Origin of the sequence: Mobilitalea sibirica (assembly GCF_015999265.1) — a bacterium.
Lineage (GTDB): Bacteria > Bacillota > Clostridia > Lachnospirales > Lachnospiraceae > Mobilitalea > Mobilitalea sibirica.
In genome coordinates, this window is record NZ_JAEAGR010000021.1 from 1 (window position 1) to 48264 (window position 48264).

The 48264-nt window shown below is 36.2% G+C and carries 44 protein-coding genes; all 44 read left to right on the forward strand.

Going from position 1 to position 48264, the window contains the following annotated elements; all coding sequences use genetic code 11:
* Positions 1-266 precede the first annotated feature (266 nt).
* The 44 genes from folD (at position 267) to I5677_RS16030 (ending at position 47987) form a co-directional block, all read left to right on the forward strand.
* Entirely contained in the window at positions 267-1103 is an 837-nt protein-coding gene (gene folD / locus I5677_RS15815; RefSeq protein WP_197662626.1) for a bifunctional methylenetetrahydrofolate dehydrogenase/methenyltetrahydrofolate cyclohydrolase FolD, read from the forward strand.
* Between the two features lie 47 nt (positions 1104-1150).
* Positions 1151-3310 carry a CotH kinase family protein gene (locus I5677_RS15820; protein WP_197662627.1) on the forward strand — a complete coding sequence of 720 codons (2160 nt, stop codon included), beginning with the start codon at positions 1151-1153 and terminating at the stop codon, positions 3308-3310.
* A 29-nt stretch (positions 3311-3339) separates the two neighbouring features.
* On the forward strand, positions 3340-3930 hold the full coding sequence (locus I5677_RS15825) for a hypothetical protein (RefSeq protein WP_197662628.1): 591 nt from the start codon (positions 3340-3342) through the stop codon (positions 3928-3930).
* Positions 3931-4039: 109 nt separating this feature from the next.
* Positions 4040-5383, forward strand: coding sequence for a 30S ribosomal protein S12 methylthiotransferase RimO (gene rimO / locus I5677_RS15830; protein WP_197662629.1), 1344 nt, complete (start codon positions 4040-4042; stop codon positions 5381-5383).
* Positions 5380-5925 carry a CDP-diacylglycerol--glycerol-3-phosphate 3-phosphatidyltransferase gene (gene pgsA / locus I5677_RS15835; RefSeq protein WP_197662630.1) on the forward strand — a complete coding sequence of 182 codons (546 nt, stop codon included), beginning with the start codon at positions 5380-5382 and terminating at the stop codon, positions 5923-5925. Before rimO ends, pgsA begins: the two co-directional genes overlap by 4 nt.
* A 21-nt stretch (positions 5926-5946) precedes the next feature.
* Complete coding sequence (locus I5677_RS15840) at positions 5947-7245, forward strand: competence/damage-inducible protein A (protein WP_197662631.1); 1299 nt, start codon at positions 5947-5949, stop codon at positions 7243-7245.
* Positions 7246-7628: 383 nt separating this feature from the next.
* A complete protein-coding gene (locus tag I5677_RS15845; protein ID WP_197662632.1) occupies positions 7629-8267 on the forward strand; it encodes a hypothetical protein in 639 nt (212 codons plus the stop codon).
* Positions 8268-8489: 222 nt separating this feature from the next.
* Positions 8490-9725 (forward strand): BaiN/RdsA family NAD(P)/FAD-dependent oxidoreductase, encoded by a 1236-nt coding sequence (locus tag I5677_RS15850; RefSeq protein WP_197662633.1) that lies wholly within the window; start codon positions 8490-8492, stop codon positions 9723-9725.
* 111 nt (positions 9726-9836) lie between these two features.
* The gene (gene cmk / locus I5677_RS15855) at positions 9837-10517 is read left to right on the forward strand and encodes a (d)CMP kinase (RefSeq protein WP_197662634.1); all 681 of its coding nucleotides are present in this window, start codon (positions 9837-9839) and stop codon (positions 10515-10517) included.
* Positions 10518-10522: 5 nt separating this feature from the next.
* Positions 10523-12529 carry a bifunctional 4-hydroxy-3-methylbut-2-enyl diphosphate reductase/30S ribosomal protein S1 gene (locus I5677_RS15860; protein ID WP_197662635.1) on the forward strand — a complete coding sequence of 669 codons (2007 nt, stop codon included), beginning with the start codon at positions 10523-10525 and terminating at the stop codon, positions 12527-12529.
* 50 nt (positions 12530-12579) lie between these two features.
* Positions 12580-13359, forward strand: coding sequence for a CheR family methyltransferase (locus I5677_RS15865; RefSeq protein WP_197662636.1), 780 nt, complete (start codon positions 12580-12582; stop codon positions 13357-13359).
* A 223-nt stretch (positions 13360-13582) separates the two neighbouring features.
* On the forward strand, positions 13583-14173 hold the full coding sequence (locus I5677_RS15870) for a class I SAM-dependent methyltransferase (RefSeq protein ID WP_197662637.1): 591 nt from the start codon (positions 13583-13585) through the stop codon (positions 14171-14173).
* A 629-nt stretch (positions 14174-14802) separates the two neighbouring features.
* Positions 14803-15816 (forward strand): phosphate acyltransferase PlsX, encoded by a 1014-nt coding sequence (gene plsX, locus I5677_RS15875; RefSeq protein WP_197662638.1) that lies wholly within the window; start codon positions 14803-14805, stop codon positions 15814-15816.
* 83 nt (positions 15817-15899) lie between these two features.
* Positions 15900-16130, forward strand: a complete 231-nt coding sequence (acpP, locus tag I5677_RS15880) for an acyl carrier protein (protein WP_197662639.1) — start codon at positions 15900-15902, stop codon at positions 16128-16130.
* Positions 16131-16342: 212 nt separating this feature from the next.
* On the forward strand, positions 16343-17062 hold the full coding sequence (gene rnc, locus I5677_RS15885) for a ribonuclease III (protein WP_197662640.1): 720 nt from the start codon (positions 16343-16345) through the stop codon (positions 17060-17062).
* Positions 17063-17079: 17 nt separating this feature from the next.
* Complete coding sequence (gene smc, locus I5677_RS15890; RefSeq protein WP_197662641.1) at positions 17080-20640, forward strand: chromosome segregation protein SMC; 3561 nt, start codon at positions 17080-17082, stop codon at positions 20638-20640.
* A 54-nt stretch (positions 20641-20694) separates the two neighbouring features.
* The gene (gene ftsY / locus I5677_RS15895) at positions 20695-21627 is read left to right on the forward strand and encodes a signal recognition particle-docking protein FtsY (protein ID WP_197662642.1); all 933 of its coding nucleotides are present in this window, start codon (positions 20695-20697) and stop codon (positions 21625-21627) included.
* 10 nt (positions 21628-21637) lie between these two features.
* Positions 21638-22855: a threonine ammonia-lyase gene (ilvA, locus tag I5677_RS15900; RefSeq protein WP_197662643.1), complete on the forward strand. Its 1218-nt coding sequence runs from the start codon at positions 21638-21640 to the stop codon at positions 22853-22855.
* Between the two features lie 726 nt (positions 22856-23581).
* Complete coding sequence (recA, locus tag I5677_RS15905) at positions 23582-24607, forward strand: recombinase RecA (RefSeq protein ID WP_197662644.1); 1026 nt, start codon at positions 23582-23584, stop codon at positions 24605-24607.
* Positions 24608-24768: 161 nt separating this feature from the next.
* A complete protein-coding gene (locus I5677_RS15910; RefSeq protein ID WP_197662645.1) occupies positions 24769-25377 on the forward strand; it encodes a regulatory protein RecX in 609 nt (202 codons plus the stop codon).
* Between the two features lie 210 nt (positions 25378-25587).
* The gene (locus I5677_RS15915; RefSeq protein WP_197662646.1) at positions 25588-27024 is read left to right on the forward strand and encodes an acyl-CoA carboxylase subunit beta; all 1437 of its coding nucleotides are present in this window, start codon (positions 25588-25590) and stop codon (positions 27022-27024) included.
* A gap of 14 nt (positions 27025-27038) precedes the next feature.
* Entirely contained in the window at positions 27039-27434 is a 396-nt protein-coding gene (locus I5677_RS15920) for an OadG family protein (RefSeq protein WP_197662647.1), read from the forward strand.
* 46 nt (positions 27435-27480) lie between these two features.
* Positions 27481-27885 (forward strand): biotin/lipoyl-containing protein, encoded by a 405-nt coding sequence (locus I5677_RS15925; RefSeq protein WP_197662648.1) that lies wholly within the window; start codon positions 27481-27483, stop codon positions 27883-27885.
* Between the two features lie 73 nt (positions 27886-27958).
* On the forward strand, positions 27959-29113 hold the full coding sequence (locus I5677_RS15930; protein WP_197662649.1) for a sodium ion-translocating decarboxylase subunit beta: 1155 nt from the start codon (positions 27959-27961) through the stop codon (positions 29111-29113).
* Positions 29114-29165: 52 nt separating this feature from the next.
* Positions 29166-30578, forward strand: a complete 1413-nt coding sequence (locus I5677_RS15935; protein ID WP_197662650.1) for an oxaloacetate decarboxylase subunit alpha — start codon at positions 29166-29168, stop codon at positions 30576-30578.
* Between the two features lie 413 nt (positions 30579-30991).
* Complete coding sequence (locus tag I5677_RS15940) at positions 30992-32701, forward strand: PAS domain-containing hybrid sensor histidine kinase/response regulator (protein ID WP_197662651.1); 1710 nt, start codon at positions 30992-30994, stop codon at positions 32699-32701.
* Between the two features lie 212 nt (positions 32702-32913).
* Entirely contained in the window at positions 32914-33279 is a 366-nt protein-coding gene (locus I5677_RS15945) for an Hpt domain-containing protein (protein ID WP_197662652.1), read from the forward strand.
* A 206-nt stretch (positions 33280-33485) separates the two neighbouring features.
* Positions 33486-33830 (forward strand): YlxM family DNA-binding protein, encoded by a 345-nt coding sequence (ylxM, locus tag I5677_RS15950; RefSeq protein ID WP_197662668.1) that lies wholly within the window; start codon positions 33486-33488, stop codon positions 33828-33830.
* A 6-nt stretch (positions 33831-33836) separates the two neighbouring features.
* Entirely contained in the window at positions 33837-35180 is a 1344-nt protein-coding gene (gene ffh / locus I5677_RS15955) for a signal recognition particle protein (RefSeq protein ID WP_197662653.1), read from the forward strand.
* A 116-nt stretch (positions 35181-35296) separates the two neighbouring features.
* Positions 35297-35539 carry a 30S ribosomal protein S16 gene (rpsP, locus tag I5677_RS15960; RefSeq protein ID WP_197662654.1) on the forward strand — a complete coding sequence of 81 codons (243 nt, stop codon included), beginning with the start codon at positions 35297-35299 and terminating at the stop codon, positions 35537-35539.
* Between the two features lie 35 nt (positions 35540-35574).
* Positions 35575-35805: a KH domain-containing protein gene (locus I5677_RS15965; protein ID WP_197662655.1), complete on the forward strand. Its 231-nt coding sequence runs from the start codon at positions 35575-35577 to the stop codon at positions 35803-35805.
* A 194-nt stretch (positions 35806-35999) separates the two neighbouring features.
* Positions 36000-36506 (forward strand): ribosome maturation factor RimM, encoded by a 507-nt coding sequence (gene rimM / locus I5677_RS15970; protein ID WP_197662656.1) that lies wholly within the window; start codon positions 36000-36002, stop codon positions 36504-36506.
* A 103-nt stretch (positions 36507-36609) separates the two neighbouring features.
* Complete coding sequence (gene trmD / locus I5677_RS15975; RefSeq protein ID WP_197662657.1) at positions 36610-37386, forward strand: tRNA (guanosine(37)-N1)-methyltransferase TrmD; 777 nt, start codon at positions 36610-36612, stop codon at positions 37384-37386.
* Between the two features lie 705 nt (positions 37387-38091).
* The gene (gene rplS / locus I5677_RS15980; protein ID WP_197662658.1) at positions 38092-38439 is read left to right on the forward strand and encodes a 50S ribosomal protein L19; all 348 of its coding nucleotides are present in this window, start codon (positions 38092-38094) and stop codon (positions 38437-38439) included.
* A 347-nt stretch (positions 38440-38786) separates the two neighbouring features.
* Positions 38787-39386 carry a signal peptidase I gene (lepB, locus tag I5677_RS15985; RefSeq protein ID WP_197662659.1) on the forward strand — a complete coding sequence of 200 codons (600 nt, stop codon included), beginning with the start codon at positions 38787-38789 and terminating at the stop codon, positions 39384-39386.
* Between the two features lie 130 nt (positions 39387-39516).
* Positions 39517-40398 (forward strand): ribosome biogenesis GTPase YlqF, encoded by an 882-nt coding sequence (gene ylqF, locus I5677_RS15990; protein ID WP_197662660.1) that lies wholly within the window; start codon positions 39517-39519, stop codon positions 40396-40398.
* A gap of 184 nt (positions 40399-40582) precedes the next feature.
* A complete protein-coding gene (locus I5677_RS15995; protein WP_330617947.1) occupies positions 40583-41383 on the forward strand; it encodes a ribonuclease HII in 801 nt (266 codons plus the stop codon).
* Between the two features lie 217 nt (positions 41384-41600).
* A complete protein-coding gene (locus I5677_RS16000; protein ID WP_197662661.1) occupies positions 41601-41900 on the forward strand; it encodes an EscU/YscU/HrcU family type III secretion system export apparatus switch protein in 300 nt (99 codons plus the stop codon).
* Entirely contained in the window at positions 41893-42243 is a 351-nt protein-coding gene (locus tag I5677_RS16005) for a YraN family protein (RefSeq protein WP_197662662.1), read from the forward strand. The genes I5677_RS16000 and I5677_RS16005 overlap by 8 nt, the downstream gene beginning before the upstream one ends.
* Before the next feature lie 281 nt (positions 42244-42524).
* Positions 42525-43376 (forward strand): peptidoglycan editing factor PgeF, encoded by an 852-nt coding sequence (pgeF, locus tag I5677_RS16010; protein WP_197662663.1) that lies wholly within the window; start codon positions 42525-42527, stop codon positions 43374-43376.
* Between the two features lie 155 nt (positions 43377-43531).
* The gene (locus tag I5677_RS16015) at positions 43532-44842 is read left to right on the forward strand and encodes a DUF512 domain-containing protein (protein ID WP_197662664.1); all 1311 of its coding nucleotides are present in this window, start codon (positions 43532-43534) and stop codon (positions 44840-44842) included.
* Positions 44843-45004: 162 nt separating this feature from the next.
* Positions 45005-46330 carry a ribosome biogenesis GTPase Der gene (gene der, locus I5677_RS16020; protein ID WP_197662665.1) on the forward strand — a complete coding sequence of 442 codons (1326 nt, stop codon included), beginning with the start codon at positions 45005-45007 and terminating at the stop codon, positions 46328-46330.
* On the forward strand, positions 46331-46957 hold the full coding sequence (gene plsY / locus I5677_RS16025) for a glycerol-3-phosphate 1-O-acyltransferase PlsY (protein ID WP_197662666.1): 627 nt from the start codon (positions 46331-46333) through the stop codon (positions 46955-46957).
* Between the two features lie 22 nt (positions 46958-46979).
* Positions 46980-47987, forward strand: a complete 1008-nt coding sequence (locus tag I5677_RS16030) for an NAD(P)H-dependent glycerol-3-phosphate dehydrogenase (RefSeq protein WP_197662667.1) — start codon at positions 46980-46982, stop codon at positions 47985-47987.
* The last annotated feature ends 277 nt before the right edge of the window (positions 47988-48264 follow it).

The following is a 48264-nucleotide window of genomic DNA, read 5'->3' on the forward strand; positions in this document are numbered from 1 at the left end:
GTTTGTGTTATTATTCGTCATAGAGAAACTCCTTTGTATTGGTGATTGATTGGCTTGGTCGTTAATTATTTTACCATAAGCCTTGGAGTTTCTCTATTTTATTTACACAAGATATTTTACACTATCATGAGATACAATTATGTAAGGTGGATAATAGATGGGTTATATATTTTATGACTTGTGATATTCATTGGAATATATTAGAATAGATAATATGTGATTGTATGAATTAAATGGACAAAATATAGAATAGGAGTGAAAAATAGATGACTGTAATAATTGATGGAAAAAAAACATCCTCTGAGATAAAGGATGAATTAAAAGAGAAAGTTGCTAAGCTTAATAAACAAGGCACTCAAATCACCTTAGCGGTTATTCAGGTGGGTAATGATCCTGCCTCAACTGTATATGTAGGAAATAAGAAAAAAGCCTGTGAATATATCGGAATTAAATCCTTAGCCCATGAGTTACCGGAAAACACCTCCCAGGAGGAACTTCTACAATTAGTTGGAAAGTTAAATCAAGACCCAACTGTTCATGGTATTCTGGTACAGCTTCCTTTACCAAAACACATTGATGAAGACCTCGTTATCCGAACAATAGCAGCAGAAAAGGATGTGGATGGTTTCCATCCGGAAAGCGTTGGAAAACTAAGTATTGGGCAAAAAGGATTCCTTTCCTGTACTCCTGCCGGTATTATTCAACTTTTTAAGCGTTATGACATCCCGATGGAAGGAAAAGAATGTGTAATTGTAGGTAGAAGTAATATTGTTGGAAAACCAATGGCACTTTTGATGTTACGGGAGAATGCAACAGTTACGATATGTCATTCCAGAACCAAGGATTTAGCCGAGGTTACCAAAAGAGCAGATATACTTATCGTGGCGATCGGGAAACCCCGTTTCATTACGAAGGATTTTGTAAAAGAGGGTGCTGTCGTCATTGATGTAGGCATTCACAGAGATGAGAATAACAAGCTTTGCGGAGATGTGGATTATGAGGATGTTTTTCCAATTGCCAGTGCTATCACACCGGTCCCCGGGGGTGTCGGACCTATGACGATTGCAATGCTTATGAACAACTGCGTGGAAGCTGCATTATAAAGTTATTCAAAAAATCACTCAAATGAACAGACTAAGGAGAAGGTATCATGCTTAAGAAAAAAAAATATTTAACACTTTTTATAATGTTGAGCTTAATATTTTTATTACCGGTAAAGGTTGGAGCAGAGACTATCATCAGCGAGCCTACATTTTCTGTACCGGCCGGCCTTTATACCGAAGAATTTGATTTAACAATTACATCGGATGTAGAAGACGCTTCCATCTATTATACCATTGACGGTAGCGTTCCTTCGGTTGGGAATGCAACCACTTATCCCTATGCGAATCCAATTAAGATTAGTAATACGCCTTTGAGAGAGAAACCATCCCCGTTTTTTAGCGGTACGGTTATCAGGGCCATCGTAGTAGGCCCTGAAGGTAGCATAAGTAAGACTGCAACTGCCTCCTATTTTGTAGATAATAATATATTCAATCGTTACTCCATGCCTATAATATCCATTACCACAGACAATGCGAATCTTTATGATAATAGCATTGGAATCATGGCCCCATCCAATACAAAAAACAGAGGAAAAGAGTGGGAACGTCCGATTCATTTTGAGTATTTTGATAAAGACGGTAACCTTCAGTTATCCCAAGATGCCGGAATTAGACTTCATGGGGGTGCTTCAAGAGACTGGGCATTTAAATCTCTTCGTATCTATGCCCGTTCGGAATATGATGAACAAACTCAGTTTGAATATGATTTTTTTTCCAGTAGTGTAATACCTGCATTGGTAAATAGCGGTGAGAAACAGGATGATATAATAACAAAATTTAAGCGCCTTTTACTCCGGGCCGGGGGAAATGAAGGTACTGCCGGTGATGCTACTTTCTTTCGTGATGCACTATCCCAGGCTCTTATGACCAATACAAAACTGGATTTACAGGCATATTCACCGGCTGTAACTTTTATTAACGGAGAATTTTACGGTATTCACAACATTAGAGAACGTCAGGATGATAAATATATTGAAGATCATTATGACATAGATGAGAATGAAGTTGTTATCTATGAATTTACATACGAAGAAGGAACCGGAAAACAGCAACCTGTTATATCATCAGGCTCTGAATCTGATCTTGAATTCTATAATACTCTTTTAGAATTCATCACTAAGAATGACTTATCTAAGAAAGAAAACTATGAACAGGTACAACAGTGGTTAGATATTGAAAACTTTGTGGATTATCAAATTATCAATATCTACGGAGCCAACAGGGACTGGCCCGGCAATAATTGCAAGGCCTGGCGTGTTCGTACAGAATATAACCCGGAGGCAGCTTATGGCTTGGACGGAAGGCTTCGTTATCTTGTTTATGATATGGATTTTAATTTCGGTTTATATAATATGCGTGCCGTGAATATGAATTCTTTGGCGGATGCAACGAAGGCGGGAGGAACAGAATGGCCAAACCAGGATGGTTCAACATTATTCCTTCGAAAGCTTCTGGAGAATGAAGAGTTTCAAACCTATTTCAATCAAAGATTTTTAGATCTTTTAAACACAAATTTTGATAAAGATTCTGTGATTACTTTAATTGATCAAATTTCCGGTTATTATAGTAATGGAGCAATCGAGGAGCAGAAAACCAGATATTTCCTACTACATGATTGGCATAGAAATATTGAAGCAGTCAAAATGTTTATCGACAAAAGACCTGCCATAGTCAAATCTCATTTGGCCGGTAAATTCAAACTGGGCAAAATGTATTTTCTATCCATAGGTGTTGCCAATGAAACGAATCCCTTAGGAGGAAAGATTCAGATTAATACAATAACCATTGATGGAAACTCTAAAGGAGTCATTAACGGTGTTTGGAAAAAGTCCTATTATGAAAAACTTCCTACCTTGTTAACTGCTATACCTGATGAGGGTTATGAATTCGTCTCCTGGAGTGGAGCGTCAGACAGTACCGAACCTACGATTGATGCTTCTATGCTTTATAATGACAGTGGTGATGTTAATCTTACTCCGATATTTAGGTTGATTTCAGCTAATGGGGAAGAAACAAAGGAAAGCGCAACAACAGATTATGAGAATGATAATATAGATGAAGCTCTTGATACTAAGGATGAACAAAAGCAGTCAAATCAGAATAATAATTCTACGTTTTATATCATCAGCCTAATTATTATAACTGCACTTTTTATTCTTGTCGTTGTTTCCTACGTTCGACAAAACAGAAAGAACAATCATTCATAGAGAATTTTAAAAGATAAGGATAAATAGGTATGAATATAGAACAGTATATTTTATTTCGAGAGAAAAAATATAAAATACTAGACGTCACACAGGATTTTATTATACATCCTTCGGTTTTAAGCGCTGAGTCGATAACAAAAGATTCGTTACAACTATCTTTTGCTGCCGGATATCATTTTGTGAATCAGGCATTGTATCTGGACTATATGACTGTACTTAACGATTCTAATACTATGATCAAGGATGGATACCATAACAGACCTGTATATTATACCGGAGCAATCCTGATAGGCTCTGACCTAATTAACGATTATGATGTCAAAGAGGAAACAGCTTGTTTTTCTTATAAAAATGTATATGAGCTCATCTTAAAGCAGGGTTTTTTGGAAATTACCGCAGATCATAGTAAATCCATGCTTAGAATTAGAAAAAATCTGGAATTAGGTTTGAGAGACCTATCTAAGAAAAGAGACCTGCGATGTATCGAACACTTTCTTGAGGATATCTTTCTGGGGGAATACAGCAGTAACCACTCATTGAAACAGAAACTTAAGATACTTAGGGATATGAAAAAGAAATACTATTCTAATAATTGTTTTCATGAAATCCAGGGATTTTAAAAATTAGTTTCCTTTTTGAAAAAAAACTGTTAAAATGATGTTTGCATAAAGAACATAAAACAATAAAACGTAAATGACTTCGTTTGACAAGAAATAAAGGAGACCGATAATGAATATATTTTTTGTTTCACTCGGATGTGATAAGAATTTAGTAGACAGCGAGACTATGCTTGGTATTCTTCATGAGAACGGATATCGTATCACGAATGAAGAAACATCAGCAGATATTATAATTGTAAACACCTGTTGCTTTATACAGGATGCAAAGCAGGAGAGTGTTAATGTAATCCTTGAGATGGCGCAATATAAAAAAACCGGTAAGTTAAAAGCATTAATCGTAACCGGTTGTATGGCAGAGCGTTACAAAGAAGAAATCACGAAGGAAATACCAGAAGTGGATGCTTTACTTGGCACATCCAGCTTTACCGAGATATTGAAAGTGATTGATGAAATAGTAGATGGTAAGCGGCCTACCCATTTTAATGATTTGGACAGGCTACCTACCACCAGTGCAAAACGAATACTCACCTCCGGTAGCCATTACGCTTATTTAAAGATAGCGGAAGGCTGTGATAAGCATTGTACGTATTGCGTAATCCCACAGGTCAGAGGAAATTACAGAAGTGTACCGATGGAAAATTTGATCAGTGAGGCTAAATATCTTGCTTCACAGGGAATTAAAGAATTAATTTTAGTAGCACAGGAGACAACCCTTTATGGTGTTGATTTATATGGTGAAAAAACTCTTCCTAAGTTATTGAAAGAACTATGTAAGGTAGAAGGAATCGCTTGGATTAGAATATTATACTGTTACCCGGAGGAGATCACTCCTGAATTGATACAGGTTATGAAAGAAGAAGAAAAAATCTGCAATTACTTAGATATTCCGATTCAACATGCCTGTGACCGTATCTTAAAACTCATGGGGAGAAAAACCAATCAGGAAGATTTAATTCGTATCGTTACAGAGCTTAGAAACAATATTCCTGATATTGTTTTACGTACTACTTTGATCACAGGCTTTCCTACAGAAACGGAGGATGAGCATAAGGAGTTATTAGAATTTGTTCAAAAACTAAAATTCGAACGTTTAGGTGTGTTCACCTATTCTAAAGAGGAAAATACTGCTGCAGCAAAACTTAGGCCACAGATAACAGCCAAGGTGAAAAAGCTTAGACAAAAAGAATTAATGAAACAACAGCAAACCATAGTATTTCATCATACGGAAGCATTTATCGGTAAAACTGTAGATGTATTAATCGAAGGAAAGATAACAGAAGAAGAACAGGTTTATATCGGTAGGACCTATATGGATGCACCGCAGGTTGACGGTTTCATCTTTTTATCCTCCGAACAAGAGCTGATGTCCGGTGATATGGTTAAGGCTTTGATTACCGGAGCAAAGAATTACGATCTCATAGGAGATATAGTGAAAGGAAGTGTAAATGAATGAATTTACCAAATAAAATAACGATTGTCCGAATATTAATGATACCAATTTTTTTGATTTTTATGTTGGTACCCGGCATCACCTATGGGCAATATATTGCTGCGGCTATTTTTATCCTGGCAGCCTTAACGGATGCTTTGGACGGATATTTAGCTAGGAAGAACAATCTAATTACTAATTTCGGAAAATTCATGGATCCTCTTGCCGATAAGCTGTTGGTTTCCAGTGCGTTAATTAGTTTTGTTGAGCTTAAGCTGGTACCGGCCTGGATCGTAATCTTAATCATAGCCAGGGAGTTTATCATCAGTGGTTTTCGACTGATAGCTTCTGATAACGGAGTAGTAATTGCTGCCAGTTGGTGGGGTAAATTAAAAACCAATGTCCAAATCGTTATGAGTGTAATGTTAATCATTAATTTGGACTATACTATCATTGATATTCTCGAACAAATCGCGATTTATTTGGCATTAGCACTAACTATCATTTCTATGGTGGATTATATTTGGAAAAACATAAAGGTATTAAGTGAAAACAACAGTAAATAATTCATGGAAGGAAGTCTCCCAATGACCGTTGAATTAATCAGTGTCGGAACCGAACTGCTGTTAGGTAATATCGTCAATACCAATGCAAACTACTTATCAAAAAAATGTGCTGAATTAGGCCTTTCTCTGTTTTATCAAATTACTGTTGGTGATAATGAAAACAGATTAATTGATACAGTGAAAACCGCAATGTCCAGGTCCGATATCATTATACTAACCGGGGGATTAGGACCCACCCAGGATGACCTGACGAAAGAAGCAGTAGCAAAGGCTTTGGGACGTAAACTTGTTATGGATGAGCATAGCAGGGAACGGATTTTAAAATATTTTGACCGAATTAGTTACGATAAGCAGGATAACCAAATACAGAAAGCTTCAGCAATTGCGTCGAAAGCTTTGTCAAAAATAACGGATAACAATTGGAAACAGGCATTAAAGATTGATGACTGTTTCGTGATTGATAATGACAACGGAACCGCTCCGGGCTATATTATTAAAGAGAATCATAAGATCATATTTCTACTTCCCGGTCCACCTTCTGAGATGATTCCGATGTTTGAACAGAAAATGTTTCCTTACCTAAAAGAAACACAGCAGAAAGTATTTATCTCAAAGATGGTGAAAATATGTGGTATCGGTGAAAGCAGGGCTGAAACTCGGATACTGGATTTGATCGAAAAGCAAACCAATCCTACCATTGCCCCTTATGCCAAAAGCGGCGAAGTACATTTTCGTATTACTGCATCTGCAGATAATGAAAATACGGCTGAAAGTATGATACAACCTCTGCTGAAAGAACTTATGAATCGATTTGGTGATAACATCTATACGACAAGCGAAGAGGAAACTCTAGAAGATGTTGTAGTAAAACTGCTTCAGAAGCAAGGTTTAAAACTTGTGACTGCAGAATCATGTACAGGGGGATTGTTAACCGGTCGTATTGTAAACATACCCGGTGCCTCATCTGTTTTTACAGAGGGTTTTATTACTTATTCGAATGAATCTAAGATGAAATATCTTGGAGTAGATAAAAAGACCCTGGATCAATATGGTGCGGTTAGTGAAGAGACAGCTACCCAGATGGTTAAGGGTGCAGCTGATACCACAGGATGCGAGGCTGCCTTAGCAATTACCGGTATTGCCGGTCCGGATGGTGGTACAAAAGAAAAGCCGATTGGTTTAGTCTATATAGGGTGTTATTTGAAAGGAATAGTAACAGTCAGAGAATACCGATTACGGGGTAACCGTGAAAAGATCAGGGAACAGAGTGTCATACACGCTCTAGATCTTTTAAGAAGATGTCTGATGAATATGTCATAAACATTACCTAATAATGGTTTATTGTACCATTATTAGGTAATTATTTTGTAAAAATGGAATAACAAGGAATAATGAGTGAATAATTTTCTATTTATTTTGGATAAGTTTAGAATAATACCATAGAAATGACACAGTTGTATTATATTGTAGTATCAAGAAATAGTTTTTATACAACAAGAATTTTCTCTGTTGCATAAAAATACTCCGTGAGGATGCGTACTAACACGAAAGGTAATGATTACTTCGTGATGTGTTTTACGCGGTGATTGCGTAAGCAATCTTTCTTATTTGCGCGATGTGATGTAAGGAATGCATCTGTTTTCATTTAATACATTTTTTATTAGGTATTATCGTTACCGAAAGCGGCAGTATGGAGGGATTTTATGAAAAGTAACCAGAAGAAAATAATATTGACTACTATATTAATCTTTACTATTTTATTATACGGCTGTGACAAAATACGTGTTAACACATATAAGGAAGCGGGAGAACCCGGAGTTGAATCCGCTCAGAAGAAGGCAAAGAATTCGGATTCAGAATCAATTGAAGACGATAGTGAAGACATTTCCGACATAACAATGGCTACACAGGAGGAAGATGATAATAAGGATGAACCAACACCTACCGGAATTCAACCGGTAGATAATGTTGAATTACTAGTATACACGATTAATGGAGCCGCTAATTTAGAAGCAGTTACCGCCTTAATTCCTGAGGGCAAGGAAATTACTCCTCAATTAATTGTGGATACAGTAAAATCTTCTATGGCAGATAATTCATTGTCTATAGGTATTGAAAGTGTAACAACAGAGGATGATGCTGTTATTGTTAGCTTTTATTCGGATCAACCGCCGCTCATGAACGTAGGCGCCGGAATGGAAGCCGCTATTCTTGATGCGATAGCACAAAGCCTTATTGATAATCTGGATGATTACAATAAAGTTATTTATAGGGTAGAAGGTAATGCATATTCCAGTGGTCACATAGAACTTGATATAAATGAAGTTTATTTGGGCAATTAATTATATTTATCGTAATTTCATCTTAATGAAACTTGAACATTTGATATATATATAACGATCAATAACAAATAAAGGATTCGTTTATTCTTTGATAATGTAGATATAATATGTAATATCAATATTAGGTAATTGCGATACAGAATATGTATTCGACAATTACCTAATATTATGATTCTAGTAAATATTTGTTAATAAATGATGAAAGTATAAAAAGGTGGAAAAATGAGCAAGGTTTTAGTGGTAGGTGGCGGCGCTTCCGGTATGATGGCTGCGATATTTGCCGCCCGTAACGGACATACGGTTACATTATTTGAAAAAAATGAAAAGCTGGGTAAAAAGCTGTTTATAACCGGAAAGGGCAGATGTAATCTTACAAATGCCTGCGATAGAGATACTTTTTTTGATAATGTTGTCTCAAATTCAAAATTTTTATTTGGTTCCTTTAATAAATTTAATAATTATGATGTCATTGATTTTTTTGAACAACTGGGTATGCCTGTTAAGATAGAACGAGGAAACCGGGTTTTTCCTGTTTCGGATAAATCCTCCGATGTTATTGCAGCTTTAAGGCAAGAGTTGGACCGGTTGGGAGTGATGATTTGCTATCGAAGCGAAGTAACCAAAATATTAATCCGTAATAATGAATTCTATGGTTTAATACTAAAGGATCAAAAGGAAGAATATTACGGAGACTCCGTTATTATTGCAACCGGTGGTTTATCTTATCCCCTGACCGGTTCTACCGGAGACGGTTATACTTTTGCGAAAAATATAGGGCATAGAATAACCGAATTATCCCCTTCCTTGGTTCCTATCCATGTAAAAGAAGCTTATATTAAGGATTTAATGGGTCTTTCCTTAAAGAACATAGAAGTAACGGTTACAAATGAACAGAAAGTTATATATCGTGATTTTGGCGAGCTATTATTTACTCATTTTGGTGTTAGCGGGCCTGTGGTTTTAAGCGCCAGCAGCTTTATCATTCCTTATTTAAAGAGTAGTAAAAAGCTTATACTCAATATAGATTTAAAACCGGCATTGTCACCGGAACAGTTGGATGCCCGAATCTTACGGGATTTTGAAGAATTTAAAAACAAACAATTTAAGAATTCCCTTGACCACCTATTGCCAAATAAGCTAATTGATGTTATTATTCGTCTAAGCCACATTGATTCAGAAAAGAAAGTAAACTCTATTACCAAAGAAGAACGCCTTCGCCTTGTGACGTTATTAAAGAATTTAACCTTTCAAATCACGAAGCTAAGTGATTATAGCCAGGCTGTCATAACAAAAGGTGGAATTCATGTTAAGGAAATCCACCCTTCAACAATGGAATCAAAATTGACGAAGAATGTCTATTTTGTGGGAGAACTGCTTGATTTAGATGCATTAACAGGAGGATATAACCTTCAGATTGCATGGTCAACCGCTTTTGCGGCAGGTAGCAGCATAAACTAGGTTATATAAAAATATATAATAAGACTATTGAACTAAATTATCTAAAAAGATATGAATAACGAAGAATTTCGTGAATAGATGAAAGAAATTAAATCACGGAGGAAAAATAGAATGAAGCATATTAGTATTGCAATTGATGGACCTGCAGGAGCCGGAAAGAGTACCATAGCGAGACAAATTGCCAAAGAACTTGGTTTTATTTACGTTGATACCGGCGCCATGTATCGGGCTATGGCACTATATTTTATTCGTAACGACATTGACTCCTCTGACAGTAAAAAGATTGAAGAAGCTTGTCCCTATGTGAATGTATCAATTGAATATAAGGACGGTGAACAGTTAGTCATATTAAACGGAGAGAATGTTAACGGTCTTATTAGAACAGAAGCAGTAGGTAATATGGCAAGTGCAGCTTCCATTAATAAGTCGGTTCGTCTTAAACTGGTTGAACTGCAGCAAGACCTTGCTAAAAAAGCGAATGTCGTAATGGATGGCCGAGATATTGGAACCTATGTACTTCCAGGTGCAGACCTAAAAATATATTTAACTGCAAGTACAAAAGAAAGGGCCAGAAGAAGATGGGCTGAGCTGAAGGAAAAAGGCATTGATGCTGACATGAACGAAATAGAGAAAGACATTGAAAGCCGTGATTTTCGGGATATGAACCGGGAGTTTGCTCCTTTAAAGCAGGCGGAGGATGCTATTTATGTTGATACCTCCAATCTTACGATTGATGAAGTGATTCAAAAAATCTTATTATATTATCAAAAAATTAATCAGAAAAGGAAGTAGATAATTTGAAGATAGAAACTGCATTAAGTGCAGGATTTTGTTTTGGTGTAAAACGGGCGGTCGATCTGGTATATAAAGAGACGGCCGAATCTGAACTTGTATATACTTATGGTCCTATTATTCACAATGAAGAGGTCACGAATGATTTATCTAAAAAAGGGGTTAAAGTGATCAATTCTATGGAAGAATTAAAAGAGTTGCCCGCGGGTACAATAATTATAAGATCCCATGGTGTTTCAAAAGCAATTTATGATGAACTTGTTTCTTACGGTCATAAAATTATTGATGCAACCTGTCCCTATGTCTTAAAAATACATAGGATTGTTATGGAACAAAGCGAAGCCGGTCGGTATATTATAATCATTGGCAACAGAAATCATCCTGAAGTGCAAGGAATTATCGGTTGGTGTAAAAACACCAATCCCAATAAGGATGATAACACCACTGTACAGAAGGAAAGCCTTCCCAATTATATCGTAATGGAAGATATATGTGAAGCGGAACAATTTGATCTACCAACAGATACAAAAATATGTATCGTTTCGCAGACGACATATAATTACAATAAATTTCAAGAATTAGTTGAAATTATATCAAAAAAGGGTTATGATATATTTGTTTTAAATACGATTTGCAACGCTACTGAAAAGCGGCAATCTGAGGCCTATGAATTGGCAAAAAAATCCGATGCCATGATCGTCATAGGTTCAAAACAAAGCTCTAATACAAGAAAGCTTTATGAAATCTGTAAAAAAGAATGTGAAAATACTTACTATATACAGAAACTTGATGACCTGGATTTAAATCTTTTTAAATCTTATCGAAACGTAGGTATTACAGCAGGGGCTTCGACCCCAAACAATATTATCAAGGAGGTTCTTACCGCTATGTCAGAAAAGAGTTTTGAACAATTATTGGAGGAAGAGAAAGTAGTAGAAATAAACAACGGTGATGTTGTAGAAGGAATTGTCTTGGGTGTCAAAGAAGATGAAATCATCTTAAATATAGGCTACAAGTCGGAAGGTATCATTACAAGAAATGAGTATACGAATACACCTAATCTAGATCTTACAACTGTTGTAAAGGTCGGAGATAAGATGCAGGCGAAAGTACTTAAAGTAAATGATGGTGAAGGACAAGTAGCATTGACCTACAAGAGACTCGCTGCTGAGAAAGGAAACAAGAGACTGGAAGAAGCTTTTAATAACCATGAGGTATTATCCGCTAAGGTTGCTGCTGTATTAAACGGCGGTTTAAGCGTAATCATTGACGAAGCAAGAGTATTCATTCCCGCTAGCTTAATTTCAGATTCCTATGAGAAAGATTTAACTAAATATGCCGGTGAAAAGATTGAATTTGTGATTACCGAATTTAATCCGAAGAAAAGAAGAATTATCGGTGATCGTAAGCAGTTAATTGTTGCAAAGAAAGAAGTTTTAAAGAAAGCTTTATTTGAAAAAATTCAGGTTGGTATGACAGTAGAAGGTACTGTGAAGAACATCACTGATTTTGGTGCTTTTATCGATTTAGGTGGAGCTGATGGTCTGCTTCATATTTCTGAAATGTCTTGGGGAAGAGTTGAAAATCCTAAGAAAGTATTTAAAGTGGGCGATACCGTGAAAGCCTATATTAAAGATATTCAGGGTGAAAAAATTGCTCTCAGCTTAAAATTTGAGAATGAAAATCCATGGATTGATGCAGAAACCAAATATGCAGTTGGTAACACTGTTACCGGTGTGGTAGCTCGTATGACTGATTTTGGTGCATTTGTTGAACTTGAACCGGGCATTGATGCATTACTTCATGTATCTCAGATATCAAGAGAACATGTTGAAAAACCTGCGGATGCGTTAAAAATCGGACAGGAAATCACTGCAAAGGTAGTAGAGCTTAATAAAGAAGAAAAGAAAATCAGCTTAAGTATTAAAGCTTTGGAAGCTCCTGATAAAGAAGAGACAGCAGAAACCGCATCAGATGATGTATCTGAAGCTGATCCCGAGACACAGGCTTAAGTATATTGACTTGAATACACTACGATACGGATGATAAAGGAGATTAAAACGTGCTGGGTAGTTATGAGGTATTTAAACAATCCATCTATGGATTGACCAAAATTGACTTGAATTCTTATAAAGAGCGTCAGATGAAAAGGCGGATCGAGGCCTTGATTTCAAAGCATGGAATTACCTCTTTTAGTGAGTATTTTGAAAAGTTGAAAACTGACAAAGCTGCCTTTGAGGAATTTATTAACTATATAACGATTAATGTATCAGAGTTCTATCGAAATCCAGAGCAATGGACTTTATTGGAACAAGAAATATTACCATATTTATTTGATAACTTTGGAAGAAATCTCAAGATATGGAGCGCTGCATGTTCCACCGGTGATGAACCATATTCTTTAGCTATGCTGCTATTGAAAATGTTACCGCACAATAAAATCAAGATATATGCTACTGATATCGATAAATTAGTTATGGAAAAGGCTAAAATTGGTCTTTATCACGAAAAAAGCCTTAAGTCTTTACCCGAAGAATTTCTAAAGAAATATTTCACGAAGGTAAATGATAGAACATATCAGATATCCGATGTTGTTAAGGATTGCGTAGAATTTAACCAGCATGATTTATTAAAGGATTCCTATCCAAAGGATTGTGACATCATCATTTGCCGTAATGTATTGATTTATTTTACGGATGATGCAAAAAATCAGATATATAAAAAATTTAATCAGTCCTTAAAAAACGGTGGATTATTATTTGTTGGTAGTACAGAACAGATTATTCAGGCCCAACAACTAAATTTTCATAATTTTAAATCATTCTTTTATAAAAAAATATAATATAATGAAGTTATTTATGATTACAATAGATTACTTCTTAACCTTATAATTGTAGGGGTATCCTCTCATTTTGATAAAATGAAGGGATATCCCTACAATTTTTTACTTGATTAATACATTTATTTTACTGCTATATTAAGCTTTTGTTGAGGGATAATAATTTCATAAAATAGTTTTTAGTGACTGCTCGTAAACAAAATCACATTAGGAGGAACAGTTTCATATGGAGTTATCACCAAAACTGTATCGTATTATTGTAAGACCGAAATGGTTTAATCACAGCTTATTAAATCATACTTTTTTAACATGTTTTGATTTTTCTGATAAAACCGTACTTGATTTTGGATGTGGAATTGGTACCAGTTCAATCATTTTCCCAAAGGATAATTATATTGGTGTCGATTGTGATAGTTCAAGAATTAAATACGCCAGAAGATTATATCCGAATAATAAATTTATAACCATGTCAGCGGATAATATTCCAATTCCGAACAGATCCATAGATTATATATTGGTAATGTCCGTATTGCATCACATCTCAAACAATCAACTGCGTCAAGTTTTAAATGAATTCAGCAGAATATTAAATAATAATGGTAAAATCATTATTGTGGAGCCTTGTCTATATCAAAATTGTAATCTATGTAATTGGTTTATGACACACATAGATAAGGGTAAGTATATCCGACAGGAAAGTGAATATACACGAATACTACATCAGGCAGATTATTATACACATACATTAAAGAGATTCCATCAATTGGGACTTTATAATAAAATTATGATGATAGCTTCACCACATAGAAAAGAATAATATAGTAGGCCTAAGGGTTGTCGCACTTAATGTGCTGCACCCTTTTTATGTAACAGTTGTTTATCAAACATTAGGTCTTAAAAATAGGGTATAAGTGTCATGGTAAATTAATACAAAGGCAGGTTGCTGACAAGTCAGAAGGTGTTGGGATGCCATTTTGAAAGCATTTGTAGTTTACGTACAGTTATTGGGTACCTGAGGAACGATGAAATCAGACGTGCGACAAATCGCACGAGCGCAAACTGTTTGACGAGGGAAATAGTGAGAAAAGCTATTGAATTGGTTTTCTCACTATTTTGTGAGGAGTTTTTGCGCCGTCTGATAGTTTCAAGTGTGCGAAGGTGCCTTAGAACTGCTAGTAAACTGGAACTAGCTTTTCAAAATAGCTTCCCACTACCTGGAGTTTTTTCAGCAACCGTCCCTAGAATAAACAGCGAAAATATTTCGTGATAAATTTTGGTTGATTTTTAGTATGATATCGAGTATATTGATTAATAGATTAGCTTTTACTTGCAAATATACAATCTGTAGTAAGCTGATTATGGAATAAACGCATGATAAAGTATATGACGTGAATGTATTTTTGCGTTAACTAAGGATATGTCCCCTAGGGGCAGTTGGAGGTTGATATGCAGAAAATGATTACGGTTGCAGTTGATGCAATGGGTGGTGACAATGCGCCGGGCGAAATCATAAAAGGTGCAGTACTTGCTGTGCAAGACAAAGCTGATATCAAAGTGATATTAGTCGGTAAAGAAGATGTCATTAAGAAAGGGCTTGCTGAGTATAATTATGATAAAAAGCGAATCGATGTGGTACATGCCGACGATATCATAACAAACTGTGAAGCACCTGTTTTGGCAATCCGCCGTAAAAAAACTTCTTCTATTGTTGTTGCGCTTAATCTGGTTAAAAACGGTGAAGCAGATGCTTTTGTTTCTGCCGGAAGCACCGGAGCAGTGCTAGCGGGAGGACAATTAATTGTAGGTAGAATTAAAGGAGTGGAAAGACCTCCGCTGACACCGGTGATACCTACGATTAACGGTATAACCTTATTGGCAGACTGTGGCGCTAATGTGGATGCACGAGCGACCCACTTAGTTCAGTTTGCGAGAATGGGTTCCATTTATATGGAGAATGTGATCGGTATAAAGAATCCAAGGGTAGCTATCGTAAATATTGGAGCGGAAGAAGAAAAAGGCAATGCTTTGGTTAAAGAAACTTTTCCTTTACTTAAAAACTGTACCGATATTAATTTTATTGGTAGTATTGAAGCAAGAAATATACCGTATGGAGAAGCAGATGTTATTGTATGTGAAGCTTTTGTAGGTAATGTAATACTGAAGCTTTATGAAGGACTGGGATCAGCACTTCTGAAAAAAATTAAAGAAGGATTAATGAGCACTACGAAAAGCAAAATTGGTGCCTTATTAAGTAAATCTGCACTGAAAGAAACCTTGAAGGATTTTGATTTTTCAAGATATGGAGGAGCACCGTTATTAGGACTGAACGGATTAGTAGTAAAAACTCACGGAAGTTCTAAAAGCAATGAGATACGCAATTCAATCCTCCAATGTGTAACATTTACAGAGCAGAAAATAAATGAAAAGATTGAAAAAAATCTTAATAATAATGAAGCATAAGTGTCATAGTATTACATGAACATCTAAGTAAATATGATACCAAATAAAAGAACAATAAATTGATTAAAGAAGGGTGAATGGTTATGGAATTTGAAAAGCTGCAAAAAATCATTAGTGAAGTATTAAACGTGGAACAGGATGAGATTACAATGGATACGACCTTTGTTGACGATTTGGGAGCTGATTCTTTGGATTTATTTCAAATTATCATGGGAATAGAAGAAGAATTTGATATCGAAATCGCTAATGAAGAAGCTGAAAACATTGTAACAGTTGGAGATGCTGTAGAACAGATTAAAAATGCTTTAAGCTAATGTAAAATAATGCACCATATGATTTCTCACAGTTATCTTTTTTAATGTGGCACCAAGAAACTATAATGAGTTTCTTTCGGTTTGTTTATGTTAAGAGGTATGGAAAAGCCCTATGAATAAGGCTAGCCTTATTTAATTGGGCTTTTCATATAGAATTAGATAGGAAAGCTATAAATATGAAATCTAATCGAAGGGAGGACGATATAAGATATATGAGATCACATAAGAAGTCTGATATTTTACAAGCCATGGAAAATAAAATTAATTACCGCTTTAAAACACCTTCTCTGTTATATCATGCATTAACTCATAGCTCCTATGCAAACGAGATGAGACTTTCCAAGGACAAGAACAATGAACGTCTGGAGTTTTTGGGAGATGCAGTACTAGAGCTGGTAACTAGCGAATATGTCTTTCTGGAATATAAGGATCTTCCCGAGGGTGATTTAACAAAACTACGTGCCAGTATAGTCTGTGAGCAGACACTTTCTTCCTGTGCCCGCGATCTAAATATTGGTGAGTATTTATTACTTGGTAAAGGGGAGGACGCTTCCGGTGGAAGGGAGAGAGAATCTATCTTATCAGATGCCTTAGAAGCGATGATAGGGGCAATCTATCTCGACGGTGGTTTTACTAATGCAAAAGAGTTTATATGGAACTTTGTGTTATCTAATATACAGAATAAAGAGCTCTTTTTCGATAGCAAGACTATCTTACAGGAAATTATTCAAAATGAGGATAATAAGCAAAAGATACGTTATAAATTAATCTCTGAGGATGGACCTGACCATAACAAGACCTTCACCATTGCTGTGTATGTCGGTAACACGGAAATCGGTTGTGGTACAGGCCGGACAAAGAAGGCAGCGGAACAGGAAGCAGCCAATCAGGCAATACAAAAGCTTCAAGATAATGTGAAAATACAAAAGTAACAGATGGGGGACTATAAATGTATCTAAAAAGTATTGAAGTCCATGGCTTTAAATCCTTTGCAAATAAAATCGTATTGGAATTTCATGATGGAATTACCGGAATTGTCGGGCCGAACGGTAGTGGAAAAAGTAATGTTGCCGACGCCGTACGCTGGGTTTTAGGTGAACAAAGTGCAAAACAACTTAGAGGTTCAAGGATGGAGGATGTTATCTTCTCCGGTACGCAAACAAGAAAACCTTTAGGTTATGCTTATGTTGCCCTCACTATGGATAATTCTGATCATAAGCTTCCGATTGAATTTGATGAGGTGATTGTTGCCAGAAGAGTATATCGGTCGGGAGAAAGCGAATATTTAATCAATGGTGCTACCTGCCGTCTTAGGGATGTGCAGGAATTATTTCTGGATACCGGTATCGGTAAAGAAGGCTATTCCATTATCGGGCAGGGACAGATTGATAAAATTTTATCCGGAAAACCGGAGGATCGAAGGGAATTATTTGATGAAGCTGCGGGAATTGTAAAATTCAAACGTCGTAAATATGCTGCTGAAAAGAATCTAGAGGAAGAAAAGCTTAATTTAGCACGTATTACAGATATAACAAAAGAAATAGAAAAACAATTGGATCCTCTTGAGAAACAATCCGCAACAGCTAAGATATATCTTAAATTGAAGGAAGAATTAAAAGGCTTAGAGGTTAACCAATTTTTAAAAGAATATGATAAATTAAGAAGCTCTAAAGAGCAAGTTGAAGAAAAATTAAGTATTGCCAGTGCTGATCTGGCACAAGCGACCAAAGAATATGAAAATACCAAGGAAGAATATGTCCGCTTAGAAGGGCAATTAGAAGAATGTGATCAGCGTATTGAAGAGGATAAGAATACATATAATGAACTAAAACTTGAAAAAGAAAAAGCAGAAGGTGAAATTAAGGTACTGAAAGAACAAATCAGTTCCATGCTGAAAAATGATGAATATTATCAAGGAAGAATCCGCTCTAACGAGCAAGATATAGAATCAAAAAAAGCAGAGGAGCAGAGATATCTGTCCGAAAAAGCATCCATCGACAGTAAAATCTCTGACATGGATGACCTTCTTACAGCGGCGATGGAGGACCTTAACCGCATTAAGGCGAATATTATTCGGTTTACGAAGGAAATTGAGGAATGTAATAACGGTATATTTGAATTTCTAAATGCTAATTCCGGTATTAAGAGTAGTATGCAAAGGTATGAAACTATGCTGGAACAGAATACCCTTCGTAAGTCTGAGCTTAATCAAAGAATATTAAAGAATAAAAGTGAAGAAAGTCTTTATAATGAATCTATTGAAAAATGTAAGGAAGAATTAAAGAGGATTTCCGAAGATATCTTAAAACAGACGGAGGAAAATAAATCCCTTGAAAAAGCCGTATCTGATACACAGGCAGTCATAGACTCGCTCACTATGGAAGCGAATGAAGTGCAGGGACGATTTCTTAGTGAAAGATCCCGGCTGGAATCGTTAGTTAACCTTACGGAACGTTATGAAGGTTATGGGAACAGTATTAAAAAAGTAATGGAGCGTAAACCAAATCTGCCCGGTATCATAGGTGTTGTGGCTGATATTATAAAGACGGAAAAAACATATGAAACAGCAATCGAAACCGCTTTGGGCGGGACAATTCAAAATATAGTAACAGATAATGAAACTACCGCCAAAGAATTAATCTCTTACTTGAAAACAAATAAATACGGTAGGGCAACGTTCCTTCCCTTAACCAATATAAAATCAGGCTCTAATTATCACAATGATAAGGTATTGAAGGAAGAAGGAGTCATCGGTGTAGCCAGTTCCCTTGTAGAAAACGATTCGAAATTCAACAACTTAATGGATTACCTCTTAGGAAGAATCTATGTTGTTGACCATATCGATCATGCAACTTCCATTGCGAAAAAATATAATTATACACTACGTATTGTTACTTTAGAAGGAGAACTTTTAACCCCCGGTGGTTCTATTTCCGGTGGTGCATATAAAAACGCCAGCAATCTGCTCGGTAGAAGACGAGAAATTGAGGAGATGGAAGAGCAGGTGGCTGCCCTTGAGAAGAGGTCGAAAGATTTACTTCGTCGTAAAGAAGAAGCCAGGGAAAAAAGAGCGAACCTGCGTCAAAGCATCGAAGAAATTAAACTGATTCTTCAAAATCTGTTCCTTGGGCAAAACACAGCTAAGATGAATCTTGACCGAGAAACTGCGAAAAAAGCAGAAGCAGAAGCAATCTACCAGGAATATACCAAAGAATTACAGGAAATTGAGATCCAAGCAAAGGATCTAAAAGAAAATTTATTAAATTTAAATATTAACTTAACAGAGAATTTAGAAAAGAATAAAGAAAAAGAAGAAAGCATCGAAATACTTAATAAAGCTCTGGAAGAAGAAAGAGAAAAAGAGCGTCTGGCAGGTGAAAAGGCTTCTACCTTAAAGTTGGAGTTATCCTCATTAGAACAAAGTAATCAATTTCTTCTGGAGAATGTAAAGCGTATTAAGAGAGATATTGAAAGACTCTATGAAGAAGAGGCAGCATTAAAAGCTGACATACAAAGGACGAATCAAATTGTTGCAGAAAAGAAACTTATCATTACAAATAAGGAAGAGGATATTAGAGCCTTCAACAAATCTATTACGGAACTGGACGAAAAAATTAAGGCGCAGGTAGAAAACAGGGAACAGATTACTAAAATTCATAAAAATTTCTTTACGAAACGAGAAGAATTATCTAACCGTATGAATGAATTAGATAAAGAAGCTTTTCGCTTAAACAGTCAGAGAGATAAACTGCTTGAACAGGCAGATCAACAGATGAACTATATGTGGGAGGAGTATGAGCTTACCTATACTACTGCCTTAACTTATCCGATTGATACAGAAATCAGCCTGACACAGATCAAAAAGAGCATCTCAGAAATTAAGGTTAAAATCAAAGAACTGGGTGATGTTAACGTTAATGCGATTGAGGATTATAAAAACTTATCTGAAAGGTATGAGTTTTTAACGAATCAAAGAGAGGATTTAATAAGAGCTGAGGAAGCCCTGCTTCAAATTATCCATGAACTTGATACAGAGATGCGCCGTCAGTTCGAAGAAAAATTTGCTGCTATCAAAGAACAGTTTGACATTGTATTTAAGGAATTGTTTGGCGGAGGTAAGGCCGATCTGGAATTAACCGAGGTGGAGGACATCCTGGAAGCAGGAATTAGGATCAATGCACAGCCGCCTGGTAAAAAGCTTCAAAATATGATGCAATTGTCCGGTGGTGAGAAGGCCTTAACTGCAATATCACTTTTATTTGCAATCCAGAATTTAAAGCCGTCCCCTTTCTGTTTGTTGGATGAGATTGAAGCTGCACTTGATGATTCTAACGTGAAAAGATTCGCAAAATATTTGAATAAATTAACGAAGGATACGCAATTTATAATTATTACCCATCGTAGAGGTACAATGGCTGCCGCTGATATTTTATATGGTATCACCATGCAGGAAAAGGGTATTTCTACTTTAGTAAGCGTAAGCCTGATTGAAAATGAACTGGATAAATAATATTGATTGACTGCTTTGTCAATATTGATTTTACTATGTATAATGGAGGTTTCTATGGGAGAGAACAAAACAGGATTTTTTGGCAGATTAGTGCAGGGATTATCAAAAACAAGAAATAGTATAGCGAATGGAATTGACGCCATCTTCAGTGGCTTCTCCAGTATAGACGAAGATTTTTATGAAGAACTAGAAGAAACACTGATTATGGCAGATTTGGGTATTAATACAACAACTGCTATTCTTGATAATCTAAGACAGAAAGTAAAAGATAATAAAATTAAAGACCCTTCCGAATGCAGGCAGTTACTGATAAACAGTATGATGGAGCAAATGAAGGTTGGTGAAACCGCCTATGAATTCGAACACAAAAAATCCGTTGTTTTACTCATTGGTGTTAATGGCGTTGGAAAGACCACCTCAGTCGGAAAGTTGGCAGGCCAATTAAAGGATCAGGGTAAGAAAGTAATGGTAGCCGCCGCCGATACTTTCAGGGCAGCGGCAATAGAACAATTGACGGAATGGGCTCATCGTGCTAATGTAGATATCATAGCACAAAAAGAGGGATCCGATCCGGCAGCTGTAATTTATGATGCGGTTGTGGCTGCTAAATCAAGAAACGTAGATGTTCTGATTTGTGATACCGCGGGCAGACTTCATAATAAAAAGAATCTGATGGAAGAGCTGAAAAAAGTGAACCGGGTGATTGAAAGAGAGTACCCGCAAGCATATCGGGAAACTCTTGTGGTATTAGATGGTACCACAGGACAGAATGCTTTGGCTCAGGCCAAAGAATTTAATGAAGTTGCCGATTTAACCGGTATTATTCTGACGAAACTAGATGGTACGGCTAAAGGTGGAATTGCGATTGCTATACAGTCTGAGCTAAATATACCTGTAAAATATATTGGTATCGGTGAGAAAATTGATGACCTTCAAAAATTTAATGCCAAAGATTTTGTAAATGCATTATTCCAAAAAAACGAATAGGAGAGATAAGATGATGACCTTAGATAAGTTCGAAGAAGCAACGGAAGCAGTGAAAAAAGTAATTCTACGAACCAAATTGATTTATAGTGATTACTTTTCAGATATCAGCGGTAATAAAGTTTATCTTAAACCGGAGAATATGCAATTCACCGGAGCTTATAAGGTACGGGGTGCTTATTATAAGATAAGTACATTATCGCCAAAGGAAAGAGAGAAGGGCTTGATTACTGCTTCAGCGGGAAATCATGCCCAGGGAGTTGCCTATGCAGCGAAGCTCTACCATGCTAAGGCCATTATTGTAATGCCTAGCACAACCCCGTTAATTAAGGTTAACAGGACCAAGAGCTATGGTGCAGAGGTAATTCTTCATGGAAATGTCTATGATGAAGCCTGTCAATATGCTTATCAGCTGGCAGAGGAAAAGGGTTACACCTTTATTCATCCCTTTAATGATGAAGTGATCGCAACCGGTCAAGGAACAATCGCTATGGAAATCTTTAAAGATCTTCCTACGGTTGATATGATATTAGTCCCGGTTGGTGGCGGAGGACTTCTTGCAGGCGTAGCAGCCCTGGCGAAACAATTAAATCCGAATATCAAAATAATCGGTGTGGAACCCGCTGGTGCAGCTTGCATGAAGGAATCCTTAAAAGCCGGACATGTTTTAACATTGCCTCACGTAGATACAATTGCAGACGGTACAGCGGTTAAAACTCCCGGGGATGTGGTATTTCCGATTATCCAAAAATATGTAGATGAGATTATCACAGTAGAGGACCATGAGTTGATAGTTAATTTCTTGGATATGATGGAAAATCATAAAATGGTGGTAGAAAATTCAGGACTTTTAACAGTAGCTGCATTAAAACACTTAAAGTGTAAGGACAAAAAAATTGTCTCCGTCTTAAGTGGTGGAAATATGGATATTATTACTGTCAGCTCCATAGTACAGCATGGATTAATTCAAAGAGGACGTGTATTTACCGTATCCGTATTATTACCTGACCGTCCGGGAGAATTAGTGAATGTAGCATCGATTATTGCGAAAGCTCAAGGTAATGTAATCCGTTTGGATCATAATCAGTTTGTCAGCATTAACCGTAACAGTGCTGTAGAGCTTACGATCACGATGGAAACCTTCGGGCACGAACATAAGGAACAAATTGTACAGGCATTAATTGATCACGGATATAGTCCAAAGATATGCCAGCCGAATAAATTATATTAGAAGACAAGTATGCTTTAACATATAGGATAATCGTGTTTTTACATAAATAACGGAAGAAAGTTTAGGAATTATCACGAGGAAACATTTATTTACATTTAATGCCGATGTTGTTATAATATGAATATCTTTATATTCTGTTATTCTGCAAGCCCTGAGATTCACCTGTTTCTTCTGTTATATAACACACTTTCTGTTTATCATGTTGCAATAATGTGAACAGTCCGCACAAAGCAAACAATTATACTGATATAAACGTTTCTCGTCTTTATTATAATAAATTATTTTTATAAAAATAAAAAAAACAAATAAGACATGGTATGTCCGTATCTTATGCTATGATATAAAAAGTATAAACAATATTTAGTACGATTATGGAACTATTACTGTTCACTCCCTAGTCAAAGTAGAGGATATGATTTCGACAAAGGATTCCGACGCGGAGCCGCTTTCGCTTAGTTGCATTACGTAGCAGTACATAAGGTTCTAAAATACAGAACCTAAGTACTGACGAATGCAAATACTCCTTTTCGGAATCATTTATCGAAATCATTGTCCTAATTATTATGTGAGAGTGAACAGTAACCTATTCTTTACTGTCAGCTAACTGTTTATCAATAAAAATATTGACATTGTAATTAAAATACGTTATGCTTATTAAAAGAACATAAGTTCGTATTAAATGAACATGGAGGAGAAATCCTCCAAAAACCATGGAGGATTGGGAATATGGCAAAAGATGATAAAATAAGGGCATTGGAATCTGCCTTAGCACAAATCGAAAAACAGTATGGTAAAGGTTCCGTAATGAAACTTGGTAATACCAGTACCAATATGAATATTGAAACAATCCCTACCGGATCGATTAGTCTGGATATCGCATTAGGACTTGGTGGTGTTCCTAAGGGAAGAATCATGGAGATTTATGGTCCGGAATCATCCGGTAAGACAACCGTAGCCTTACATATGGTTGCTGAAGTTCAAAAGAACGGGGGAATTGCCGGATTTATCGATGCAGAGCATGCCCTTGATCCTGTATATGCAAAGAACATTGGAGTTGATATCGATAATCTGTACATCTCGCAGCCGGATAACGGAGAACAGGCTCTGGAGATAACAGAGACCATGGTCCGTTCCGGAGCAGTTGATATCATCATCGTTGACTCAGTTGCTGCATTAGTACCAAAAGCAGAAATTGACGGAGAGATGGGTGATTCTCATGTCGGCCTTCAGGCAAGATTAATGTCACAGGCTCTACGAAAGCTTACAGCCGTTATTAGTAAATCTAATTGTATTGTAATCTTTATTAACCAGCTTCGTGAAAAAGTAGGTGTTATGTTTGGTAGCCCTGAAACCACTACTGGAGGACGTGCCCTTAAGTTCTATTCCTCCATCCGTTTGGATGTAAGAAGAATTGAATCTTTAAAACAGGGTGGAGATATTGTAGGTAACAGAACACGTATTAAGGTTGTTAAGAATAAAGTTGCTCCTCCCTTCAAGGAGGCAGAATTCGATATCATGTTTGGAAAAGGTATCTCCAAAGAAGGTGATGTATTAGATCTTGCAGCGAATACGGATATTGTCAATAAAAGCGGTGCATGGTATGCTTATAACGATTCAAAAATCGGTCAAGGTCGCGAGAATGCAAAGCAGTATTTGGCAGATAATCCCGAAATATTTGCTGAAATCGAAGCAAAAGTTAGAGAAAAATTCACACTGAAACCGGCTAAAAAGTATAACGAAGTTTTAGAATAATTAGAGTTAGATTTTTTTGTTTTATAATTATTTAGGCTGTCCGAAGGGGAATAGTCACATACGGAGCAGGGATATCCTGATACCGGGTGATATACTAAGGACAGCCTTTTCTTTAGGATAACATCTGTTCTTGCAGAAATAAGTTATTAGGAGAGATTTATATGATAATAACCCGGTTAGAAGAAATAGATAAATCAAAGGTCAAGGTATATATTGATGATGAATATGCATTTTTATTATACCAAAAGGATTTACGACGTTTTTGTATTGATGAAGGTAATGAAATTACCGTAACTTTATATCATGACTTAATGGAGGATGTAATTTTTCGCAGGGCAAAACAAAAGGCATTGGCATTATTAAAATTCATGGACCGTTCTGAAGCTGAACTGCGAAAGAAGTTAGAGGATGCTTTCTATCCTTCCCAAATTATTGAAAGAACCATAGCTTATGTCTATGAATATGGTTATATTAATGATGAACGATATACATCAATTTATATAAGAAACAGAAAACATACGAAAAGCAAACGTATCATTAAATCCGAACTGTTGACAAAAGGTATAAACAAGGAAATTATAGATAATATAATGATGGAAGAATATCAATCTGAAACTGAAGATCCTGAAGAAACAGCTATTAAAAAAGCTATTTATAAAAAAAAGAAAGCTCCTGAGGAGTTAGAGTATGAAGAAAAGCAGAAACTGATAGCATCCTTGTACAGAAAAGGTTTTGATATTGAGAAAATCAGACGTGTTTTGTCTGTATAACTATTTATAATGTATTAAATTGTCGTGAAAATAGGCTATTATAATATGTAAAATGGTAATTTCAGAACCGGTTTTAATTAATATTTTATATTATGTTAAAGTTATAACGGATCTAGAAATACACCTTGCCTTTTTAAGGTAAATATAATACAATTATAATCGGCAGAAAATTGGATTTTCAAACTACTATAGAAAAATGGAGGACTGAAAATGAGTAATACAGCACAACTGTCAGCAAGAGATAGAATCACTTCTTTGCTAGACGACAATAGTTTTGTTGAAGTCGGCGCTCACGTCACAAAAAGAAGTACAGACTTTAATTTAGCTCAGAAGGAAGTTCCTGCTGATGGTGTTATTACCGGTTACGGAGTGATTGACGGTAATCTCGTCTATGTATTTAGTCAGGATTCGGATGCACTTGGTGGTTCAATCGGTGAGATGCATGCAAAAAAAATTGCACATATTTATGATTTGGCACTTAAAGTTGGAGCTCCTGTTATCGGACTGATTGACTCATCAGGTATGAGATTGCAGGAAGCACAAGATGCCCTAAACGGCTTTGGAGAGATATACAAGAAGCAGACGTTAGCTTCCGGTGTAATTCCTCAGATTACCGCGATATTCGGTACTTGTGGCGGTGGCTTGGCGGTGATGGCTTCTTTAAGTGACTTTTCTTTTATGGAAGAGAAAAAGGCCAGATTGTTCGTGAACTCCCCTAACACGTTACTTAATAATTATAAAGAAAAAAATGATACTGCAAAAGCTGAATTTCATGCATCGGCGGGAACTGTTGACTATGTTGGAAAAGATGAATTAGAAGTTTTGTCTAAAATTCGTGAATTAGTTAGCATATTGCCATCTAATAATCAGGATGATGCTTCCTATGATGAATGCACCGATGATTTAAATAGAGTTCTACCCGGTTTCGAATCTGAAATAAATGATGCAAAAAGAGCTATTATATCCCTATCGGATAATCATTATTTCTTTGAAATAAAAACTGATTATGCAAAGGAAATGGTAATCGGCTTCATACGGCTTAATGGTATGACGGTCGGAGCCGTTGCTAACAGAACTGAGATATTAAATAATAATGGTAAAGTAGAGGAGCAATTTGACGGTTCATTAACTTCCAACGGCTGTTATAAAGCAGCTTCTTTTGTGAATTTCTGTGATGCATTCGAAATACCGGTATTAACACTGACGAATGTATGCGGCTACAAATCTACCATGGAAGAAGAGAGACTGATTGCAGATGCCAGTGCAAAATTGACTTATGCTTTTGCCAATGCAACCGTTCCTAAGGTAAATGTTATTGTAGGTAAGGCTTATGGCAGTGCTTATATAACAATGAATTCAAAGCATATTGGAGCGGATATGGTATTTGCGCTTCCAAATAGTGAAATAGGTATGATGGACGCCGAACTTGCAGCCCAGATAATGTATGAGGGTGATACTAAAGCTGTTATTAAAGAAAAAGCAGAAGAGTATGCCAAGCTTCAATCCAGTGCTTTATCAGCTGCAAAGAGAGGATATATTGACAACATCATTGAACCGGAAGAAGTCAGAAAGCATGTGATTTATGCATTCGAGATGTTGTTTACAAAAACTGAGAGCCGCCCGGATAAAAAGCATGGTTCAATATAGAATGAGGTGAATTTATGGAAACCCTACAATACGGTTTATTTAACCAAGTTGTTTTACTCTCGGAAAAGTCAATGGAAGAACGGTTGGAATCAGCCTCATTAAATACATTACTTGGTATGGGCATTGTCTTTTCTGTTTTGATTTTAATTAGTATATTAATTTCTTTCTTTAAAATCATCCCTTATCTGCAGCAAAAAAAAGCGAATGACAAGGTTGATACCGGCAGTTTGGTTGATCAGGTCATTGAGCAGATATCTAGGCAAGAAGAAGAGGAATTAATGGATGATTATGAGTTGGTAGCTGTTATTACAGCAGCAATTCAAGCTTCCATGGCTGAAGCCCTACCGGCCAATGGTTTTGTTGTCCGTTCCATTCGTAAGACCAATTACGGAAGAAAGGCCAATGCATAACAATGTACTATACCTACAGATGTGAATGAACAAGGAGGATTTTATCATGAAATATTATACAATTACCGTAAACGGTAATACCTATGAAGTTTCCGTGGAAGAAAACACCGGTGTAGCAGTATCGCAAGCAACTCCTTTAGCAGCACCTACTCCCGTGAAAACTTCAGCCCCCAAGGCAGAAGTAAAACAACCGACCCCTGCTAAACCTGCAGCTGCCCCCACAACAAGTGCAGCCGGTGGTGTAAAAGTGAGCTCTCCGATGCCCGGTAAGATATTATCTCTTAAGGCTAATGCCGGTCAGACGGTTAAAAAAGGTGAAGTTATTTTAATTCTGGAAGCCATGAAGATGGAAAATGAAATTGTAGCGCCTCAGGACGGTACAGTTGCCAGCATAAATGTTACAGTCGGACAATCCGTTGAAGCCGGAGATTTGCTCGCTACATTAAACTAAAGGATTTTCATAAGTTAATTATTTTAATTACTTCTATGTAAATCCCTGAAATTTCTAAGGGAGGTTTTCAGATATGGACTATATAATTAATACTTTATCCAATCTAGTCGAGAAGTCCGGTTTCGCTAATATAACCTATAAGAACGGTATTATGATACTCGTTGCCTGTATCTTTTTGTATCTGGCAATCAGAAAGCAATATGAGCCACTTTTACTTGTACCGATAGCCTTCGGTATGCTTTTAGTAAACTTATTCCCCGGCATTATGGCTGCACCGTATATTGATGCCAATGGCCATGAAGTGGCAGGCGGATTATTATATTATTTTTATATTGGTGATCATTTAGGTATCTTTCCTTCGCTCATATTCCTGGGTGTAGGAGCTATGACAGATTTTGGACCCTTGATTGCTAATCCATCAAGCTTTTTGTTGGGAGCTGCAGCACAGTTTGGTATCTATATGGCATACTTTGGAGCTATCTTATTTGGCTTTGAAGACGGAGCAGCGGCCGCCATATCTATTATCGGAGGAGCCGATGGTCCAACTTCCATCTTTTTGGCAGGTAAACTGGCTCCGGATATGATGGGACCGATTGCAGTCGCTGCATACTCCTATATGGCTTTAGTACCTATTATACAGCCTCCAATTATGAAGCTATTTACTACAAAAAAGGAACGTCTTATAAGAATGGATCAGCTAAGACCGGTTACTAAGTTAGAAAAAATTCTGTTTCCAGTTATCGTTACGATCGTGGTTGTACTTATTTTACCGGATACCGCTCCATTGGTCGGAATGCTGATGCTCGGTAACTTATTCCGGGAGAGCGGCGTTGTACGTAATTTGACCGAAGTTTCATCCAATGCCTTGATGTATATTGTTGTTATTTTACTCGGAACCTCGGTAGGTGCTACTACCAGTGCAGAAGCGTTCTTAACAACAAGTACTTTAAAAATAGTAGCTTTAGGTCTAGTAGCATTTATCTTTGGTACAGCATCAGGTGTTTTATTAGGTAAATTAATGTGTAAAGTTACCGGCGGAAAGGTAAATCCTTTAATCGGTTCTGCAGGAGTATCCGCTGTTCCTATGGCAGCTCGTGTATCTCAAAAGATGGGTGCAAAAGAGGACCCGAATAACTTCTTATTAATGCATGCCATGGGGCCGAATGTGGCAGGTGTTATCGGTACCGCGGTTGCAGCCGGAACATTTTTAGCTATATTTGGTAGATAACTATGAAACATTGAACATACAGACGTTCTCATATAGAACAGGAGGTTTTGCAATGACTGAACAAATAAAAAACCCGGTTAAAATAACCGAAACCATACTACGAGATGCACACCAATCACTGATTGCAACAAGGATGACAACGCAACATATGCTTCCCATTCTTGAAAAAATGGATCAAGTGGGCTACCATGCTGTTGAATGCTGGGGTGGGGCTACCTTTGACGCATCTTTGCGCTTTTTAAAAGAAGATCCTTGGGATAGGTTAAGGAATCTCAGAGATGGATTTAAAAATACAAAACTACAGATGTTATTACGGGGACAAAATCTCTTAGGTTACCGTCATTATGCCGATGATGTGGTTGAATATTTTGTACAAAAATCCATAGCAAATGGCATTGATATTATTCGTATTTTTGATGCTTTAAATGATATTCGTAATTTAGAATGCGCTGTCAAAGCAGCGAACAAAGAAAAAGGCCATGCTCAGATTGCTATTGCCTATACCCTAGGTGATGCATATACAACAGAATATTATGTAAATATGGCCAGAAAGATCGAAGATCTTGGCGCTTCATCTATTTGTATTAAAGACATGGCAGGTTTATTATTACCCTATGAGGCTACTACTTTAGTCAGTGCATTAAAATCAGCAGTAAACATTCCGATCAATGTGCATACGCATTATACCAGTGGTGTAGGCAGTATGACATATCTTAAGGCGGTAGAAGCAGGTTGTGATATCGTTGATACAGCTATATCACCCTTTGCACTTGGTACCAGCCAGCCAGCTACAGAAGTTATGGTTGAAACCTTTAAGGGAACTCCTTATGATACAGGCTTTGATCAGCAGCTACTGGCAGAAATTGCAGATTATTTCCGTCCGATTCGAGATGAATCCCTTGATACAGGATTATTAAATCCTAAGGTTATGGGTGTAAACATCAAAACTTTATTATATCAGGTACCGGGCGGAATGTTATCCAATCTTATTTCTCAATTAAAGGACCAGAAAGCGGAAGATAAATATTATGAAGTATTACAGGAGATCCCCAGAGTGCGTAAAGACTTTGGCGAACCTCCCTTGGTTACCCCATCCAGCCAGATCGTCGGAACTCAAGCTGTTTTAAATGTATTAGCCGGTGAACGGTACAAAATGGTTACCAAAGAAACAAAAGCATTATTATCAGGCGAATATGGTCAGACTGTGAAACCGTTTAATCAAGAGGTACAAAAGAAGGTTATTGGAGATAAAAAACCGATTACCTGCCGTCCTGCAGATCTGATTGAGTCTGAACTTAAAAAAATTGAAGCAGAGATTTCCGATTGGAAAGAACAGGACGAAGATGTATTATCCTATGCTTTATTTCCACAGGTTACAATGGATTTCTTCCGTTATCGTCAGGCCCAAAGAACAAAAGTGGATGTCACGGAGGCAGATACTGTGAATCAATCCTACCCAGTATAGGGAATAATATTTAGATATATTCAATCAGTCAATATATAAAACCGAAAAAACACACATAATGTGTTTTTTCGGTTTTTTTTACTATTAAACATATTATCACTCCACCATCCAGTACACTGTAATATTATCAATAACTAATATAAAAGAAATTATAAAATATCTTTTTTAAAATTTTCTAATTTGCCTAGCCACTATATGGATTAATGATAATTCTTAAGAAATCAATACAGTTATTGCAATCATACATTACTATATTAATATTACAAGATTAACACATTTACGAATTATATTTGACAACCGATAATTCCTCTGCTATATTAAAGTCATAAAATGTAAAATTATGATATATTTCGCAAATTTTTGTTTATAATGTTTCATGAAATGCGGTGATCAATATAAGTAACATATCTAATATGGTATTTCATTTATTTGTTGGTAAGGCTTTTGCCGGTTCTATCTCAATGGTATTAATTATCTTATCCTTATCTTTGTTCATTTTAGCTATTTATCTTGAAAAAAAATTTGCGAAAATGAACCGTAATATTTATTACAGAGAAGAGCTTTTTAATTCCCTTTGTTCCAATATTGATGACATTTTTCTTATTTATCATATAGGAAACCATAAAATAGAATATATTTCTCCTAACACAGATCGAACTCTTGGTATCAGTAGTAATAATATTAAAAAGAATCCGTTCATTATTTTTAATTATTCAGAAAACGATTTAAAAACTGAGATAAATCGAATTTTTACCAAAGACATCCTTTTAGAAAATTATGAAACAGAATGTAAATTGCTCAATCCAAAGACACATCAGCTTGTTTGGCTAATTCTACGGATTTATCCCGTCTTAGATCGACAAACTGTAATTCGATATATTATATGTATCTCAGATTTGACGAAGGAAAAGCAATCTCAGCAAATACTAAAAGATGCTCTTTTAAATGCACAGAAAGCCAATGAAGCCAAAAAAGAATTTTTGTCCCATATGAGTCATGAAATCAGAACACCGATCAATACAGTTCTTGGAATGGCACAGATCGCTTCAAACTATTTGGATAACAAAGAAAAGGTTTCTGATTGTTTAAATAAAATTTCGGTGGCTTCAAAGAATCTTCTTACCTTAGTAAATAACATTTTAGATATGTCAAAAAAAGACAGTAGCTCATTGCAGTTAACAAAAGAACCTTTCCATATATGCGAATTTTTATTTACATTTTCTTCAATAATAAAGACACAGGCAGAGCTTAATCAACAAGTGTTTGAATTAACCATAGACCAAATCCAGAATGATTTCTTGTTGGGAGATACATTGCGTCTTAATCAGATTTTATTAAACTGTGTATCGAATGCGCTAAAGTTCACTCCTACAGGCGGTAATATAAAACTAGAGGTTAGTGAAATTGAGAAACATGGGAATAAGGCATTATTTCGTTTCACTATCTCTGATAACGGTATAGGAATGAGTAAAGAATTTATTGAGAAAATATTCATCCCTTTTGAACAGGAGGAATTTATTGCTAAAAAATATGGTGGAAGCGGTCTTGGAATGCCTATTACAAAAAATCTCGTTACCTTAATGGGTGGAAATATATATGTAACCAGTAAACTTAATTTCGGAACTACGATCACAATCGATATTGTATTTGAAATCGCTAAACCGGATACAGAAATTGATGAGGATGCAAAAAATATTTCAAAGAAGCTGAAATATGATTTTAGTGAATACCGTATCTTAATTGTGGAGGATAATGATATAAATCTTGAAATCATATGCGAGATATTAAAACCTTCAAAAATTACAATTGATACCGCTTCAGATGGGCTTGAAGCTTTAGAGAAATTCAAGAACTGTAATGCATCCTATTATAATATTATTCTCATGGACTTACAAATGCCTAAAATGAACGGATATGAAACAGCAAAAGCAATTCGGGAATTAAATCATCCTGATTCTAAAAAAATATGTATCGTAGCAATGTCAGCAGATTCATTTGCAAAAGAAGCTGATATTGCTATAGAAAGTAATATCAATTACCATATAACAAAGCCGGTAGAGACAGAAGATTTATTTTCCTTATTATATAAAATAATAATAGATCCGGCATACCCAATTATATAACTTCTTCATTTTATACTTTATTGTTTTGATACATAACCTATAACTTAATTTTACGATGAATGTCTATATACCCTTACGGGAAGTTTTCGATAAAATCGAACATTTACTGTATCCAATTTATCTTTCTGAATATTGGTGACACTTACATATTTACACTATCTGGATACATATTTGACTGATATTATACTAGAACGATTAAAGGATGTGATTTTTTGGATATTAGAACAGAAAAGCTGATTGAGATTGGAGTTGATGTTCAGATAGTTGTAAATCGACTTGGCGGGAATGAAGCATTGTACCTATCTTTATGTAAAAAATTTTTATATGATAATAACTTTAAATTACTTCAGAATGCTCTTATATCGCAAAATTTTACAGCAGCAGAGGGTTTTGCCCATACATTGAAAGGTATCGCTGCTAATCTGGGGTTTACCTCTCTTGAGATTTTAAGTAGGTCTTTGTTACAGGATATTCGATTACAGGACTTTCGTTCTTTAGAGTATCATAATACATATTTAACGGAAGAATATTTCCGTATTAATACTGTATTAATGGAGATTTCAAACCCTGAATGCTGATATCTCAAGAAATACAATGCTTACGGTAAGTCATACTCTCAGCGAGACAGTCGTTTTCATTGTCTGGTTCAAAGTATCATGTATCATCTAATCCAAAGAAAAAGCCCTTGACAAAACATCATAAATTCGATATACTACCACCTGTAAAGAAAATTCCTTTACAGGTGGTGCATTTTATGAATCAGACCGGTCCACAGATAGACAAATTGGATGAAATACTTCAGCTATCCATATTATTTGATTTTTATGGTGATCTGTTAAATGACCATAAAAGGCAAATCTTTGAGGATTATGTGTTAAATGATTTATCTCTTAGTGAGATTGCCGTAGAAAAAGGTATCAGTAGACAGGGTGTCTATGATATCGTAAAAAGATGCAGTCAAGAACTTAAAGATTATGAAAGTAAATTAGCACTGGTTAAAAAGTTTAAATCGATAAAAGAGAAACTAAATAAGATAAAAGAAATTTCGGTACACTCAAAGTTAAATAATAATTTTACCGAAATAGAAGAAATAGAAACATTGGCAGACGATATTTTAAAGGAGCTGTAATTCGATATGGCATTTGAGAACCTATCAGATAAGCTACAAAATATATTTAAAAATTTAAAGGGCAAAGGCAGATTATCTGAAGCTGACGTTAAAACTGCCTTGAAAGAAGTTAAAATGGCTTTGTTAGAAGCCGATGTTAACTTCAAAGTGGTTAAATCTTTCGTAGCATCCGTCCAAGAAAGAGCGGTAGGACAGGACGTATTAACCAGTCTTACTCCCGGGCAGATGGTAATAAAAATTGTAAATGAGGAAATGGTTAAGTTATTAGGGGAACAAACAGTAGAACTTAGCCTAAAACCTTCCGGAGAAATCACTGTCATTATGATGTGTGGTCTTCAGGGTGCCGGTAAAACCACAACAACAGCAAAACTTGCCGGTAAATTGAAATCCAAGGGTAGAAAGCCTTTATTAGTTGCCTGCGATATCTATAGACCTGCGGCTATTGACCAATTACAGATTAATGGCGAAAAACAAGGGGTTAGTGTATTCTCTATGGGAGATAAGCACAAACCGGTCAACATAGCCAAAGCAGCCTTGGAGCATGCAGAAAAAAATGGTTATAATGTTGTTATTATAGATACTGCAGGTCGTCTTCATATTGATGAGGCCATGATGGATGAACTTAAGGAAATAAAAAATAGCCTTACGGTGCATCAGACCGTACTTGTAGTTGATGCAATGACAGGACAGGATGCTGTTAATGTATCTGAAATGTTTAATGAAAAATTAACCATAGATGGTGTTATCCTAACGAAACTGGATGGTGATACCAGAGGCGGTGCTGCATTATCAATTCGTGCAGTAACCGGCCGTCCTATTCTATATGCAGGAATGGGTGAGAAATTATCTGATTTGGAGCAGTTTTATCCTGATCGTATGGCTTCCCGAATCTTAGGAATGGGTGATATCTTAACTCTGATTGATAAAGCACAAGCAGAGTTTGATGAAACTAAGGCCAAAGAAATGGAACGGAAGTTTAAAAAAGCTGAATTTGATTTCAATGACTTTTTAGAACAGATGCAACAGGTTAAAAAAATGGGTGGACTTAATGATTTACTCGGTATGCTACCCGGCATGGGAAAACAGTTAAAAGACGTAGAAATTGATGAAAATGCCTTGTCCTCTACAGAAGCAATTATTTATTCTATGACAAAGAAGGAAAGAGCTAATCCGGATATTTTAAATCCATCCCGCAAAAAAAGAATTGCTGCTGGTGCCGGTGTTAGTATTAATGAAGTGAATGCTCTGGTAAAACAATTTGAACAATCCAAGAAAATGATGAAACAGTTTTCTGGAATGATGGGTGGTAAAGGTAAACGGGGTAAATTTAAAATGCCCTTTGGATTTTAGTTATTTGTTATGTTATGAATGAATAGAAATTGGCCTGCCAATGAACTTGTTCAATAACATTTACAATATATACGGTTCCTGAAAGAACCAAAGAAGAAATTAAGGAGGTGAAACAAATGGCAGTTAAAATCAGATTAAAGAGAATGGGACAGAAGAAAGCTCCTTTTTATAGAATCGTTGTTTCTGATTCCAGAACACCAAGAGATGGTAGATTCATCGAAGAGATCGGTACCTATGATCCTACAAAGAATCCCAGTGCTTTCAATGTTAATGAGGAAGCAGCTAAAAAATGGTTAGCAAACGGTGCAAAACCTACAGATACCGTTGGTAAAATATTCAAAAATGCAGGTATTCTGTAATCATTTTGAATATGCACTCATATGGAGGTAGTGATATGAAGGAGTTAGTTGAAGTAATCGCTAAATCACTCGTTGATCATCCCGATGAGGTTGTAGTTACGGAAAAAGAAACCGATAAGGCAATTGTAGTAGAATTAAAGGTCGCTTCTGACGATATGGGTAAGGTGATCGGCAAACAGGGCCGTATCGCAAAATCCATACGTACCGTAGTAAAAGCAGCCGCAACGAAGGATGACAAAAAAGTAGTAGTTGAGATTCTGCAGTAATCAAAATTGACTACATCAATCATTCATTGATGTAATTGTCTTTTAAGTTTGCCGTAGCCTGACCAAATTGCTGCATAGAAAGTTCAAGGAGGCTGTCTGTTATGTCCTTACGACATAGTAGTTCAGCTTCTTTTTGTGCATACTAGTTAGTGATTAAGCAGTCACGAATAAAAAATAAAGGATCGATATAATATATGGAAAATTATCTTAGAGTCGGAGTTATAAGCAATACCCATGGGGTCCATGGAGAAGTCAAGGTATATCCCACTACAGACGACCCAAATCGTTTTCAAGAATTAAAGCAGGTTATTTTGGATACAGGAAAAGAAATGATCACTTTGGAGATTACAGGTGTAAGATTCTTCAAACAATTTGTATTATTAAAATTCAAAGGCATTAACAATATCAATGATATCGAAAAATATAAAGGAAAAGATCTGCTCATTACCAGAGACAAGGCAGTGAAGCTTCAAAAAGATGAATACTTTATCTTTGACCTGATTGATTCTGAAGTATATACAGATGAAGGCAATAAACTCGGTGTACTGACTGAAATCTTAACCTCATCGGCCAATGATGTATATGTGGTGAAAACTATGGATAACAAAGAGATTTTATTACCTTCAATCAAAGAATGTATCCTTGACATAGATGTTGAAAACAAAAGAATAACCGTTCATTTAATGAAAGGTCTTATATAACGCTACAAAGAATATATGGTAAAAATGTTTACCTATTTTCATATTTATAGATCTATAAATTATCTTCATTTATGGCGTATCACATACGCAGATGGGAGCTAAAATGAATTTTCATGTACTAACGCTGTTTCCTGATATGGTACAAAACGGTTTAAACACCAGCATTACAGGAAGAGCAATCGAAAAAGGTTTGATATCGGTGAATACCGTTAATATTCGGGATTTTTCCGATGATAAACATAAGAGAGTTGACGATTATCCTTACGGCGGAGGGGCTGGTATGGTGATGCAGGCCGAACCGATATATAAGGCCTATGGTTATCTGGCAAATCATATTAAAATGTCAAAAGATGACCAGACTGCATACAAAAAACCTCGAGTTGTCTACGTTACACCTCAAGGTGAAATTTTCAACCAAAGTATGGCGCAGGAGTTAGCAGCAGAAGAGGATCTGATCCTATTATGCGGCCATTATGAAGGCATTGATGAACGGGTATTAGAGATGATTGTATCGGATTATGTATCCATCGGAGATTATGTTCTAACCGGCGGAGAATTACCTGCCATGGTAATGATTGATTGTATCTCCAGATTGATACCGGGCGTTTTAAATAACGAAACCTCCTCCGAATTCGAATCCTTACAGGACAACCTTTTAGAATATCCTCAATATACCCGTCCGGAAGTGTTTATGGGCCGAAAAGTACCTGAAGTGTTATTATCGGGTCATCATGCCAATATTGAAGCCTGGAGAAGACAAGAATCCATTATCCGGACGTATGAGCGTCGTCCCGATCTGTTGGAACAGGCTGAGTTAACTGAAGAAGAGCGAGAATTCTTAACCCGACTTATATTCCAAAAGAATTACGATGTATATTAGATTGATGTATTATTCATTGTTTAAAGTAAGAGAGCCAGTGTAGAAAGGGTAAATAGAAGACTTGATCGGGATTATGGCTTTGAAAAGCATACGATTCGTGGTAAAGACAAGATAAAACTATTTATCGGAGTAACCTTTCTTGTAGGACTTACCATGTCGAAAGCAAAGATAGAGAAGGGTATAAAAGAACATTTGGCATCATTAGTATCGTAAAACCATTGAAAGACAGGTTGCTGACGAGGACGGACGGTAATGGGATACTATTTTGAAAGCATTTGCAGTTTACGTGCAATTCTTATGATATCAAAGCGAACAAAGTTCGCTTGAGCGAACGATAAAATCAGACGTGCGATAATTCTCACGAGCGAAAACTGTCTAACGAGGGAAATGCAGAGGAAAGCTACTGTGTAGGTTTTCTCTGTATTTGCGGAGGAGTTTTTTCGCGGTCTGATTGCTTCAAGTGAGCGAAGATATCTTAGAAGTACAAGTAAACTGGAACCGGCTTTTCAAAATGGTACCCATTTACCGGTAGTCCTGTTAACAACCGTGACTAAAATCGTTACAGCGACAAAGATTCTTACTAAAAAACACTTGCAATCTCCCATATTCTATGCTAAAGTAAGATGTTGTGAGAATGGATGGTCCTCTGGTACATGGTAAAACCAAATCGTATTAAGAACGTCTAAATAAATAGGAGGTCACAAAATGAACGATATTATTAAAAGTATTGAAGCTGAGCAATTAAAATCAGATGTTACTGCATTTAATGTTGGTGATACAGTACAGGTATACGCTAAGGTAAAAGAAGGTAACCGTGAAAGATTGCAGGTATTCGAAGGAACTGTTATCAAAAGACAGAACGGTGGAGCTAGAGAAACCTTCACAGTAAGAAAAACATCCAATGGTATTGGTGTTGAAAAAACCTGGCCTTTACACAGTCCAAGCATTGACCGTATCGAAGTAACCAGACGCGGTAAAGCAAGAAGAGCGAAATTGTTCTATCTTCGTGAAAGAGTTGGTAAGAAGGCTAAAGTAAAAGAATTATTAAGATAGTAACGTAAAAGGGACAATTACATATGTATTGTCCCTTTTTATAACACTAAAATTAGTTATCGAAGAGTATCAAATTATATAAAAGAAACAAGAAATGATAAAAACATCCCGGAAATGGAAAGACTTACATATAATCGCATCTTATATTCATAAAAATTAAGATTAAATACTATAAATAAATTTTTACTACCTGTATTGATACAAACCTAAGTATTGTCTATGAATACATAGAATCTCAATATAGGGTATCAAATAAGTCACCTACGAGTGCCAATTAAGGGTATCGGAGAAATCACATATGTATATGTTTTTCCGTCTTTTCATAAACGAAGGAGAAGGACGTTGTTATGGAATTTGATTTTGAAAAAGAAAGTAAAAAACCGGTAATAATGAAAATACTGATTGATGTCTTCATCTGGATAGCACAAATTGCAGCTGTTATATTTTTGGCATATTTTATCATATATTATGCCTTGGAAAAAACAAATATGATAGGTATCTCAATGGAAAGTACCCTATATGATGATGATCCGATTATTATTAATAAATTCTCATATCGTTTCAACGATCCAAAACGATTTGATGTAGTTGTTTTTAAGCAAAGCGGTAAAGAACATAGCTATTATAATATAAAGAGAATTTATGGACTACCCGGTGAGACAATACAGATTATTGATGATAATATCTATATTAACGGTGAAATAATTGAAGATATCGTCAAGGCAGAACCAATGGCTAATTATGGTCTGGCTGGCGAAGCAATTACTTTGGAAGAAAATGAGTATTTTGTACTGGGTGATAATCGAAATAACAGTGAAGATAGCAGATTTGCCAGCCTTGGTAATATTACAAAGGATGAAATTATCGGTAAAGCTTTTCTGCGTTTATCCCCATTCAATTTTGTCAATAAACTTAATTTAAAACAAGAAAATCAGGAAGAGGATTAAACTAACGCTATCTTTAGAATAAGCTACTTTATTAAAATATAGATAGAATGTTATAAGAATTAAGGAAATATGATATATCCCTTATAAAACTGTACCTGATTGCCTGATTAAGACAGAAAGAGGTAGAAATATGAATTTACAATGGTATCCCGGTCATATGGCCAAAGCAAAGAGAATGATGCAGGAAAACATAAAATTGGTGGACGTTATTATCGAGTTGGTGGACGCACGAATTCCATTGTCCAGTAAAAACCCTGATATTGACTCCCTTGCCGGCAATAAATCCAGGGTTATTCTGCTAAACAAATATGATATGGCAGATATGCGGTATACCAATGCGTGGAAAGCATATTTTGAAACAAAGGGTTATTATGTTACACTGGTAAATTCAAGAAACGGTAATGGTGTGAAACAGGTGAAAGATGTCGTTAATAAAGCCTGTGAAGCTAAAATCGAACGGGACAGAAAAAGAGGAATATTAAATCGTCCTGTCCGCGCTATGGTTGTTGGTATACCAAATGTAGGAAAATCCACCTTCATTAACAGCTTTGTCGGAAAAGCCACTGCAAAAACCGGTAATAAACCCGGTGTAACAAAGGGAAAGCAATGGATTCGCCTCAATAAAAACATAGAGTTATTAGATACCCCTGGAATTCTATGGCCTAAATTCGAAGATCAAGCGGTAGGACTGCGTCTTGCTATGATTGGTTCTATCAATGATAATATTATTAATACCACCGAGCTGGCTTGTGAATTGATTTTATTCTTGAGCAATTACTATAAGGATTCTTTAAAGGACCGTTACGGACTGGAAACACTTGAGGTTTTAGAGAATTTAGAGAGCGCTGAGCATGTACTTAAACAGATTGCAATAAAGCGTGCCAGCTTGCTAAAAGGTGGAGAACCTGATATAGATAAGGCAGCCAATTATGTAATTGATGATTTTAGAAATGTCAGACTCGGTAACATAACTTTGGAATTTCCTGAAAGCTTAGAAGAATTAAAAGAGTAATATAAATAATAATAGTACCATAAGGTATTTACAAAATTTGCTTAGCACAAGAGACCATTCGATATTATATTCATAAAGAACGATAATAGGACTATGATTGAAAATACAGGAAATTTATATACTGAAGATTTTTATTAAAGATTTAAGTCTTTTTAGACTAACCACACGGAAGGAAAAAGTTATTATGGACCAACCAATGAACGAAGTTACTACTAGAAAGATGTCGTTTAAGAATAAAATCAGTGAAATAAAGCTGGAATTCATGCAGGCAATGATAACAGATATTCCGGCTTTATTAGAAAAATATGAAGAGGATGACAGAAGCGGGGTAATCACCTTGTGTCAGCAAAATAAGGTTCGTTTGGAAGCCTACTACAAAGAGCTGAAACGAACCGAGGCAATGAAAGAATATGAACGCAGTCATGCGAATTGTACATATATATGTGGAATAGATGAAGTAGGCAGAGGCCCCTTCGCCGGACCTGTGATTGCCTGTGCTGTGATTTTACCTAAGGATTGTAACATACTATATATTAATGATTCAAAAAAACTGACTGAAAAAAAACGGGAAGAATTGTATGATGAAATAATCACAACGGCAATTTCTTATGGTATCGGCAGTGTTCCGCCATCTAGAATTGATGAAATCAATATATTACAGGCAACCTATGAAGCAATGCGTAAAGCCATTGAGAATCTATCTGTGAAACCCGATATATTATTAAATGATGCTGTAACAATTCCAGGAGTGAATATAAAGCAGGTCCCGATTGTGAAGGGCGATTCAAAAAGCATCTCCATCGCTGCAGCCAGTATCATTGCGAAAGTGACCCGTGATCGACTTATGGTGGAATATGATAAGGTATTTCCTGAATATGATTTTGCAAGTAACAAAGGCTATGGCTCCGGAAAGCATATTGATGCAATTAAAAAAAATGGACTAACACCCATTCACAGAAAAAGCTTTTTAAAAAATTTCATTTAACATAATAATTGGATTCACAACACAAACATTTTATAATATGATTAATTAATAATTCTAAATACTTTTATTTGGTAATAAAATGATCAACAGTTTCGTGTACTCTTAGATTTACTGATATATTGAAGATATCGGTTGGTAAATTACATCTTCAATCGACGTATGAATCATATGCTACTATATTGATTTAACTTCTGATAGAATAGTATGGAGAGAAATTATGAAAAGACCGGAAGATATTAAGAAACCAAAGACTGCGGTTGCTGTTTCCTATAATCCGAAGGATGATGCACCTAAAGTAATTGCTGCAGGACGAGGCTATCTGGCGGAACGAATCATCGAAAGAGCAGGAGAAGCCAACATACCGCTTCATAAGAATGAAGGCTTAGCTGAAACCTTATCAAAAGTTGAGATTGGATCCTATATTCCTCCCGAGCTTTATGATGTGGTGGCTGAAATCCTTGTGTTTGTCGATCATATGGACCGTATTAAAGGTAAGGTTGATAATACGAATGAATAAAAGAGAAGTAGGAACACAATATGAATATAGAGCAGCGGATTTTTTAAGAAAGCATGGTTACGAAATAATTCATCGAAATTTTCGGTGCAGAATCGGCGAGATCGATCTGATAGCAAAATCCGAAGGATATTTATGTTTTATTGAAGTAAAATATCGTTCCAATACCTATCATGGTTTTCCTGCTGAAGCTGTGAACATCAGAAAAATAATGAAGATTCATAGAACCGCCCAATATTATATGCTGATAAACCAAATTCCGCAACATACCCCTTGTCGCTTTGATGTAGTTGTCATCTTAAATGGTGAATTCACATTATTAAAGAATGCTTTTGAAGGTGTTTAAAGAAGCTGATGTATATAAGCTTTACGGAATATGGCGTAAGTGCATCTAATATTTGGTATAAAATCTTCTGAAGAAGCACTTCTCACAAACACAGGTTGACGGACTTATTATCGATAATGTATGCCTTAATCTATAATATATGTTCGCTCTAGTCATACATAATCAACAATATGTTTGTCAACCTGATTATTAAACTATTCGAAACCTCATAAATTTAATCTTATAACAGCTTATCCGATTTTTACATTATTACAATCAATATAAAGAAAGGCTTGATTTCCATGATTTTTGAAAACAATCCTTCGGCTTGCCTGAATCAAAGTGCCGAAGTTCCCTATATCACTTTTCCTGCATTGTCAGATATATCCTTTGTGATACACGGTTTTTCTACCAGACTGGGTGGTGTTAGTAAGGATATCTTTTCCTCCATGAATCTTGCTTCCGGTTCCTTACCCTATAAGGATGATTTCTCCAATGTATTAGAAAATTTTGAAAGAATAGCCGCCAGTATCGGAATTGATCCCCATTCCATTGTAATGTCCGATCAAGTCCATAAAACCAATATTCGATTGGTGGATGAGTTTGACCTTGGTAAGGGTTTATATCATGCCAGGGACTATAAAGAAATTGACGGACTGATCACCAATAAACCGGGTATCACTCTAGTAACAAAATATGCAGATTGTGTTCCTCTCTTTTTTGTGGATATAAAGAAAAAAGCAATTGGATTGACCCATTCCGGATGGCGAGGAACCGTACAAAAGATTGGACTGCTAACGGTATTAAAGATGAAAGAAGCTTTTAACAGTAGTCCGGAGGATATGATTGCAGTGATTGGTCCCTCCATCTGTCATAACTGCTATGAAGTAGGAGAGGAAGTTGCAAAGGAATTCATAAATTCGTTTTCCAAAACAGATATCGACAAAATTATCGTAAGTAATGCAAACGGAGGATATCAATGTAACCTATGGGAAGCAAACAAAGCGATATTAATCGAAGCAGGACTAAAACAGGAAAACATTCATATGTCCGGTGTCTGTACCTCCTGTCGCAGTGATTTGCTATTTTCTCATCGAAAAACCGGTGGAAAAAGAGGAAGTCTTGCTGCTTTTTTAGCTATTAGGAATACATGATTTTAATAATAAGCATAACAAATAAAAGTGAAGTAAATGCAGAAAATAATGATACAAAAGTAATGAAAGGTACTACCAATAAAACGATATCTGAAAAAACCTATCATGGAGTGTATCATTTATTATTGCATGTATTAGAGAGATAAGGTGTATATATGAAGAAAAAAGCACACATTATAAAAGAGATAGAAACAGGTAGTATTGCAGAAGAAATGGAGCTTACACCTGGTGATGAATTATTGTCAATTAACGGCAAAGAGATTAAAGATGTATTGGATTATCATTATCTAATAAAGGATGATTTTCTTACCGTTATTATTAAAAAGCCTGACGGTGAAGAATGGGAGCTGGAGATCGATAAGGATTATGATGAGGATTTAGGTATTGTATTTGAAGAAGGTTTGATGGATGAGTATAGGTCCTGCAGAAATAAATGTATCTTTTGTTTTATTGATCAAATGCCCCCAGGCATGAGAGATACCCTTTATTTTAAAGATGATGATGCCAGATTATCCTTTCTTCAGGGCAATTACATTACCTTAACTAACCTAAGCGAGGAAGAGATTGACCGCATCCTGTTTTATAAGCTTTCCCCGATTAATATTTCAATTCATACTACGAATGAAGAACTTCGTAAGAAAATGCTCCATAACCGTTTTGCTGGAAGCGCCCTTGATAAAATAAAGCGACTAAAAGATGGTGGCATCACTATGAATGGTCAGATTGTATTATGTAAGGGCTGGAATGATGGGGAAGAGTTAGAACGTACTATCCATGATTTATCCGCTTATCTGCCTGAGATGGAAAGTGTATCCATTGTTCCGGTTGGCCTTACGAAATTTCGTGAAGGTTTAGAGCAACTGGAAAAGTTCACAAAAGAAGACGCAATAAAAGTATTAGAGACAATTCATAAGTGGCAGTGTATATTTTTACAGCATTATAAAACCCGTTTTATCTATGCCGGAGATGAATGGTATTTAAAAGCTGGTTTGCCTATACCGGATGAAGAAGCCTATGAAGGCTATCCACAGCTGGAAAATGGTGTCGGGATGTTAAGATCCTTTCAAAACGAATTTGAACTATATTTTAACAGCCTAACCGGTGATGATCGAACAAAAAATATTTCTATGGCTACCGGTGAACTGGCGGCTCCTTATTTTTATGAGGCTGCGAAACAATTAAAAATAAAATTTCCTAACATCCAGGTCAATGTATATACGATTAAAAATCAGTATTTCGGACCGGAAATCACTGTGGCCGGATTGATAACCGGAGGCGATTTAATAGAACAATTGAAGGGACTTTCCTTAGGAGATTATCTGATGCTTCCGGATGTTTTACTGCGAAATGGAGAAACTATACTACTAGATGATCTTACAGTAGATGAGATTGAAAATGCTTTACAAACAAGTATCCATATTGTACAATCAGATGGAAAGTCTTTCATTGATACCATTATTATGTAAGATGAAATAAAAACATATATAAAGTACAGCTTACTTTTGTACTTATATTAAAGAATGTTTATTAAGTTTCATTCATTATTTTATGTTATGTTTTTGAAGGAATTCAGTTTTTCTTTCTGATGTATCATTGCTTGAAACGAATAAACGAAATAGGAGAGTACTATGAGCAGACCAATTGTAGCTATCATCGGAAGACCGAATGTTGGTAAATCAACCCTGTTTAATGCTTTGGCAGGAGATCGTATTTCTATTGTTAAAGACTACCCGGGTGTAACCAGAGATCGGATCTATGCCGATGTTACATGGCTTAATACACAATTTACTATGATAGATACCGGAGGAATTGAACCGGATAGTAAGGATGAGATGTTGTCCTATATGAGACTGCAGGCTGAGATTGCCATTGATACAGCAGATGTCATTGTCTTTTTAGTTGATGTAAGACAAGGGTTGGTAGACTCCGATTCTAAAGTGGCTGATATGCTTAGAAGAAGTGGCAAACCGATTGTTCTGGTAGTAAATAAGGTGGATAATTTTGAAAAATTGATGCCGGATGTATATGAATTTTATAATCTCGGAATCGGTGATCCAATGCCCATATCCGCTTCATCAAAGCTAGGTTTTGGTGATATGTTGGATGAGGTAGTGAAACATTTTCATTCCGGTAATACGGAGGAAGCAGAGGATGAGCGTCCACGAATTGCGATTGTTGGAAAGCCCAATGTTGGCAAATCCTCCATTGTTAATAAGTTACTCGGAGAAACCAGAGTGATCGTCTCTAACATAGCCGGTACCACCCGTGACGCTGTCGATACTCCAATAAGACGCAATGGTAAGGACTATGTTTTAATTGATACTGCAGGACTTAGAAGAAAGAATAAAATAAAAGAGGAATTAGAACGTTTTAGTATCATTCGAACGGTAACTGCTGTTGAACGGGCCGATGTGGTTGTTTTGGTGATTGATGCAACCGAAGGTGTTACGGAGCAGGATGCAAAAATTGCAGGGATTGCCCATGATCGTGGTAAAGGTATGGTAATCGCTGTTAATAAGTGGGACCTGATCGAGAAGAACAACAAGACCGTCAAAGAATTTACAACGGATATTAAAGATGTTCTTTCCTTTATGCCATATGCAGAAATTATATTTATCTCAGCTGAAACAGGCCAGAGGATGCACAAATTATTCGAAGTAATTGAGGTTGTAATACAAAATCAAAACTTACGTATTTCTACCGGTGTACTCAATGAAATTATGATGGAAGCTATTGCCTTACAACAACCTCCTTCGGATAAAGGGAAACGGCTTAAACTTTATTACATCACTCAAGTTTCGGTGAAACCGCCCACATTTGTCATCTTTGTGAATGATAAGGAACTGATGCATTTTTCTTATACCAGATATATTGAAAATAAAATTCGGGAGGCCTTTGGTTTTTCCGGAACATCATTAAAGTTTTTTATTAGGGAGCGAAAGGAGAACTCATAAATGGTAATTAAAGTCATACTTTCCTTAGGAATAGGTTATTTGTTCGGTTGTTTCTCTACGGCATATTTATTAGGAAAGTTATATAAGGTGGATATCCGTAACTACGGCAGCGGAAATGCAGGTACCACGAATGCACTTCGAACCTTAGGAGCAAAAGCAGGTGTTATCACTTTACTTGGTGATATGCTGAAAGCAATTATTGCAATCCTTTTGGTCCGCTATGCAATTTTCTCTGACGTTGATTTTGTACAGTTATTAACTTTATATACCGGTCTTGGCGTTGTACTAGGCCACAATTATCCGGTTTGGCTGGGCTTTAAAGGTGGAAAAGGCATAGCTGCAACCGCAGGTGTCATGGTAGCCTTTGATCCTTGGATTATACCAATTGGTCTGCCTCTGTTCGTTATTACAGTAGCACTTACCCGATATGTATCGGTAGGTTCTCTGGTTGTAGCTGTATTATTACCGATATGGGTTCTAATCCGAACAGAAGGTAACTTACATATGCTTATAGTATCCCTGATTTTTATGATATTGGCATTTATAAAACATCGTACCAATATTAAGAGACTAATGAATGGGACCGAAAATAAACTGGGGCATAGAATAAAGGTTGATCAAAAATAACATCATACGAAGGAGGCTGCTTATGAGTAAAGTAGGTGTATTAGGTGCAGGAACCTGGGGTTGTGCCTTAGCGATACTTTTAAATGACAATGGGCATGAGGTTACCATCTGGACAAAAATAGAAAATGAAGCAAAAGCTTTAGAGGCGAGTCGGGATAATCTGAAAAATCTTCCCGGAGCTAAGCTTTCTAATAAAATTAAAATTAATTTAAACCTAGAAGAAGTATGCACCGACAAAGATTTAATTGTTATGGCTGTAGCTTCCCCCTATATCAGAGCTACAGCAAATGCTGCTAAGCCTTATATTAAGCAAGGACAGATAATTGTCAATGTATCCAAAGGTTTGGAGGATTCAACTTTACTTACCTTATCAGAGGTGTTGGAAGAGGAAATACCACAAGCAGATATTGCTGTTTTATCCGGTCCCACCCATGCAGAAGAGGTTAGCCGTCAAATTCCAACCACCATAGTAGTGGGAACTACAACGAAAGAAACGGCTCATTTTATTCAGGATATCTTTATGAATGATGTCTTTCGTGTATATACCAGTCCGGATATCATAGGCATTGAGCTGGGCGGTTCCTTGAAAAATGTCATTGCCCTGGCTGCAGGTGTAATAGACGGCTTAGGTTTAGGAGATAACACAAAAGCAGCTCTCATGACCAGAGGTATGGCTGAAATCAGCCGCCTAGGCATGAAAATGGGCGGTAAACTGGAAACCTTTGCGGGCTTATCCGGCATGGGCGATTTGTTTGTTACCTGTACCAGTAAACACAGCCGCAACAGAAATGCAGGTTATCTGATGGGACAAGGCTTAACCATGGAAGAAGCCATGAAAGAAGTAAATCAGGTAGTAGAGGGTGTCAACTCCGCGAAAGCAGCTCTTACCCTTGCAAGAAAATATGATGTGGAGATGCCAATCGTAGAACAGATTAATAAGGTTCTTTTTGAAGGAAAGACTCCGAAGGAGGCTCTGAATGATCTCTTAATCAGAGATAAGAGGACTGAGTATAAATCTCTTGAGTGGTAATGATAATTTCTTCCTTAATAACTCGATTAAAAACTTAATTAAAATGATAACAATATCATAATATGTAGTTGATATCATAATATTTAAAAGATATCATAATGAATAACCATAATAATTAGGAATGTTGCTGACTAAGCTACATTCCTTTTTTGGCTCATTGTCAAGTGTTGGGGTGTGATTCATTTGAATCATGCCCCAACACTGGTTTTAGAGCTATTTTTATGTTTATAGGTTCTATAAGGTGTTTTAGGGTGCACTTAATAAGCCTACCACTATT

Excerpts from the sequence above, each read along its gene's own strand:
- folD (WP_197662626.1), top strand. The coding sequence starts at position 267 with ATGACTGTAATAATTGATGGAAAAAAAACATCCTCTGAGATAAAGGAT.
- I5677_RS15820 (WP_197662627.1), top strand. The coding sequence starts at position 1,151 with ATGCTTAAGAAAAAAAAATATTTAACACTTTTTATAATGTTGAGCTTA.
- I5677_RS15825 (WP_197662628.1), top strand. The coding sequence starts at position 3,340 with ATGAATATAGAACAGTATATTTTATTTCGAGAGAAAAAATATAAAATA.
- rimO (WP_197662629.1), top strand. The coding sequence starts at position 4,040 with ATGAATATATTTTTTGTTTCACTCGGATGTGATAAGAATTTAGTAGAC.
- pgsA (WP_197662630.1), top strand. The coding sequence starts at position 5,380 with ATGAATTTACCAAATAAAATAACGATTGTCCGAATATTAATGATACCA.
- I5677_RS15840 (WP_197662631.1), top strand. The coding sequence starts at position 5,947 with ATGACCGTTGAATTAATCAGTGTCGGAACCGAACTGCTGTTAGGTAAT.
- I5677_RS15845 (WP_197662632.1), top strand. The coding sequence starts at position 7,629 with ATGAAAAGTAACCAGAAGAAAATAATATTGACTACTATATTAATCTTT.
- I5677_RS15850 (WP_197662633.1), top strand. The coding sequence starts at position 8,490 with ATGAGCAAGGTTTTAGTGGTAGGTGGCGGCGCTTCCGGTATGATGGCT.
- cmk (WP_197662634.1), top strand. The coding sequence starts at position 9,837 with ATGAAGCATATTAGTATTGCAATTGATGGACCTGCAGGAGCCGGAAAG.
- I5677_RS15870 (WP_197662637.1), top strand. The coding sequence starts at position 13,583 with ATGGAGTTATCACCAAAACTGTATCGTATTATTGTAAGACCGAAATGG.
- plsX (WP_197662638.1), top strand. The coding sequence starts at position 14,803 with ATGCAGAAAATGATTACGGTTGCAGTTGATGCAATGGGTGGTGACAAT.
- acpP (WP_197662639.1), top strand. The coding sequence starts at position 15,900 with ATGGAATTTGAAAAGCTGCAAAAAATCATTAGTGAAGTATTAAACGTG.
- rnc (WP_197662640.1), top strand. The coding sequence starts at position 16,343 with ATGAGATCACATAAGAAGTCTGATATTTTACAAGCCATGGAAAATAAA.
- smc (WP_197662641.1), top strand. The coding sequence starts at position 17,080 with ATGTATCTAAAAAGTATTGAAGTCCATGGCTTTAAATCCTTTGCAAAT.
- ftsY (WP_197662642.1), top strand. The coding sequence starts at position 20,695 with ATGGGAGAGAACAAAACAGGATTTTTTGGCAGATTAGTGCAGGGATTA.
- ilvA (WP_197662643.1), top strand. The coding sequence starts at position 21,638 with ATGATGACCTTAGATAAGTTCGAAGAAGCAACGGAAGCAGTGAAAAAA.
- recA (WP_197662644.1), top strand. The coding sequence starts at position 23,582 with ATGGCAAAAGATGATAAAATAAGGGCATTGGAATCTGCCTTAGCACAA.
- I5677_RS15910 (WP_197662645.1), top strand. The coding sequence starts at position 24,769 with ATGATAATAACCCGGTTAGAAGAAATAGATAAATCAAAGGTCAAGGTA.
- I5677_RS15915 (WP_197662646.1), top strand. The coding sequence starts at position 25,588 with ATGAGTAATACAGCACAACTGTCAGCAAGAGATAGAATCACTTCTTTG.
- I5677_RS15920 (WP_197662647.1), top strand. The coding sequence starts at position 27,039 with ATGGAAACCCTACAATACGGTTTATTTAACCAAGTTGTTTTACTCTCG.
- I5677_RS15925 (WP_197662648.1), top strand. The coding sequence starts at position 27,481 with ATGAAATATTATACAATTACCGTAAACGGTAATACCTATGAAGTTTCC.
- I5677_RS15930 (WP_197662649.1), top strand. The coding sequence starts at position 27,959 with ATGGACTATATAATTAATACTTTATCCAATCTAGTCGAGAAGTCCGGT.
- I5677_RS15935 (WP_197662650.1), top strand. The coding sequence starts at position 29,166 with ATGACTGAACAAATAAAAAACCCGGTTAAAATAACCGAAACCATACTA.
- I5677_RS15940 (WP_197662651.1), top strand. The coding sequence starts at position 30,992 with ATGGTATTTCATTTATTTGTTGGTAAGGCTTTTGCCGGTTCTATCTCA.
- ffh (WP_197662653.1), top strand. The coding sequence starts at position 33,837 with ATGGCATTTGAGAACCTATCAGATAAGCTACAAAATATATTTAAAAAT.
- rpsP (WP_197662654.1), top strand. The coding sequence starts at position 35,297 with ATGGCAGTTAAAATCAGATTAAAGAGAATGGGACAGAAGAAAGCTCCT.
- I5677_RS15965 (WP_197662655.1), top strand. The coding sequence starts at position 35,575 with ATGAAGGAGTTAGTTGAAGTAATCGCTAAATCACTCGTTGATCATCCC.
- rimM (WP_197662656.1), top strand. The coding sequence starts at position 36,000 with ATGGAAAATTATCTTAGAGTCGGAGTTATAAGCAATACCCATGGGGTC.
- trmD (WP_197662657.1), top strand. The coding sequence starts at position 36,610 with ATGAATTTTCATGTACTAACGCTGTTTCCTGATATGGTACAAAACGGT.
- rplS (WP_197662658.1), top strand. The coding sequence starts at position 38,092 with ATGAACGATATTATTAAAAGTATTGAAGCTGAGCAATTAAAATCAGAT.
- lepB (WP_197662659.1), top strand. The coding sequence starts at position 38,787 with ATGGAATTTGATTTTGAAAAAGAAAGTAAAAAACCGGTAATAATGAAA.
- ylqF (WP_197662660.1), top strand. The coding sequence starts at position 39,517 with ATGAATTTACAATGGTATCCCGGTCATATGGCCAAAGCAAAGAGAATG.
- I5677_RS15995 (WP_330617947.1), top strand. The coding sequence starts at position 40,583 with ATGGACCAACCAATGAACGAAGTTACTACTAGAAAGATGTCGTTTAAG.
- I5677_RS16000 (WP_197662661.1), top strand. The coding sequence starts at position 41,601 with ATGAAAAGACCGGAAGATATTAAGAAACCAAAGACTGCGGTTGCTGTT.
- I5677_RS16005 (WP_197662662.1), top strand. The coding sequence starts at position 41,893 with ATGAATAAAAGAGAAGTAGGAACACAATATGAATATAGAGCAGCGGAT.
- pgeF (WP_197662663.1), top strand. The coding sequence starts at position 42,525 with ATGATTTTTGAAAACAATCCTTCGGCTTGCCTGAATCAAAGTGCCGAA.
- I5677_RS16015 (WP_197662664.1), top strand. The coding sequence starts at position 43,532 with ATGAAGAAAAAAGCACACATTATAAAAGAGATAGAAACAGGTAGTATT.
- der (WP_197662665.1), top strand. The coding sequence starts at position 45,005 with ATGAGCAGACCAATTGTAGCTATCATCGGAAGACCGAATGTTGGTAAA.
- plsY (WP_197662666.1), top strand. The coding sequence starts at position 46,331 with ATGGTAATTAAAGTCATACTTTCCTTAGGAATAGGTTATTTGTTCGGT.
- I5677_RS16030 (WP_197662667.1), top strand. The coding sequence starts at position 46,980 with ATGAGTAAAGTAGGTGTATTAGGTGCAGGAACCTGGGGTTGTGCCTTA.